This window comes from Streptomyces ziwulingensis, assembly GCF_039542605.1.
Lineage (GTDB): Bacteria > Actinomycetota > Actinomycetes > Streptomycetales > Streptomycetaceae > Streptomyces > Streptomyces ziwulingensis.
Genome location: NZ_BAABIG010000046.1, coordinates 57,672 through 99,450 on the forward strand (window position 1 = coordinate 57,672; position 41,779 = coordinate 99,450).

Consider the following 41,779-nt stretch of genomic DNA (forward strand, 5'->3'; position numbering starts at 1 on the left):
AGATCTGCTGGAGGTGGCGCTGCCACTCCGGGTCGTTGACCACCTGGGTGACGACCGGGAAGAGATAGAGCAGCCCGAGCACGATCCCGATGGCGGTCGCCGCCTCCCGCACCGCCGTCGCCACGCCGAGACCGATCAGGGCGATCAGGACGAGGTAGAGGACCGAACCCACGGCCGCGCGCAGGGTCGGGCCGTCGGCCAGGGACAGCGGGGCATAGCCGCGGGCCTCGGTGAATCCGTTGCCGGGCAGGATGTAGCGGCCGGCTAGGAGCGAGGCGAGGACGGCAGCCGTCCCGGAGATCAGGACGACCGCGGCGAGGACCGTCGCCTTGGCGGTGAGGACGGTGAGCCGGTTCGGCACCGCCGTGAGCGTGGTGCGGATCATCCCGGTGCCGTACTCGCCGCTGACGGCCAACACCGCGAAGACGGCGATGGCCGCCTGCCCGACGGTGATGCCGGTCAGGGCGAGCTTGACGGCGTCCTGGCCGCACCCCGCGTCCGGGCACTTCACCGCCTTGGCGGTGCCGCAGCCGCCGGCCACGGTCAGCGCGACGGCGAGCAGGAGCAACCTGCCCATGTCCCCTGCGGTGCGCAGCTTCGTCCACTCCGCGCGCAGGGCGCGGCCGAAGTCCCCTCGCCACGCGCCGTCCGCCGTGCTCGTGAGTCGTGCACTTCTCAGGAGACTCATACGTCCCTCCCGCGCAGCCGCACCACGGCCAGACCGAAGGCGAGCGCGGCGTATCCGCACAGCACGGCGAGGCCGGCCCATGGCGCCAGCGGGTAGTAGCCGGTCGACGGCTCGTACACGCTGAGCACCTGCGCGTACTGCGGCAGGGTCTGCTGGATGGCGAAGCCCGCGGCCGGGGTCACCCGCAGCAGCCACTCCGAGACTCCCGGGGGCAGTACGCCGGAGGCGGCAAGCAGGAAGGGCAGCACGATCGACGCAATGACCAGGGCGACCGCCGTGCCGCTGCGTCGCAGCAGGGCGCCGACGCCGAGAGCGAGCACGGCGGCGGCTGCGCAGAGCAGGCCGGTGCCGACCATGACGCGCGCTTCGGTCGCCGACGTGACGGGGAAGACATGGAAGCCCCTGCCGCGCGCGCTGCGTTCTCCGAGGGGAATGGTGATCGCGGCGGCCACCGCGCCGATGGCGAACGCGACGCCCCCGGCCACCAGCGCCTTGGCACCAAGCACCCGTTCCCGCGGCGGAGTTGCCGCCATGGTCGTACGCAGCAGACCGCGCCGGTACTCGCCGGTGATGAACACCGCGCCCACGGCGATCACCACGATCAGCCCGGCGAAGGTGCCGACGAGGAAGTTCTCGACGGAGAAGCCGACGCCCATGACGGGCCCGCCGACGACCGGTGCGATGTCACCGGCCCCGGTCACGGTGAACCCGCTGCCGTCGGTCTGGGTGAAGCCGCCTCTGGTGGTGTTCGGGTAGCTGCCGGAGGTGCCCGCGTCGCCGCCCACCTGGGTGCCGCTCCACGCGCTCTGGGACCAGCCGCCGGTGAGGGCGGGGCGGCCGAAGGTGCCCGTGGCCACGGCGGGGCTGAAGCCCGTGCCCGCCGCGGTCTCCTGCTTCGCCTGCGGTGACGTGGCGAAGAGCCCGGCCTGCACGGTGCGCGCGAGCCTCGGCAGCTTCGCATGGCCCACCTCGGTCCAGCGGGAGCCGTCGGTGGAGGAGGAACCGGTGAGGATGTCGCCGGAGCGGACCAGGCGCAGCCAGCGCGGGGACTCCCGGGTGACCTTGCCGGAAGGGCCCGCCGTGTCGTGTGTGTAGTCGTACTGCATGCGCACGCCGTGGCCACCGGTGGCCATGACCGCCGCGTACGGGGCTCCCTGGGTGAGGCTTTCCTTCACGATGATCCCGGCCTTCGCCCAGGGCTGGGCGCCCTGAGCCGCCTTGCCGGTCCCGGTGTCGGCCACACCGGTCAGCGACCGCAGGGGAACGGTGAGGGTGCCGTCGCCGGTGAGCGTCTTGTGGACGAAGTAGAAGCTGTCGTTGACGGCCTCGCCGCCGGGGCCCTTCGGGTACGAGGCGGAGTCGGCGCCGCGACCGCCGGGGGCGGGGGAGGCCGTGCCGAGCAGGCCGACCACGATCGTCGCCAGGAGCGCCCCCGCCATGGCGAGGACCCAGCCGCGTACTGTACGGAACTTCGTCCACTCGGCGTGCAGCGTCCTGAGGAACCCGCCCCGCTCAGCGCGCCTCGTGGCCGGAGGGCGAGGGGTGAGGATGGCGGTCATCGCGTGGCCTCCCCCGCCGGGACGCCCCGGTACTCCACCGCGTCCCGGGTGAGCTCCATGTACGCCTCTTCGAGTGTCGCCCGGTGCGCGGACACCTGGGAGAACGGCACCCCGTTCCGGGCGAGCAGTGCCACGATCTCCTCGTCGGGCAGGCCGGTGACGCCGAGGGTGTCGGGGCCGGTGGCGAGAACGGTGGCGCCCGCGCCGTGCAGGACCTGGGCGGCGCGCGGAGGCGCGGAGGTACGCAGGGTGACCCGGCCGCCGGCCGCCTCGGCGAGCAACTCGGACACGCTGGTGTCCGCGATGACCCGGCCGCGGCCGATCACCACGAGATGGTCCGCGGTGTCTTCGAGTTCGCTCATCAGGTGACTGGAGACCAGGACGGCGCGGCCCTGCCGGGCCAACTCCGCCAGGAAGCCGCGCATCCACACGATGCCGTCGGGGTCCAGGCCGTTGAACGGCTCGTCCAGCATGACCACCGGCGGGTCACCGAGCAGCGCCGCCGCGATCCCCAGGCGCTGGCGCATGCCCAGCGAGAAGCCGCCGGCCTTGCGCCGGGCCGCCGTGCCCAGGCCGGCCTGTTCGATGACCTCGTCCACGCGCCGGGCCGACAAGCCCTGTGAGTGGGCCAGCCACCGCAGGTGGTTGTGGGCGGTGCGGCTCGGCTGCAGCGCGGAGGCGTCGAGCAGTGCTCCCAGATGCCGAAGCGGGCGACGCAGGGTGCGGTACGGCACCCCGTCGACCAGGGCCTTTCCCTCCTCTGCCGCGTCAAGGCCCAGGATGACGCGCATGGTGGTGGACTTGCCCGCGCCGTTCGGGCCGACGAAGCCGGTCACCCGTCCGGGCCGCACGGTGAACGTCATACCGTCCAGAGCCAGCCGTGGCCCGAAGCGTTTACGCAGACCGATGACCTCGATCGTCGCCTTCGTACTCTCATCGCTCATGGCCCCACCCTGTGACGGAGCGGGTTGCAGGGGCCGAACGGTCACTGTCATCTCGTTGTTAGGCGCCTCGGCTTAGCCTGACCTGGTACGTGTCCTGGTGCGGTGGCGAGAGGGGAGCATGCGGATGAAATGGGGTCCGCCCCGACGGCTCGCGGGCCTGGCAGCCCGGCTCGGCCTGCGCCGTGGCACTGCCCGTACCCGCTTCACCGCCTTGTACGTGACTTTGTTCCTGCTGTCGGGAACGGCGCTGCTGGTCATCGCGGCCGTGGTGGCATCCGGCGGATCGCGCTCCAGCCGGACCGCCCCCGATGGCGGCACCGATCAGCCCGCCACGGAGGCACAGGCCCAGGGCCGCATCGACGCGCTGGAGCGGCAGTTGGTTCAGGCGCACGACACCCAGTCCCGGCAGATCGTGATCGGCTCCGCCATCGCCCTCGGCGTCATGGCGGTGATCTCGGTCGGCCTCGGCTGGTTCGTCGCCGGCCGGGTGCTGCGCCCGCTGCGCGTGATGACGGCGGCCACCCGCCGGATCACCGCCGACAGCCTGCACGAACGCCTGGCCATCGGCGGCCCCCGCGACGAGGTGAAGGACCTCGCCGACACCATCGACGACCTCCTCGGCCGCCTGGAGGGATCCTTCGATGCCCAGCGCCTCTTCGTCGCCAACGCCTCCCACGAGCTGCGCACCCCGCTCACCACGATGCGGGCTTCCCTCGACGTGGCCCTCGCCAAGCCGGGCCCGGTACCCGAGACCACGGCCACGCTGGCCACCCGGATACGCGCCGAACTCGACCAGGTGGACCGGCTGCTGGAGAGTTTCCTCGTCCTGACTCGCACCCGGCACGGCGAGTTCACCGACTCGGCGCGCCTCGCCCTCGGCCCACTCGCGCAGACCGCCCTGACCGGACGGGCAAAGGACATCGCGGCCAAGGGGCTGACCGTGCGTGAGGACCGGAGCGACGACTCCGCGTGGGTGTGGGGCAGCCGGACGCTGCTGCGCCGCGTGGCCGACAACGTGGTCGACAACGCGATCGCGTACAACGACCCTGGGGGCTGGATCAGTGTCGCGGTACAGACCGAAGGAGATGAGGCGGGCGCAGTGTCCCTCGTCGTCGAGTCCAGCGGGCCGGTCCTCGACCAGCGGCGAGTGGCGGACCTCGCGCAACCCTTCCGCCGTCTTGGCGCCGACCGGACCGGCACCGGCCAGGGCAGCGGCCTCGGCCTCTCCATCGTCGCGGCCATCACCCAGGCCCACCACGGCACCCTGGACCTGCGCGCCCGCCCCGACGGCGGCCTGCGCGTGACTATCACCCTCCCTCGTGCGGACGGCAGGGCGACGGCGAAAGCCCCCGGCACAGAGACGGGCGTGGCGCGTTGAGAGTCCTGGTGGTCGAGGACGCCCGCCCCCTCGCCGAAGTCATCGCCGAGGGACTGCGCGACCAGGGCATGGCCGTGGACGTGGCCCACGACGGGCTCGACGCCGCGGCCAAGCTGGACGTCAACGCGTACGACGTCGTCGTGCTCGACCGCGACCTGCCAGGCATCCACGGCGACACCCTCTGCCAGATGATCACCGAGCGGGACGGCCGCGTGATGGTCCTGATGCTGACCGCCGCCGACTCGCCCGGCGACCGCGTCAGCGGCCTGATCCTGGGTGCTGACGACTACCTCGCCAAGCCCTTCCACTTTCCCGAACTCGTCCTGCGCCTCCGCGCCCTGGCCCGCCGTCGCCCCGCCGCCCGGTCCCGCACGCTGAGCGCGGCGGGCATTGAACTCGACCCGATGCGCCGCACCGCCAGCCGCGACGGCCACCAGCTCGACCTCTCCGTCAAGCAGTTCGCGGTACTTGAAGCCCTCCTGAACGCGAGCCCCGCCTTCCTCAGCACGGAGGACCTCCTCGAACAGGTCTGGGACGAGCACGCCGACCCGTTCACCAACACGGTCACGGTGACCATCAGCCGCCTGCGCCGCAAACTCGGCGCCCCTCCGGTCATCGCCACCACACCCGGCGTGGGATATCGGATCATCGACCCAGCCGTCCCACCTGACTGAGCAGCCGACTTCTGAGACTGACACACGCGGTTACTCTCACAAACGGGGGGGCCTTTGCCCGAGCAAGATCGAAAACGGGTCGCCGGACCGCCGCCGGACCCGCTTCCGTTCCCAGCACCCGTTCTCACTCAAAAGTCGCGCGGACCCCCTTCTGAGACTTGCATGATGCGAAGATCCTTCACCGGCTGGCACCACCACGTCACCCTCGTCTCCGCCGCCCATGCCTTCTGCACCCTGCGACGACTGACGCGAGACCCAAAAGATCCGGCGCCGGCCTGAGCCTCTACCAAGTCGTCCGGGACCTGCAGACACTCCTCGCCACCTGGACCGGCGCCTGCCCCACCTGCCACCGCAACATACCCACACCCATACAAACCTGACCAAGCCCTACTAGGGCGTACGCCCTAGCAGTCGACCACCGTGCCGGCGCGGGACGACGTCACCGGAGGGAGTCGACCAGCAGGCTCGCGGCCACCGCCGCCCCGTCGGTGCGGATCTTGCCGCCCAGCGCCTCGGCCCGCGCCCGGGTCTCGGGTGCCAGGGCCGTCTTGACGGCGACGTCGAGGGACTCGGCGGTGGCGGTCGGGCCGTCGAGTGTCGCGCCGATGCCCAGGTCCGCCACCCGGCCGGCCCAGTACGGGTTGTCGGACAGTCGCAGGGGCACCACCACCTGCGGCACGCCCGCCCGGGCGGCCGTCGCCGTCGTGCCCGCGCCGCCGTGGTGCACCACCGCGGCCACCCTGCGGAACAGGCTCTGGTGGCTGACCTCGCCGAGGGCGAAGCAGTCGTCCCGGTCGTCGACGAGTTCCAGGTCCGCCCAGCCGCGGGAGACGAGTACGCGGTGGCCCTGGCCACGGATCGCCTCGACGGCGCCGCGGACGATGTCCGGCGACGGGCGCATGCTGCCGAAGCCCACGTAGACGGGCGGCGCGCCCGCCTCCAGGAACGTCAACAGGTCGGCCGGGAGCGGGCGTTCGTCCGGCAGGCTCCAGGTACCCGTCTGTGTCACGTCGAGGCCCGGGGTCCGGCGCCAGGGCCCCAGGACGGGGTCCGCCGCCAGCCACGGCCGGTCGGTGAAGACGTGGTCACGGACGTTGTCCACCGGTGCCAGACCGCTCGACGTCCGGTGGGCGTTGAGTGCCTCGCGGAACTGCGCGTTCACGTGCCGGGCGTCGAGTTCCCACCGCGTCGGGTGGTCGTTCACCTCCGGCTCCGGCCAGCCCGGCCGCGGTGGCGGCGCGTGGTGCGGCGACGGCAGGTGGACCGCCGCGTAGCTCGCGTACACGTAGCGGATGCCCGCGGCCTCGGCCACGGACCGGGCGGCGATCTGTGCCAGGCCGGCCGCCACCAGCGCGTCACACCCCTCGGCCGCCGCGGGGAGGATGTCGAACTGGGTGGCGACCATCTCGGTCCGGTAGCGGGCCAGATCGGCCGCCGACGGCAGCGTCGCTCCGCGCATCAACTCCCGTACCGGAGGCCCGACCGGCACCAGTCGCACCCCGAGGGCCGCCAGCCGCTCCGCGAACTCCTCGTCCGGCGGGGCGCACATCCGCACCTCCACGCCGAGTTCCCCCAGCCGCACCGCGAGTGCCACCAGCGGCTCGACATCGCCACGCGTCCCGTAGGTGGACAACAGCACCCGCATTGCGTGTCCTCTTCCGTTCTGTCTTCCGCCGCGTCACGGCCTGGGCCGCCCAGGTCTGTCTTCCGCCGCGTCGCGGCCTGGGCCGCCCAGGCCTTCGAGCGGTCCTCGTGGACGGCGATGCGCCGGCCGGAGCGCGTGCGCGGCAGCAGTGTATGTCGCGTGGCACCGGACGCGGCGGCAGGCCCCGCACCCGAGGCGGCAGCCCCCGCACCCGAGGCGGCCGGCCCGATCACGCCTCGTCGCCGCCTCGTCACCGCTCGGGGGGACGTCGGCGGAGCGGAGCCGGCGAGACCCCTCGCGGCGGGTTCTGCCGGTCACCCACGCCCTCTCGCCCGGAGCCGCCCCGGTGGCTACGGTGATCGTCGGCGTGCGTTCCGGGCCGACGCTGCGTTGTCGGCCCCGGGGGGGGTCCGTACCCGGCGAGGCGCCCAAGGTTTCTGATCGTCGACACCACCTGAGAGCCACTCCATGCGAAGTTCGTCCGTGCCCATCCCCGATGTCTCGGTCATCCTGCCCTGCGCCGGAGTCGGATCGCGCTTCGGGGCGCCCTACTCGAAGGAGCTGCACTGCCTGGCTCCCGGGGTCACCGTGCTGGACCGCAGCCTGGAGGCCGTCGTCGAGCTGGCCAAGAGCGGACTCCAGGTGCGCCTGGTCGTCGTGTTCGGCACCCACAAGCTGGACACGGTGACCTATCTCGCGCGTTACGCCGAGACCTTCCAGCTCGTCTTCGTCTACCAGGACCAGGCGCTCGCACCGGGGCTCGACGGGGCGATCCGGTCGGCGCTGCCGATGACGCGGGGGCCGGTGGCCCTCGTTCTGCCTGACATCGTTGTCTCCGGTCCGGGCGGGCCCGGCAGTCTGCTCGCCGCGTTGCGGCACACTGAGACGGCGGGGTGGAGCGTGGTGGCCGCCGAGGAGCGCGATCCCGACACGCTGCGGCAGATGGGCGCGCTGGCCCTGGTCGAGGGGGACGGTGTCGTGACGGTCGGGGCGGCCACCGACAAGCCCGCCGACCCTGACGGCTACAACGCGTTCTGGGGCATGGTGGCGGTCGCCGAGAAGGAGGCGCACCGGTTGCCCGAGGTGGTGAGCGAAGGGGTGGACAGCCCGCTGACCGGTGCGGTCGCTCTCCTGGTGGAGGCAATCGTCAACTACAACACCGTCGCGGGCTGACCCCTCGGGCACCTCTGGCACGGCGGCGGGGTTCCGGGCCGCTGATAGGCTTTGCCCGCGCTTTCTCGCACCGGGGTCCGTACCGTTCGGGTACGGACCCCGGTGCGTTCCGGGGCGCCAGATCAGGAAGGTGCCCCATGAACGCGAAGCCGCCGGCCTCCGGACCCTCCCGGGGTGAGACGTCACCGGAGACGGCCCCCCGGGCCGCGTCCTTCGACGCGTTCGGACTGCCGCCCGCGGTGGTGGAGACGTTGACCGGGCTCGGGGTGACGGAACCGTTCCCGATCCAGGCGGCGACGCTGCCCGACGCGCTGGCCGGTCGTGACGTCCTCGGCCGGGCGCGGACGGGGTCCGGCAAGACGCTGGCCTTCGGGCTCGCCCTGCTCGTGCGGACGGCGGGCCGGCGGGCGGAGGCGAAGCGGCCGCTCGCGCTGGTCCTGGTGCCGACCCGGGAACTCGCCCAGCAGGTGAGCGACGACCTGATGCCGTACGCCCGGGCACTGAACGTCCGGCTGGCGACGGTGGTCGGCGGGCTGTCGATCAACCGGCAGGTGGCGGAGTTGCGCGGCGGCGCCGACGTGGTCGTCGCGACGCCGGGGCGGCTGACCGACCTGGTGTCGCGCCGGGACTGCCATCTGAACCAGGTGCGGATCACGGTCCTCGACGAGGCGGACCAGATGTGCGACCTGGGATTTCTGCCGCAGGTCTCGGACATTCTGGAACAGGTCCCCGCCGACGGGCAGCGGCTTCTGTTCTCGGCCACGCTCGACCGCCAGGTCGAGGAACTGGTACGGACATATCTGAACGACCCGGTGCACGCCTCGGTCGACCCCGGGGCGGGCTCGGTGAGCACGATGGAGCACCACGTCCTGGTCGTCCACCCCGCCGACAAGTACGCCACGGCGACCGAGATCGCCGCCCGGGACGGCCGGGTGCTGATGTTCCTGGACACCAAGGCGGCCGTCGACCAGTTCACCCGCCATCTGCGGGCCAGCGGGGTGCGGGCGGGCGCCCTGCACAGCGGCAAGTCGCAGCCGCAGCGCACGCACACGCTCGCCCAGTTCGCGGAGGGTGCCCTCGCCGTGCTGGTGGCGACGAACGTCGCGGCCCGGGGCATTCACATCGACGCCCTGGACCTGGTCGTCAACGTCGATCCGCCGGCCGACGCCAAGGACTACCTGCATCGCGGTGGGCGCACGGCGCGGGCCGGGCAGTCCGGGACGGTGGTCACCCTGGTCACCTCGGCCCAGCGGCGCGACGTGAACCGGATGACGTCCGAGGCCGGTGTCCGCCCGACGGTCACCCCGGTGCGCTCCGGCGAGGCGAAGCTGACCGCGCTCACCGGTGCCAAGCGGCCGCCGAACGACACGAAGGCGGACAGCGGCAACGCGCCCTTCCGCGGCCTCGGCACCCGCCCGGGCCGTCCCGCCAAGGAGACCCGCAAGTCCGCCGACGCCCGCAAGGCGGCGGAGGCCCGCGCGGCGGCCCGGGTACGCAGGGGCCGCTGATCCCGGACGGGCCCCTGCCGCCGCGACATCACTCCCCCGCGGCCCCTCCCGTCTCTGCGGCCCTTCCCGTCCCCGCGGCCCCTCCCGTCTCTGTGGGCCCTTGCGTCCCTGCGGCCGCTCCCGCTTCCCTGGTGCCGCGTGGCAGCCACAGCAGCATCACGACCGCGCCGACGGCCAGTACGCCGGTGCCCGTCCGGAACGCCAGCGCGTAGCCCTCCGTCAGCGCCTGCGGCGTCCCGCGCTGTCCGGTGCGGGCCGCCGCGAGCGTCGACAGGACCGCGAGGCCAAGCGAACCGCCCATCGTGCGGGAGGTGTTGACCAGCCCCGACACCAGCCCGGCCTCGCCCGGCGCGGCCCCCGCCGTGGCCAGCGCGGCGAGCGGCGTCGCGGCCAGGCCCGCGCCCAGCATCATCAGGATGCCCGGGATCATGATCGTGGTGAGGTAGGGCCCGGTCGCGGTCATCGTGGACTGCCAGCCGAACCCGGCGGCCGCCACCAGGGTCCCGGCCACCGTCACGGTCCGCGCCCCCGCCCACCGCATGAGGCGTGGGGCGACCTTGGAGCCGACGACCACGGCCAGCGAACTGGGCACGAGCGCGAGACCGGCGTCCAGCGGCGAGTAGCCGAGCGCGTTCTGCGCGTACAGCGTCATGAAGAACCACATGGAGAACATCGCGGAGCCGCACAGGAACATCGACGCGTTCGCCGACGCCACCGCCCGTGCCCTGAGCAGACCGAGCGGCATCAGCGGAGCCGCCGTACGGGCCTGAACGGCGAAGAAGCAGCCGATCAGGGCGAGCCCGGCGAGCAGCGGTACCAGGGTGGCCGCCGCCGTCCAGCCCGCCGCCTCGGTCTGCGAGATGCCGTACGCGAGGGTGGCGAGCCCGCCCGTCACCAGCAGGGCGCCCGGCAGGTCGAGCCGCCGGCCGTCGCCCGCGCGGCTCTCGGCCAGCCACATCACCGAGCCGAGGAGAACCACCGCGCCCACCGGCACGTTGATCAGCAGCACCCAGCGCCACGACAGCGTCTCGACCAGCACGCCGCCGACGAGACCGCCGGCCGCGCCGCCGCCCGCGCCGACCGCCGTCCAGGTCGCTATGGCCCGGGCGCGGGCGGCGCCCTCCGGGACGGCGGAGGTGAGAATGGTCAGCGTCGAGGGTGCGAGCACCGCCGCGCCGAGGCCCTGCGCGGCCCGGGCCAGCAGCAACTGCCAGCCGTCCTGGGCGAGCCCGCCGACCAGCGACGCGGCCGTGAACAGGCCGAGGCCGACCAGGAACATCCGCTTACGGCCGTAGAGGTCACCGGCCCGGCCGCCGAGCAGCATGAAACCGGCGAACGCGATGGCATAGGCGTTGACCACCCACTGGAGCCCGTGCTCACTCAGGTGCAGGTCGGTCCGCATCGACGGCAGCGCCACGTTCACCACGGACACGTCGAGCACGACCAGGAACTGTCCGGCGCAGGCGAGCGCCACGACCAGCCAGGTGGGCGGGGAGGGGCGGCGGCGGGGCACACGGGTGACGTCAGTGGCTTCGAGCATGACTGTCATGCTCTCAACCGCCCGACGGTCCTTGCACCGGCATTTCGGCCTAGGTCCGGTCCTATGTCCGAAGTCGGGGTCCGAGGCCGGATAGGGGTACGGCTCCAGGTACGGATCGGCTCCGGGTCCGGACCATGCCGAAGCCCGGTCACCCGGCGCGCGCGTGGCGCCGGGTGACCGGGCTTCGGCGGGCGGGCTACCGGTCCGTCGGCCTGTCGCCCTGGTAGGAGCGGCGTGCCGCGTCGGCGGCCTTGTCGGTCTGGGCGTCGTACTTGTTGCCCGTCCGCTCGTCGACCATGCGCTCGGCGCGCGTCACGCCCTTGTCCGCCTGGTCGGGGTGGCCCTTCGCCATCTCCTTGGCCTTCTTCGCCATGTCGCCCAGCTTGCCCATGGGATACCTCCCGCAATGTCGCGTGCGTCGTGCCAGAGGTGCGGGTACCCAGCGCGTCCCACTCCTCACCTCGGAAACCGCACCGTCCCGGCCGATTGCCTGATCTATCGATTTTCGATAGCTTTATATCGCTGTTCGATAGATGGATCGATGGATCGATCTCGACGGAAGAGATGACGAGGAGACGACGGATGGGTAAGTCGGCGGTGCTGGCGCTGCGCGCCGTGATCGTGGCGTTGTTCGTGGCCTCGGTGTTCGTCCAGGCGGTGATGGTCCCGCTGCTCAACAGCGATCTGCGGGACCTCGACGCGGATCTGGCGTACCTCCGGGTGCCGGTCCTCGTCCTCACGCTGGCGGGGGTCGTGACGGTCGAGGTCGTGCTCGCCTGCGTGTGGCGGCTGGTGACGATGGTGCGGCGCGGCACGGTGTTCTCCGCCGGCGCCTTCCGTTACGTGCACCTCGTGATCGGGGCGTTCGTCGCCGCGTCCCTGGTGGTGTTCGGATTCGCGGTGCTCCTGGCGCCGGGAGAGGCGGTGGCCCCGGGTGTGGTCGGCCTGATCTGCCTGCTGGCCCTGGCCGTCTTCGGCGTGGCCCTGATCGTGCTGGTGCTGCGGACGCTGCTGGCCCAGGCGGTGGCGGTGGACGGGGAGGCCTCGCGGATGCGGGCCGAACTCGCCGAGGTCATCTGATGCCGATCGTGGTCGACATCGACGTGCTGCTCGCCAGGCGGAAGATGTCCGTCGGGGAACTCGCCGCCCGGGTCGGCATCACCCCGGCCAACGTCGCCGTACTGAAGAACGGCCGGGCGAAGGCGGTGCGGTTCGCGACGCTCGCCGCCCTGTGCGAGGTACTGGAGTGCCAGCCGGGGGACCTGCTGCGCTGGGAGGCCGAGGCCCCGCACCCGGCGGGCGACGCGCCCGCCGCCCGGACCCCCTGAACTCCGCCCGGCTCCCCGCGTTCTGCCAGGTCGCGCCGCGCTCGACCCGCGCCGTACTCCGCCCGCGCCGGACGCTGCCCTCGATACTGCCCGCCCGGCCCTTGCGGGCACGCGGCACCTTCCCGTAGTCGTGGGATGCCGTTGCCCTTCCGAACGAAGGGATGTCATGCGCATCCAGAGTCAGGATCGCTCCTCCGAGCGCGGTCCGGCCGCCGTGCCCGCCCGCCCCAAGCCCGCCGAGTCCGCGCTCCTGGCCCTGCAGCGATCGGCCGGCAACGCGGCCGTGTCCCGGGCGATCCAGCTCGCCCGGCACCAGCACGGCCCCGAGTGCCGTCCGGGGACGGCTCCCGGCCCCGAGCCGTCCGGCGAGGCCGCGGCGAGGCCGGGGCAGCCGGAGCGGTCCGAGGACACGCGGGCGTCCGTGCAGCGGTGCTCGTCCGCATCCGGCGGGCACCCGGTCATCCAGCGCTGCTGCGCGGAACACGACCTGGCCGAACCCGCCGTCCAGCGCCGCGTGTCGGCACCGGAACCGGACCGGCCGGGCGTCGCGCGCCAGTCATCGGTGTTCGACGCCAAGCGGTCGCCCGGCTCCCCGCTCGCGTCCCACATCCTGCAGCGGGCGCAGCAGGCGTACGGCGTGGACTTCAGCCATGTGCGGGTGCACTCCGACGCGGTCGCGCGGCAGTCCGCGCAGGAGTACGGGGCGCTCGCCTACACCTCGGGGTCGTCCATCGTCGTCAGCCGGGCCGCCGTCGACGACGAGACGATGTTCCACGAGGTCGACCACGTCCACCAGCAGATGCGCGGCCCGGTCGCGGGCACCGACGACGGCTCCGGTGCCAAGGTCTCCCACCGGGGCGACCCCTTCGAGGTCTCCGCCGCCGCCAACGGCCGCCGGCTCGCCCGCGGCGAGGCACCGCACCTGGGCCACCCGGCCGGCGGCGCGGCGGGCACCGCCGTGCAGCGGGCACCGGCCACCACACACGTGCAGCGGGCACCGGCCACCGCGCACGTGCAGCGGGCACCGGCCGGGACCAGCGCCCAGGGTGCGGGGACCACTTCCTGGGAGCGCAAGGCACAGAAGGTCGGCGACCTCGTCAAGGCGTGCACGTGCGAGCAGAACATGCGGCAGTGGGGCCGGGTCGCCCCGGAGGTGATGGTCCGCCACACCCGCAGCTACAAGAACCAGCGCGACGAGCAGAGCCTGCGGCATGCCGTGCGCCGGGTCTACCGTGCCGTCGCCTGGCTGGAGGAGCAGAACAAGCAGGAGGACAGCCGGCCGGCCATGGCGGCGGAGGGCGCCGCGGAGGCCGGGAAGGACAAGGTGCGCAAGACCGAGGACGAGATCCAGGGCATGCTCTTCAACGGGCGCCTGGCCTTCGCCTCGAACCTGAACCAGACCGTGCAGGCCCTGCACCGTCATCTCCTGGACGCGGCCGACGAGTCGTCCGACACGGAGGACGCGCCCGGCCAGGGGCTGGTGAACGTCCTCCTGAAGGACTTCGACGAGGAGGACGCGAGCGAGGCGGACGACGAGCGCGAGGAGCGGGCGGAAGGCTCGGTCGCGAGCGGCAAGCGCCCGGCGCCCGGCGGTGACCAGCAGGGCGGCAAGCGGCGCAAGACCGGCCGGGACCCGGCCGCGCCCCGGCTCGGTTCGAGCATCGGTCCCGACGAGAAGCGCAGGCGGGACCGCCGGGCCCGGCGGAAACTGGCCGAGGGCCTGATCCCCGCCCCGCGGGTGGAGAACCTCCCGGAGCTGCCGTCGCAGGACGAGATGTACAAGAGGGACAACGCCACCACGCGGGCGCTGCGGAACGTCAAGTGGGTCCGCAAGGTGGACATCTCCAACCAGGCGGCGACGGACCCGAAGTACCGCGCCTACCTGTCCGCGCTGCTCAGCAAATCCGAGGCGGACTACGACAAGTACGCGTTCCTGCTGCACAACGGCGGCAACGACGACGTGCTGCACGCCGAGCAGAAGCTGATGATGTTCATGCACAACGCCGGCGTGACGAAGGAGACCGAGCACGACCCGGTGCTCATCCGCGGCCTGAAGCGGCCGTGCAAGGCGTGCCTCGCCCTGCTGGACTACTTCCGTGACGAGCTGGGCATCAACGTGCGCTACAACCCCAACGGCGGGCACTTCTTCCAGAACGCCCTCGGCGCCATCGCCCAGAACTTCCCGGACGCCTTCGAGAAGAAGGGCGAGGGGGACAAGAACTGGTTCGCGCACAACATGACCGACCAGCGCCCCATGTACGCCTCCAGTGTCACCGGTGTCACTCCCGGCCCCGAGGCCCGGGAGGGCCACGCGGGCGGCATGCAGGAGCCGATGGAGCTGGAGGCGAACGGGGCGAAGCGGAACTATCCGACGAACGCCATGGTCGTCCCCACCCTGGACAGCGCGTCGTCGAGCGACGACGAGGGATACGACTCGGCCCTCTCGCTCTCCGGACTGGAGCAGGCCACCGGCGCGCTCTCGCTGCGGGGCCCCGCCGCCAAGGCCCGCCCCGCCCCGGCCGTCAACCGCGGCGCGCAGAAGGAACAGGCGGAGGCGCACTTCCTGGAGCAGGTGGCGCCGCTGCTGAGCGCGGCGATGACACCGCAGTTCCTCGCCGAGTGGCAGCGGCGGCCCGCGGCCGGCGGGGGCAAGTACGACGCCGTGTTCCCCGAGGCGTTGCGCACCGCGGTGGAGGGGGTGCTGGCCCAGAAGGCGAGCACCCAGAGCCGGGTCGCCGCCCATCTCAAGCTGTCCGCCGCCGCCCTGGGCAAGCAGCTCAAGAAGGAGGAGCCCAAGCAGGCGGGGCACATCAGGGGCCATCAGGACAAGGTGGACGCGCTCAAGGCGGCCATGGCGCCCGACTTCCGCGCCGAGTGGCAGCGGCACACGGAACAGGGGACGTACTGGACCCCCGCCTTCCCGGACGGCCTGCGGCGCCTGACGTACGAGACCATCGCGGACGGCATCTCCTGGACGTCGGTGGGCGAGTTCATGCGGATCAAACCGAACACGTTCGCGAACCGCTGGAAGGCCATGAAGAAGGAGTGGGGCGACCCCAAGGAGGACCGCGGCGAGGGCTCGGCCGGCGGCGGGTGAGCCGCCCGGCGGCACCGGGGGCGGGGGCGGCCCCGGGCCGCCCGGTTCACGGGCGGGGCGACGCGGCGCCCATCCCCCGGGCGACCCGGGCCGCCGTCTCGCGCAGCCAGATGTGGGCGGCGTCGTGGGTGTGCACCGGATGCCACCAGAGCGCCTCCCGCAGCGGTACCGCCTCGTACGGCGGCGCCAGCACGCGTACGTCGGCCAGGGGGGCGAGGAGCCGGGCGAGGCGGGCCTGCACCAGGGCGATGCGCCGGGTGCCCGCCACCAGCAGGGGCAGCAACTGGAAACTGTCCACGGAGACTTCGGCCCGCGGCTCGATGCCGAGCATGCCCAGTTGGCGTACGGCCGGGGCGTCGTAGGTGCGCTGGTAGGTGACCCACGGCAGGCGGGCGAGGTCGTCCCGGGTGAGGCGGTCGCCGACGTCGGGGTGGTCGTCGGCGACGAGGAAGACCCAGTGGTCGTCGTAGAGGTCGGTGGCCGGGAAGTCGCTGATGACGCCGTGCGGCATGAGCAGCCCGTCGGTGGTGCTCAGCAGGGTGGCGGTGTCGTCGACCACGCTGGTGGGGGTCTGGGTGAAGCGGAGCCGGATGCCGGGGGCCTCCTGGTGCAGGACCCGGGCGAGTGCGCTGCCGAAGACGGCGACGGCGTAGTCGGACGCGACCAGCTTGAACTCCCGGCTCTCCGCGGCCGGATCGAAGTCCGCCTGGCTGGCGAAGAGGCGTTCCAGCAGGTCGTACGCGGTGGAGGTGCGGTCCAGGAGGACCTGTCCGAGGGCGGTGAGTTCGTAGTGGCCGCCGACGCGGGCGAGCAGGTCGTCGTCGAAGTGCCGGCGCAGGCGGCCGAGGGCGGCGCTCATCGCGGGCTGGCTGAGACCGACGCGCTGCCCGGCGCGGGTGACGTTGCGTTCCTCCAGCAGGGCGCGCAGGGCGACGACGAGATTGAGGTCGAGACGGGCCAGATTCACAGCGGTTTTCCTCGCGGTACGGCGCTGAACAGCAGGAATAAACGGCGCGGATGCCGCTCATCCACAGAATCTATTTCCCTGATCGTGGGTGCCGGGTCCAGATTAGTCGGACCGCAATCAGGAGGACATGTTCGTGAAATCCGAAGCCGCGTCCGCACTCTTCGCCGGACCGTTCGCCCTCGCCACGCTCTCGGCGCAGGACGAGCCGGCCTTCCCCGCCCTGGTCACGGCCGACGGCCGGGTACTCGATCTCCGGGCCGCGTTCGGCGACGGGAACCTCACCGTGCGGGACGTGCTGGTGGACTGGGACAGCGCCGCGGCGCGTCTGAAGGCGCTGGCCGAGGGGATCGACGGCCGGGAGACGAGGCCGCTGGCCCGGTTCCGGGTGCACGCGCCGGTCGAGCCGCGCCAGGTGTTCCAGTCCGGCGCCAACTACCGGCAGCACGTCATCGATCTGCACGTCGCGCACCGTGCCCCCGACGACGACCGGCCGGAGGAGGAGCGGCGCGCCGAGGCCGCGGAGATCATGGACCGGCGGGCCGCCGAGGACCTGCCGTACGTGTTCATCGGTCTGCCGAGCGCGATCACCGGGCCGTACGACGACGTGGTGCTGCCCGCGTGGGCCGCGCAGCCCGACTGGGAACTGGAGCTGGCGGTCGTGATCGGCCGGCCCGCCTACCGGGTCACCGCCGAGGAGGCCCTGCGGCACGTCGCGGGGTACACCATCGCCAACGACCTGACCGACCGGGCGACGGTCTTCCGCCGGGACATGCCGCAGATCGGCACCGACTGGCTGCGCAGCAAGAACGCGCCCGGGTTCACTCCGCTCGGCCCGTGGATCGTGCCCGCCGGCTCCGTCGCCGACCCGGGTGACCTGCGGGTGACGCTGAAGCTCAACGGCGAGACCATGCAGGACGAGTCCACCGGGGACATGATCTTCGACGTGGCCCGGGTGGTCTCCTACGCCTCGCAGAGCGCCCGCCTGCTCCCCGGCGACCTCGTGCTCACCGGCTCCCCGGCCGGCAACGGCATGCACTGGGGCCGGCTGCTGCGCGACGGCGACGTGCTGGAGGGCTCGGTCACCGGGCTCGGCGTCCAGCGCACCCGCTGTGTGGCGGAGGACGCCTCGTGACCCGGGACCGTCACTCTCCCGGAGGCGCGCTGGACCCCGCCGACCCGGAGGGATCGATCGCCCGGACCGCCGAGGCGTACTCCAACTGGGGCCGCTGGGGCGAGGACGACGTGCTGGGCACCCTCAACTTCCTCGACGAGGCCAAGCGCCGCGAGGGCGCCGCGCTGATCCGGCGGGGCGTGAGCTTCTCCCTGTCGCAGCGTTTCGACATCGACGGCCCGCAGAAGGGCTGGCGGCGGCGGACCAACCCGGTGCACACCATGCTGGACACCGGTACCGACGCCGCCCTCGGCAACCAGGGCCTGCCGCACGGCATCGGCGGCGCCGACGACGTGATCGCCATGCCGTTGCAGTGCTCCACCCAGTGGGACGGGCTCGGGCACATCTTCGACCACGGCAAGGCGTGGAACGGACGGCCCGCCGAGCAGGTCGTCACCTCCGACGGCGACCTGGTCACCGGCATCGAGCACATGGCCGCGCACCTCGCCGGCCGCGGTGTCCTGCTGGACGTCGGCCGGGCGATCGGCACGGACGGGGAACTCCCCGACGGCTTCGCGGTCACCGAGGAGCACCTGACGGCCACCGCAGAGGCGCAGGGCGTCAGCGTGGGCCGCGGCGACCTCGTCCTGGTCCGCACCGGACAGCTCACCCGGGTCCGCCGGGAGGGCTGGGGCGACTACGCGGGCGGCGCCGCCCCGGGCCTGTCGTTCACCACGGCCGGCTGGCTGCACCGCAGCGAGATCGCCGCGATCGCCACCGACACCTGGGGCTTCGAGGTGCGGCCCAACGAGTTCGCGCACGCCTTCCAGCCGCTCCACCAGGTCGCCATCCCCCACCTCGGCCTGACCATCGGCGAGATGTGGGACCTCGACGCCCTCGCCGGGGACTGCGCGGCCGACGGCGCGTACGCGTTCTGGCTGACCGCCGCGCCGCTGCCGATCACCGGCGCGGTCGGCTCCCCCGTCAACCCGATCGCCGTGAAGTAACCCCTCGCCGTGAAGTAGCCCCTCGCCGTGAAGCGGTCCGAGGAACGAAGGAGTTCCCCATGAGCACAGCCCGTACGGTCCTGGTGATCGGCGGTGGCGCGGCCGGCAGCACCGTCACCGTCCTGTTGCGCCGGGCCGGCCTCGACGTGGAGCTGATCGAGGCCAAGGACGACTGGAACGCCACCGCCGGCTCCGGCATCACCCTCCAGGGCAACGCCCTGCGCGTCCTGCGCGAACTGGGCGTCTGGGAGCGGGTGGCGGCGTCCGGCTACGGTTTCGGCTCGGTCGGTATCACCGCCCCCGACGGTACCGTCCTGCACGTCCAGGACGACCTGCGCACCGGCGGCGACGACCTGCCCGCCACCGTGGGCATGCAGCGCCCCCAGCTCCAGCGGATCCTCATCGAGGCCGTCCGCGCCAGTGGCGCGACCGTGCGCCTGGGCACCACCGCCGAGATCGCCGGCCAGGACGACGACGGTGTCACCGTCCGCTTCTCCGACGGCTCCGCGGGCCGCTACGACCTGGTCGTCGCCGCCGACGGCCTCGGTTCCGCCACCCGCGCGGCGATCGGTGTCACCGCCCGGCCCGAACCGACCGGCATGGCCATCTGGCGCGTCGCCGCCCCGCGCCCGGCGGGCGTCACCCGCACCGACCTGGCCTACGGCGGCCCCGCCTACATCGCCGGCTACTGCCCCACCAGCGAGACCACGCTGTACGCGTACGTCGTCGAGGCCAACCGCGACCGCGCCGCCATCCCGCCCGCGTCGTACGCACAGGAGATGCGCCGCCTCACCCAGAGCTACGGGGGCTTCTGGCCGGAGATCACCGAGCACATCACCGATCGGGCGAGGGTCAACTACACCTGGTTCGACCGCATGCTGGTGGAGGGCTCCTGGCATCGCGGCCGGATCGTCCTCGTCGGTGACGCCGCCCACTGCTGTCCGCCCACCCTCGCGCAGGGCGCCGCCCTGTCGATGGAGGACGCCTGGGTGCTCGCCCAGATGCTGACCGGCGCCGGCACCTGGGACGACGCGCTCTTCCAGGCGTACCACGAGCGGCGGATCACCCGCGTCCGCCCGGTCGTGGAGGCGTCCGTGCGGATCGGGCAATGGCAGCTCGACGGGGTGCGCGACGCCGACGTGCCCGGCCTGATGGCCCGCACCATGACCATGCTCCGGGAGCTGCCGTGACCGTGCCCGCCCCCACCGTCGACGTGCACGCCCACGTCCTGCTGCCCGAGATCGAGGCGCTGGTGGCGGGGGAGCCGGGGCTCGCCGAGGCACGGGCGCTGGACGCCCGCCGCAACGGCCCCGCCGCCCTCGCCGTCAGCGGGCCCATGGTCCGGGCGCGCTTCGCGCGCCTGACCGACGTGGCCGCGCGCCTGGCCGCGATGGACGCCCAGGGGGTGGATGTCCAACTGGTCAGCCCCTCCCCCTCGCACTACCACTACTGGGCCGGCGAGGAGACCGCGGAGAAGGTGTACCGGCTGGCGGGCGAGGCGACGGCCGCGCACTGCGCGGCCGCCCCGGACCGGCTGCGCGGGCTGGGCCTGGTCCCGCTCCAGCACCCGGCGCTCGCGGTCGAGGCGCTCGACCACGCGCTCGCGCAGGGCCTGCTCGGCGTGGAGATCTCCAGCCACGCACCCGGCCGCGAACTCTCCGACCCGGCCTACGAACCCCTGTGGACCCGGGCCGAGCGGAGCGGCGCGCTCCTCTTCCTGCACCCCTTCGGCTGCACCCTCGACGAGCGCCTGGACCGCTGGTACCTGTCCAACAGCGTCGGACAGCCCACCGAGAACGCGGTCGCCCTGTCGCATCTGATCTTCTCCGGGGTGCTGGACCGGCACCCCGGCCTGAAGCTGATCGCCGCGCACGGCGGCGGTTACCTCCCCACCCACATCGGCCGCTCCGACCACGCCTGGTCCGCCCGCGCGGACGCCGGCGAAGGCTGCGCGCACCCGCCCAGCAGCTATCTGAAACGGCTGTACTTCGACTCGCTCGTACACGATCCGCACGTGCTGCGCGAGCTGGTCCGGGTCGCCGGGGCCGACCGGGTGCTGCTCGGTTCGGACTTCCCCTTCGACATGGGCACCGAGGACCCCCTCGCGGCCCTGCGCGCCGCGCACCTGCCCGACGCCGACTTCCACGCCGTACGGGGCGGCAACGCCGCCGCCCTCCTCCGGAAGGACTGACCTCATGCGCCTGCTCACCCATCTGCGCCACGTCGACCTGGCGGTGCCCGACTACGACAAGCAGCTCGACTTCTACTCCGGTGTCTGGGGCCTGACCAAGGTCGCCGAGGACTCCGGCATCTCCTTCCTGGCCGCCGAGGGCTCCCCGGAGAACTACGTCGTCCGGCTGCGCAGGGCCGAGGAGAAGCGGCTCGACCTCGTCTCCTACGGCGCGGCGGACCCGGCCGCCGTGGACACCCTCGCCGAACGGCTCCTGGCCGGCGGGGTGGAGCTGATCACCCGGCCGGGGAAGGTCGACACCCCCGGCGGCGGCTACGGCTTCCGGTTCTTCGACGTGGACGGCCGCACCGTCGAGGTCTCCGCGGAGGTCGAGGTACGCCTCCACCGCAAGATCGAGGAGAAGGAGGCCATCCCGGTCAAGCTCTCCCACGTCGTCCTCAACTCCCCCGACCTGAACCGGACCCGGCAGTGGTACGAGCGCCACCTCGGTTTCGCCCTGTCGGACACGCTGTCCTCGCCGCACATGGGCGAGGTCATGCACTTCATGCGGATCAGCAGCCAGCACCACTCGATGGCCATCGCCCAGGGCCCGCACACCGCGCTGCACCACGTCTCGTTCGAGATGCGCGGCATCGACGAGTACATGCGCGGCTCCGGCCGGGTGATGCGCGCGGGCGCCCGGAAGATCTGGGGGCCGGGCCGGCACCTGGCGGGTGACAACACCTTCACCTACTTCCTCGACCCGCACGGCAACACCGTGGAGTACACCACCGAGCTGGAGTGCCTGGACGAGGACACCTGGCACCCGCACGTGTACGACTTCTCCCGGCCCGAGGTCACCGACCAGTGGGGCACCGCCAACGCCATGAACGAACTGGTCGCCAAGGAGTCCTTCAACGACCCCGACCGCGGCGTCTTCGTCGCCCCGCCGGTCTGATCCGCCACCGATCCCGGGGGCGCGGCGGCCCGGCCGCCGCCCCAGGGCCTGTCGTCACCCGGCCCGCCGCGCCCCCGGACCCCTGAGCCAGGAGCCGCACATGCGCTTCGCCGCCTACGCACACCGTCACCGGACCGGCCTCGCGGTCGTCGACGACGCGGGAGTGCTCTTCCCGGTCCCCGGCGTCCGTTCCCTGACCGACGTCCTCGCCTCCGGCGGGGGGCTCCCGGCCCTGCTCGACGCCGGCGCCGCCGCCCTCGACGCACCCCCCGGTCCGCACGTCAGCGAGGTCCGCCTGCTGCCGCCGCTGCGGCCGGCCTCCGTACGGGACTTCGTCACCTTCGAGGAGCACGTCGAGGGGGTGCGCCGTTCGGTCGAGGGGACCGGCGGCGTCCCCGAGCAGTGGTACGCCGCCCCGACCTTCTACTTCACCAACCCGCACGCGATCCTCGGCCCCGGCGAGGACGTGCCCGTACCGCCCGGGTCGGCCGCGCTGGACTTCGAACTGGAGGTGGGCGCCGTGATCGGCCGGGAGGGCCGGGACCTCACGCCCGAGCAGGCCCGCGACCACATCGTCGGCTACACCGTCTTCAACGACTGGTCCGCCCGCGACCTGCAGTCCGCCGAGATGAAGGTGGGCCTCGGACCCTGCAAGGGCAAGGACACCGCCACCAGCCTCGGCCCCTGCCTGGTCACCGCCGACGAACTGGAACCGCACCGGGACGCGGACGGTTTCCTGCGCCTGGCGCTGACCGCCGAGATCAACGGCGAGAATGTCGGCGAGGACCTGCTGTCCCACATGAGCTGGACCTTCGAGGAGATGACCGCCTACGCCTCCCGCGGCACCCGCGTCGTCCCCGGCGACGTCCTCGGCTCCGGCACCTGCGGCAACGGCGGCTGCCTCGCCGAACTGTGGGGCCGGCGCGGCGAGCAGTCCCCGCCGCCGCTGAAGCCCGGCGACACCGTCGCCCTCACCGTCGCGGGCATCGGCACCCTCACCAACACCGTCGTCGCCGGCGTCGAACCCGTACCCCTGCCGGCCGGCCGGCGCCGCGGCCGGGAGCGGCCGTGAGCGGCCCGCGGACCGGGCGGCTTGCGGGCAAGGTCGTCGTGGTCACCGGCGCGGCCCGCGGCCAGGGCGCCGCCGAGGCCGCGGCGCTCACCCGCGAGGGCGCGCGCGTCATCGTTCATCACCGGCGCCGAGATCCCCGTGGACAGCGGGCTGACCGCGCACGGCGGCGTCAAGTCGGTCTCGGACGCGCTGGCCGGCCCGGTCGTTCCCGGCGCCACCCCCGGAAAGGAGACCCGCACGTGAACAAGGTCCGCGGCAGCGCCGCCGAGGCGGTCGCCGACATCCCCGACGGCGCCACGCTCGCCGTCGGCGGCTTCGGCCTCAGCGGCGTGCCCGAAGTCCTGGTCCGCGCCCTGTACGCGCAGGGCGCGAGCGGCCTGGAGGTCGTCTCCAACAACTGCGGCGTCGACGGCCGCGGCCTCGGTGTCCTCCTCGCCGCCGGCCGGATCGCCCGCGTCACCGGCTCCTACGTCGGTGAGAACAAGGAGTTCGCCCAGCAGTACCTCAGCGGTGAACTGGAGGTGGAGCTGACCCCGCAGGGCACGCTCGCCGAACGGCTGCGCGCGGGCGGCGCGGGCATCCCCGCCTTCTACACCCCGGCGGGCGTCGGCACCCAGGTCGCCACCGGCGGCCTGCCCTGGCGGTACGCCGCCGACGGCACGGTCGCCCTCGCCTCCCCGCCCAAGGAGACCCGTGACTTCGCGGGCCGCCCGCACGTCCTGGAGCACGGGATCACCACCGACTTCGCCCTGGTCCGGGCCTGGCGCGGCGACCGGCACGGCAACCTGGTCTTCCGGCACGCCGCCGCCAACTTCAACCCCCTCGCGGCGATGGCCGGCCGCGTCACCGTCGCCGAGGTGGAGGAACTCGTCGAACCGGGCGGCCTGCGCCCCAACGAGGTCCACCTGCCGGGCGTCTACGTCCAGCGGATCGTGGCGCTCAGCCCCCGGGAGGCCGCCGACAAGCACATCGAACGCCGTACGGCTTCTGCCTCTTCGACCCGAGGGACGGTACGTTCCTGATGCCCTGGACCCGCGACCGGATGGCCGCCCGCGCCGCCGCCGTCCTCGGCGCCATGCAGGTCTCCCGGGCCGGTGACCTCGCCAACTGGATGATCCCGGGCAAGATGGTCAAGGGCATGGGCGGTGCGATGGACCTCGTCCACGGCGCGCGCCGGGTCCTGGTGCTCATGGAGCACACCGCCAAGGACGGCAGCCCCAAGATCCTCGACGAGTGCGCGCTCCCCCTCACCGGCGAGACGTGCGTCCACCGGATCATCACCGACCTCGGCGTCCTCGACGTGACGGACGACGGCCTCGCCCTCGTGGAGACGGCCCCGGGCGTCACGGTGGAGGAGGTCGTGGCCCGCACCGGCACGCCCCTGCGCCTGGAGGGCGGCCTCAGGTTCTAGGCCACCGCGTCCTGCCCGGGTCGGGGCCGGAACCGTGTGCGGTGGAGCTGGGCGTAGCGGCCGTCGGCGGCGAGGAGTTCGTCGTGGGTGCCGCGCTCCACGATGTGCCCGGCCTCCACCACCAGGATCTCGTCGGCGGCGCGGACCGTGGAGAGCCGGTGGGCGATGATCACGGCGGTCCGGCCGGCCAGGGCCTCGGCCAGCGCCTCCTGGACGGCCGCCTCCGAGGTGTTGTCGAGGTGCGCGGTGGCCTCGTCGAGGATGACCACGCGCTGGCGGGCCAGGAGCAGCCTGGCGAGGGTCATCCGCTGGCGTTCGCCGCCGGAGAGGCGGTAGCCGCGCTCGCCGACCACCGTGTCCAGGCCGTCGGGCAGGGAGCGGACGAGAGCGTCGAGGCGGGTGCGGCGCAGCGCGTCCCACAGGTCGGTGTCGTCGGCCCCGGGCCGGGCCAGCAGGAGGTTGGCGCGGACCGTGTCGTGGAAGAGGTGCCCGTCCTGGGTGACCATGCCGACGGTGTCCCGCAGCGAGGCGGCGCTCAGGTCGCGGACGTCGACGCCGCCGACGCGCACGCTGCCCGAGTCGACGTCGTACAGGCGCGGCAGCAGCCCGGCGACGGTGGACTTGCCCGCGCCGGAGGAGCCGACGAGCGCGATCGTGCGGCCCGGCTCGGCGCGGAAGGAGAGGCCGTGCAGGACCTCGGCGCCGCCGCGGGTGTCCAGCGCGGCGACCTCCTCCAGGGAGGCGAGGGAGACCTTGTCGGCGGACGGGTAGCCGAAGCGGACGTTCTCGAACTCGACGGCGACCGGCCCGTCGGGGACCGGGCGGGCGTCGGGCTTCTCCTCGATCAGCGGCTTCAGGTCGAGCACCTCGAAGACCCGTTCGAAGCTGACGAGGGCGCTCATCACCTCCACGCGCGCCCCGGCGAGCGCGGTGAGCGGCGCGTACATGCGGGTCAGCAGCAGGGCCAGCGCGACGACGGCGCCCGCGTCCAGGGTGCCGCGCAGCGCGAAGTAGCCGCCGAGTCCGTAGACCAGGGCGAGGGCGAGCGCGGAGACCAGGGTGAGCGCGGTGATGAACGCGGCCTGGGCGGTGGCGGTACGCACCCCGATGTCGGCGACCCGGCGGGCGCGTTCGGCGAACTGGGCCGACTCCTCCTCGGGGCGGCCGAAGAGTTTGACCAGGGTGGCGCCGGGCGCGGAGAAGCGTTCGGTCATCCGGGTGCCCATGGCCGCGTTCAGGCCGGCCGCCTCGCGCTGCATACGGGCCATGCGACGGCCCATGCGGCGGGCGGGGACGACGAAGACCGGCAGCAGCGCCAGCGCGAGCAGGGTGATCTGCCAGGAGAGGGTGAACATGACGGCGAGGGTGAGGACCAGGGTGACCAGGTTGCTGACCACTCCGGAGAGGGTGTTGCTGAAGGCGCGCTGGGCACCGATGACGTCGTTGTTGAGCCGCGAGACGAGCGCTCCGGTACGGGTGCGGGTGAAGAACGCGACCGGCATCCGCTGCACATGGTCGAAGACGGCCGTCCGCAGATCGAGGATGAGTCCCTCCCCGAGGAGCGACGACAGCCGCCGGGAGACGATCCCGAGCGCCGCCTCCGCGACGGCGATCGCCGCGATCAGCAGGGCGAGGCGGACGACGGTGCGCTCGTCGCCGTCCGACACGATCGCCTCGACGACCCCGCCGGCGAGCAGCGGGGTGGCGACCGCGAGCAGCGCGGTCGCCACCCCGAGCAGGACGAAGCAGGCGATGCGCCGGCGGTGCGGGCGCGCGAAGGCGCCGATGCGTCTGAGGGTGGCGCGGGCGAAGGGACGGCGGTCCTGCTCGGCGTTGAGGACGCTGTGCAGTTGGGTCCAGGCGGTGGTCTCCATACTCATGACCAGGACGGTAGGACCTCGACCAATCTTGAGGTCAAGAGTCGGTCGCCGCGCGACCGTTAAGGTGCCGTCCCCGTTTCCGCCATCCGCGGTTGGCGGGGGCCGGGAAGGCTTCCCGGACGTGACAGCGGTACGACTCCCCGATGCCCAGGCCGCCCCCGCACGACGGCTTCCCCGTCGCGTCCCGGTCCGCCAGATCCTCTGCCTGGTCCCGCTCGCCCTCGTCGCCGCGGTGGCGGTACGGCAGTGGCCGGTGCTGGCCGAGGGGTTCGGCCACCTCACCGGCGCCCGCTGGCCGTGGCTGCTCGCGGCGGCCGGTGCCACCTGTCTGACCTGGGTGGCCGCCGCCTGCACCCGGCAGGGCACGGTGGTCGAACGCCTGCCCGGCCGGCGGCTGCTCGCCACTCAGTTCGCGGCGGGCGCGGCCAACCACCTGCTGCCCGGCGGGCTGGGCGCGGGCGCGGTCAACCTGCGGTTCCTGACGGTGTGCGGGCTGCCGCTCGCCCGCTCCTCGGCCGCGCTCGCGCTCTACCTGCTGGCGGAGAGCGTCGGCCGGCTGGTCCTGCTGGGGGCGCTGCTGATCGCGTTCCCCGGCGCGCTGCGGCTGGGCGCGCTGCTGCCCGCGGGTCTCCTCGGGCCGCTGCTGCTGACCGCCGCCGCGGCGGTGGCCGTGGCGGCGGCTCTGCTGACGCTGGTCCGTCCGGTGCGCCGGGCCGTGGTCTCCTTCCTGCGCACCGCGCTGGGCGAGGCCCGTTCGGTGCACGCCCGGCCGGCGCGGGCGCTGGCGCTGTGGGGCGGCTCGCTGGCCTTCCCCGCGCTCCAGGCCGCCGGGCTGGTGCTGGTCGGGCGGGCCCTGGGCCTGCCGGTGCCGGCCGCGCACGTGGCGCTGGCGTATCTGGCGGCGACGGCCGCCGTCGCGCTGGTGCCGACGCCGGGCGGCCTGGGCTCGGTGGAGGCCGCGCTGATCGTCGCGCTGGTCGCGGCGGGCGGCCCGGCGGCCCTGGCCACGGCGGTGGTACTGGCCTACCGGATCATCACCGTCTGGCTGCCGATGCTCCCGGGGGCGCTGACCCTGGGGGCGCTGGTGCGGCTGAAGGTCATCTGAGGCGGCGACGGTGGCGCGGGGGGCCGAAGCGCCACCACCGCCTCCCGTCCGGTACGGGCCGCGGGCCGCGATGCGGCAGGATGAGCGGTCGCGCCGTTCGAACGGCCCTGCCCCGCGGCGCGATCGCACATCCCGGAGACCGAACAGGTGACGACGTGACGAGACTTCGCAGCCGGCCCCCGGCGGGCATCCCCGCCGCCGCTGTCCGCCCCGGAGGTGACCGGTGACCGGCGACCTCACCGTGGACGACCTGGTGCCGGCCGGTATCGCCCTGGCCGCCGGCCTGCTGGGCGCCTTCCTGCTGCGCGCGCTGCTGCGCTGGCTGGCGGGCCACGCGGACCGCACCCGCTGGGGCGGGGACGACGTGATCGTGGCCGCGCTGCGCACGGTGGCTCCCTGGGGGGTGTTCTCGGCCGGCACGGCGGCCGCCGCGGCGGCGCTGCCGCTGACCCGCACGGTCCAGCACAATGTGAACCAGGTGCTGACCGTTCTCATGATCTTCGTGGTCACGGTGTCGGCGGCCCGGGTCGTCGCCGGGCTGGTCCGGACGGTGACGGCGTCCCGCTCGGGGGTCGCCGGATCAGCCACGATCTTCGTCAACATCACCCGCGTGCTGGTGCTGGCCCTCGGCTTCCTGGTGGTGCTGCAGACGCTGGGCATCTCGATAGCCCCGATGCTCACCGCCCTCGGCGTGGGCGGTCTGGCGGTCGCCCTGGCCCTCCAGGACACCCTCGCCAACCTCTTCGCCGGCGTCCACATCCTCGCCTCCAAGACCGTGCAGCCCGGTGACTACATCCGGCTCAGCAGCGGCGAGGAGGGTTACGTGGAGGACATCAACTGGCGGCAGACCACCGTGCGCGAGCTGTCCAACAACCTGGTGGTGATCCCCAACGGGCAGCTCGCCAAGTCGAACATGACCAACTTCATGCGGCCCGAGCAGGAGCTGACCATCCTGGTCCAGGCGGGCGTCGCCTACGACAGTGACCTGGACGAGGTGGAGCGGGTGACGGCCGAGGTCGTCACCGAGATCATGACCGAGATCACCGGTGCCGTCCCGGAGCACGAGCCGGCCGTCCGCTTCCACACCTTCGGCGACTCACGGATCGGCTTCACGGTGATCCTCGGCGTCGGCGAGTTCAGCGACCAGTACCGGATCAAGCACGAGTTCATCAAGCGCCTGCACCGGCGCTACCGCGAGGAGGGCATCCGCATCCCGGCGCCCGCCCGCACGGTCGCCCTCCAGCAGGGCGCGGTGGTGTTCCCGCGGCAGCGCGCGGCCGACGGCGTCCCGCACACGCTGCACGACTGAGGACGCGGGGGTCCGCCGCGCGGGGTCCGCCGCGCCGGCGTCCGCCGTTTCGCCGAACTCCGCGGCGTACCGCTGTCGAGCCGGGGCCGGTCACGAGATATCTTGATGTCGAGCAATGTTGCAGACGTGGAGCGGAGCACCGGTGACTGACTCGACCATCATCTATACGCACACTGACGAGGCCCCGGCCCTGGCAACGTATTCCTTCCTGCCGGTGGTCCGGGCGTATGCCGCGCAGGCGGGTGTCCCGGTGGAGACCCGGGACATCTCGCTGGCCGGACGCCTCATCGCCGTGTTCCCGGAGTACCTCACCGAGGACCAGCGCATCCCGGACGCCCTCGCCGAGCTGGGCGAGCTGGCCAAGACCCCCGCGGCCAACATCATCAAGCTGCCGAACATCTCGGCGTCGATCCCGCAGCTCAAGGCCGCCGTCACCGAGCTGCGGGAGCAGGGCTACGCGCTGCCCGCCTACCCGGACGACCCGAAGACCGACGAGGAGCGCGACATCCGCGCCCGCTACGACAAGGTCAAGGGCTCCGCGGTCAACCCGGTCCTGCGCGAGGGCAACTCCGACCGCCGCGCCCCGGCCTCGGTGAAGAACTACGCCAAGAACCACCCGCACCGCATGGGCGCCTGGACCGGCGAGTCCAAGACCAATGTGGCGACGATGGGCGAGAACGACTTCCGCTCCACCGAGAAGTCCGCGGTGATCGCCGAGGACGGCACCCTGCGCATCGAGCTGGTCGGTGACGACGGCACGACCACCGTGCTGCGCGAGTCCGTCCCCGTGCAGAAGGACGAGGTCGTCGACGCCTCCGTGCTGCGCGTCGCCGCGCTGCGCGAGTTCCTCACCGCGCAGGTCGCCCGCGCCAAGGCCGAGGGCATCCTGTACTCGGTGCACCTGAAGGCGACCATGATGAAGGTCTCCGACCCGATCATCTTCGGCCACGTGGTCCGCGCCTTCTTCCCGAAGACCTTCGCGCGCCACGGCGACACGCTCGCCCAGGCCGGCCTCACTCCGAACGACGGTCTGGGCGGCATCCACAAGGGCCTGGAGTCCCTGCCCGAGGGGGCCGAGATCAAGGCGTCCTTCGACGCCGAGCTGGCCGAGGGCCCGGAGCTGGCCATGGTCGACTCCGACAAGGGCATCACCAACCTGCACGTCCCCTCGGACGTCATCATCGACGCCTCGATGCCGGCCATGATCCGCACCTCCGGCCACATGTGGGGCGCGGACGGCCAGGAGCACGACGCCCTCGCCGTCATCCCGGACTCCTCCTACGCCGGCGTGTACCAGGCCGTCCTCGACGACTGCCGCGCCCACGGCGCCTACGACCCCTCCACCATGGGCTCGGTCCCGAACGTCGGCCTCATGGCGCAGAAGGCCGAGGAGTACGGCAGCCACGACAAGACCTTCGAGATCCCCGCCACGGGCACCGTCCGCCTCGTCGACCAGGCCGGCACCACCGTCCTGGAGCAGGCCGTCTCCGCCGGTGACATCTTCCGCGCCTGCCAGACCAAGGACGCCCCGGTCCGCGACTGGGTCAAGCTGGCCGTCACCCGCGCCCGCGCCACCGGCGACCCGGCGGTCTTCTGGCTGGACGAGGGCCGCGCCCACGACGCCCACCTGATCGCCAAGGTGAAGGCGTACCTGCCGGAGCACGACACCGAGGGCCTGGACATTCGAATCCTCTCCCCCGTCGAGGCGACGAAGCTGTCGGTGGAGCGCATCCGCCGCGGTGAGAACACCATCTCCGTCACCGGCAACGTGCTGCGCGACTACCTGACCGACCTCTTCCCCATCCTGGAGCTGGGCACCAGCGCCAAGATGCTGTCGGTGGTCCCGCTGATGGCGGGCGGCGGCCTGTTCGAGACCGGCGCCGGCGGCTCCGCGCCCAAGCACGTGCAGCAGCTCGTCAAGGAGAACTACCTGCGCTGGGACTCGCTCGGCGAGTTCTTCGCCCTGGTGCCCGCCCTGGAGCAGTTCGCCGAGACCACCGGCAACACCCGCGCCAAGGTCCTCGCCGACACCCTCGACCGCGCGACGGCGACCTTCCTCAACGAGGACAAGTCCCCGACCCGCCGCGTCGGCGGCATCGACAACCGCGGCAGCCACTTCTACCTGTCCCAGTACTGGGCCCAGGAGCTGGCGCGGCAGACCGACGACGCGGAGCTGGCCAAGGTCTTCGCCCCGTTCGCCGAGAAGCTCACCGCCGACGAGGCGAAGATCGTCGAGGAGCTGAACGCCGTCCAGGGCAAGCCCGCCGAGATCGGCGGCTACTACCAGCCCGACCCGGCCAAGGCGGCCGAGGTCATGCGTCCGTCCACGACCTGGAACGAGGCGCTGGCCTCGCTCGTCTGATCCGTACGACCCGCCGGGCACCCCGTCTCCGTTCCGCCGGAGGCGGGGTGTCCCGCTGTGGACCCCGCGACGAACCGTCCAGGAGAGGCCCGTGCCCGACGACGCCCCGCGCTCCTTCTCGCTGCTGCCCGGCGCCGCGCACTCCCCCGTGATCCTGCACGTCCCGCACGCCGCGCGGGAGATACCGGCCGGCGTCCGGGCCGGCCTCGCGCTGGACGACCCGGGCCTGGAGCGGGAGCTGGACCACCTCACCGACGCGCACACGGACGCTCTCGCCGAGGCGGCGGCCGGGCTGGCCGGGGTGACGCCCTGGCGGTTCGTGAACCGGCTCTCCCGGCTGGTGGTCGACCCCGAGCGGTTCCCGGACGACCGGGAGGAGATGGCGGCGGTCGGGATGGGCGCGGTGTACACCCGGACCTCGCACGGGGAGGTGCTGCGGCCCGCGGGCACCGACCCCGAGCCGCTGCTCGCACGGTACTTCCGGCCGTACGCGCGGGCGATGACCGAGGCGGTCGCGGACCGGCTCGCCGCCACCGGGCAGGCGGTGATCGTGGACGTCCACTCCTACCCCGCCCTCCCGCTGCCCTACGAACTGCACGGCACCGGCCCGCGCCCCGCGGTCTGCCTGGGCACGGACGCCTTCCACACCCCGCCGGAGCTGCTCGCCGCGGCCCGGGAGGCGTTCGCCGGGTGCGGGGGGACCGGCCTCGACAGCCCGTTCTCCGGCGCGTACGTGCCGCTGGACTTCCACGGCCGGCGGGCGGAGGTCGGCGCGCTGATGGTGGAGATCCGCAGGGACACGTACCTGACCTGGCCGGGCGGCCCGGCCGGGCCCGGTCCCGGGCGACTGGCCCGGGCGCTCGCGGCGCTCGTGGACGCCGTGCACGGCGGGGCCGCCGGCCCGGCGGCCTGACCACCGGCCGGCGCACTTCCGCGCGACAGCGGGGCGCGGCCCGCGCAGAGTGGGGGCATGACGCAGGAGACCCGGACACGCGCCGGCCAGACCCCGCCCCCGGTGCGGGACTGGCCCGCCCTCGACCTCGACGGCACGGACTTCGACCCGGTCCTCGCCGAGCTGATGCGCGAGGGACCGCTGACCCGCATCCGGCTGCCGCACGGCGAGGGCTGGGCGTGGCTGGCCACCCGCCACGAGGACGTGAAGCTGATCACCAACGACCCGCGGTTCGGCCGGGCCGAGGTGCCGGGGCGCCAGGTGACCCGGATGGCACCGCACTTCAAGCCGCGCCCCGGCTCGCTCGCCTTCGCCGACCAGCCCGACCACAACCGGCTGCGGCGGACGGTCGCCGGGGCGTTCACCGCGGGCGCCGTGCGGCGGCTGCGGCCCCGGGCGCGGGAGATCCTCGACGGCCTGGTGGACGGGATGGTGCGCGACGGCCCGCCGGCCGAGCTGGTCGAGCGGGTCCTCGAACCCTTTCCGCTGACGGTCGTCAGCGAGGTCATGGGCGTGCCGGCCGCCGACCGGGAGCGGGTGCACTCCTGGACCCGGGAGATCATCTCCACCTCCGGCGGGGTGGCGGGCGCCGAACGGGCGAAGAACAGCCTGTACGGGTGGATCACCGAGACCGTGCGGGCCCGCGCCGGCGATCCCCGCCAGGACGTGTACTCGCTGCTCGGTGCGGCCGTCGCGCGCGGCGAGGTCGCCGAGGAGGAGGCGATCGGGCTGGCCGGGCCGCTGCAGATCGGCGGCGAGGCCGTCACCCACAACAGCGGCCAGCTCCTGTACCTGCTGCTCACCCGCCCCGAGCTGATGGCCCGGATGCGGGAGCGGCCCGCGGACCGGGGCCCGGCCCTGGACGAGCTGCTGCGCTGGATTCCGCACCGCTCGTCGGTGGGCCTGGCCCGGATCGCCCGGGAGGACGTCGACCTGCACGGCGTCCGGATCAGCGCGGGCGACCCGGTGTACGTCTCCTACCTGGCCGCCAACCGCGACCCGGCGGTCTTCCCCGACCCGGACCGCATCGACCTGGACCGGGACCCCAACCCGCATCTGTCCTTCGGCAACGGACCGCACTACTGCACGGGCACGCTGCTCGCCCGGATGCAGACCGAGCTGCTGGTGGACACGCTGCTGGACCGACTGCCCGGACTGCGGCTCGCGGTCGGTCCCGAACAGGTGGCCTGGCGGCGCAGGACCATGATCCGCGGGCCGCGGACCCTGCCCTGCGCCTGGTGAGCCGGCCCGTGCCGCCCCGATGGGCGTGGGTCAGGCGCGCAGCCACTCGGTGACGAGGACCTCGCCGCCGGCCCGCAGCCGCAGCGCGAAGGGCCCGGCGGGCGGGGCGTCGCCGGTGAACCGGCCCATGGCGTCGGCCGCGAGCAAGCGGGCCGCCTGCGGGCCGCTGAGCACCTCGATCCGGGCCGCCTGCGGCGGCATCACCTGACCGAACAGCCCCTCGGGGCCCACCTCGACGTCGACGCTGACCTCGCCGGCGCTGAAGGTCAGCATCCGCGCCGCCTCTCCCCTGATCGGCAGGGCGTCCACCAGCGAGTCGAAGGTCAGTTCGGCGAGCCCGGTGTCCAGGTCGTGCAGTGCGAACGCCTCGACGGCCAGGCGGCTCAGCTCCGCCGGCACCGGGTCGAGGATCGCGGCCGCCTGCCGCAGTTCCTCCTCCAGCAGCGAGTCGTCGAACGAGCCGTCCATACCGTCGCCGTCCATGCCGTCGCCGTCCATGCCGTCGCCGTCTGCTCCGTCGATGTCGTTGACCTCGCTCATGCCGCCCCCCTTCCCTCAAGTCGGTCCCGCAGCCGGCGCAGGCAGCGCTGGCGCATCGGCCCGATGCTGCCCACGGCGATGCCGAGAGCCGCCGAGACCTCCTGATAGCTGGGCGGCGGCGACGCCATCAGCACGCGCAGCAACTGCCTGCACCGCTCGCCCAGTCCTTCGAACTCCTGCCACAGCCGCCGCACCCGCTCGCTCTGCGCGGCGGCCTCCTCGGAGTCGAGCACCGACTCCTCGGGCGTGCGTTCCTCGCTGGCCCGGTCGAGCAGTTGCGGGTCGTCGGTCGGTGTCCAGCGCCGCGCGGCGCGCAGCAGCTTCAGACACTCGTGCCGGGCGGTGCTCGCCAGCCAGGAGCCCGCCTTCTCCGGTTCCCGCAGCCGCCCCAGGTGCTGGGCGAAGCGGAACCAGGCGGTCTGGTAGACCTCGTGGGCGTCGGCGTCGGACAGCCCGTGCCCGCGCACCACCGACCAGACCAGCGGGCCGAGCCCCTCCACCAGCGCCTTCCACGCCGCCGCGTCACCGTCGGCGGCGGACTGGACGAGCGCCCCGACATCTGAACGGTCCACGGCCCCACCCCTCGTGTACGACTGGTCATCGTACGCCGTGGAGGGGGCGATTCCGCCCCTCATGCCCCGTCGGCCGGTGGTTCGACCGATACCGGGCGCCAGGTGGGCGGCAGCAGCGCCGGCACGTGCGCGCCGCGCACCTCGGCGAACTCGGTGTTCGACGTCATGAGCTGGACGCGGGCCGTGCGCGGGTCGCTCTCCTTGTGCGCCGTCATGTGGGCGGCGACCAGTCCGGCCGCCACGGGGGCGGCGAAGGAGGTCCCGCTCCACTGCGCGTGCCCGTCGAACTCCACCCGGTCCGGCTCGGCGGGCGCCTCGCCCGGTTCGCTGAGCAGCCCGGTGTGGCGCGGGTACTGGCAGGTGCAGGCGTAGCCGAAGCCGTAGCGGCAGGTGTCGTAGGTGGAGTGCTGGTACACGTACGGCACCGCCGTGCCGAAGCCGGTGAAGGCGCTGGTGAGGCGCTCGCCGGGGGCGTACGCCTTCACCCAGGCGCCGTGGTTGCTGAAGCAGGCGCCGTACTCGCCGTCGCCGCGCAGCGCGCCGACGGACAGCACGGCGTTCTCCCAGCCGCGCAGGTCGGCGTAGGCGGCGGGCCAGAACGGCGTGGCGCTGGCGTTGTTGCCGGCGGCGGCGACCAGCAGGGTGCCCTGGTCGCGGAGTTCCTCCATGAAGGCGTGGATGCCGAGCAGGCCGTCGGCGCGGCCGTTGGAGGTGCCGGCGGAGAGGCTGAGGACGTCGGGCCAGCCGCCCTGGTCGACGGCCTCGAAGAGCTTCTCGCCGAACTCGGACTCCAGGATGGCGCCGGCGTCGTTGAGGGTGTTGCGCACGGTGATGTCGGTGTTGGGTGCGACGGCCGCGAGGAGTCCGGCGATGAAGGTGCCGTGGCCGACGTACTGCTGGAGGACCCCGATGTCGTCGCACTCCCGGATCTGCGCGTCGCCCTCGGTGTGGGCGAGCAGCGGGTAGTGGCGGTAGTCGTTCATCAGGCCGGTGTCGATGACGAGGACGCCGACGGCCGTGTCGGCGAGGTAGGGCGTGCTGTCGGCGGCCGGGTTGGGCGGTTCGGTGCGGGACACCGGCACGGGTTCGTCGCCGGGGCAGGCGTTGACCGCGATGGAGACCACGTGGTTGCGGCTGACCAGCCGGCGGCCCGCGCGTGCCTCGCCGGCCCGCAGCGACCGCAGGGCGCCCGCGACCGCCGGGTCACCGGCGGCGGTGCCCTGGCCGGGGTCGGCGACGCGGATGCGGGTGATGCCGCTGCGGTTGGTCTCGGGGCCGGTGCGGCGCACGTGGTCGGCGCTCAGCCCGGCGAAGGTGGTGAAGTGCTCGCGCACGGTGTCCTCGACGAGGCGGGCCTCGTCCCCGTCCCTGGCGAGGACGACGCCCTTCTCGTAGAGGAACTCGGCGGAGTCGTCGGGACCCATCGCCAGTGGGATGTCGGGCATGGAGCGCTGGATCTGGTCGAACTGCTCGCGAAATCGCTGTGGTGCCATGGCGTTTCCTCCCCCTGAGGCGGCGTTCGTCAATCAGAGTCCGCGGACGCCTGATTGATACAGACCCGAACCTGTGTGCCGCGGTTCCGTGGCACTAGCATCCGTGGGGTGACAGCGGGAAGCGAATCGGTTCTCGGACTGCTGCCGATGGTGTTCGCCGCCCCGAACGAGGCTCTGGCGAGGGCGGAAGGGGTGCTCGGCGCCGCTCCGCCGCCGCTGCACGCCTCGGTCGCCCACCAGGTGATCGGCATCTGGCAGCGGGACTTCGGCGACACCCGGCTGGCCCTGTCCCATCTGCGGCGGGCCCGCGACCTCGCCGCCCGCGCGGACTCCGCCGAGCGGGAGGCGGACGTGCTGGCCACCCTCGGGGTGGCGCTGGTGCACTCGGGCCGCACCCGGCAGGGGCTGGCCGCGTTCGAACGCGGGGTGGCGCGCGGCAGCGGGCACACCCGGGCGCGGGTGCTCTTCCGGCGGGCCTACGTGTGGTGGGTGCTGGGCCGGCACGGCGAGGCGCTGGAGGACGTGCGCCGGGCGATACCGGTGCTGCGGCAGGCGCAGGACGTGATCTGGACGGCGCGGGCGCTGACCCTGCGGGCCACGGTGCATCTGGCGGTGGGCGCGGTGGAGCGGGCCGAGGCCGACTTCGCGGCGGCGGAGGAGCTGTGGGGCACCACGGACCAGGAGCACGACAAGGCGGACGCGGTGGAGAGCCGGGGGCTGGCCGCGTTCCGCTCCGGTGACGTCCCGGCGGCGCTGCGGCTCCTCGACGAGGCCGCCGCGCGTTACGCCGGCCTCGGCACGCCGACGTTCGTGCTGAACATCCGGCGCTGCGAGGTGCTGATGGCGGCGGGGCTCGCCCCGGAGGCGCTGGCCGAGGCGGACGCCGCGATCGCCGTCCTCGACGGCATGGGCGGGCAGTCGACGCGCAAGGCGGAGCTGCTGCTCGTGGCGGCGCGGGCGGCCGGGCTCGCGGGCGAGGCGCAGACCGCGATCGCGCGCGCGGCCGTCGCGGTACGGCTCTTCGCGGCGCAGCGGCGGACCTGGTACGAGACGCATGCCCGGCTGGTGCTGATCGAGGCGCGGGTGGCGGACGGGCGGTGTTCGGGACGGCTGGTGCAGGACGCGGCGGAGGTGGCACGCAAGCTCGCCGCCTTCGGTGCGCCGGCCGCGCCGGAGGCGTCGCTGCTGGCCGGGCGGATCGCCCTGGGCCTGGGATGGACGGCGGACGCGGAGCGGCATCTGGGGGTGGCCGCGCGCAGCCGGCGGGGCGGGCCGCCGCTGGCGCGGATGACGGGCTGGGCGGCGCAGGCGCTGCGGGCCCGGGCGGCGGGGTCGACGCGCGGGGTGCTGGAGGCGTGCCGGCGCGGGCTGGATGTGCTGGACGACCACCGGATGACGCTGGGCGCCTCCGAGTTGCGGGCGCGGGCCACGGCGCAGGGCGCGGAACTGGCGGCGCTGGCCCAGCGGGCGTCCCTCGCCTCGGGCGGGCCGCGGCGGCTGCTGGTGTGGAGCGAGCGCTGGCGGGCGACGGTGCTGGCCACGCCGCCCGCCCGGCCGCCGGCCGACCCGGTGCTGCTCAGCGACCTGACGGCGTTCCGGGAGATCGCGGCGCGGGCCGACCAGGCCCGGATGGAGGGCCGTCCGGTCGCGGCCCTCGACCGGGAACAGCGGCGCCTGGAGCGGGAGATCCGCTCCCGGACACTGCACATGCGCGGCGAGGCCCCGGGCGGCGGCGAGGGGTTCGACGTGGGCCGGCTGCTGGCGGCGCTGGGCGAGGACGTCCATCTGGTGGAGCTGGCCGTGCTCGACGGCCGGGTGCAGGTGCTGCTGTGCGGGCAGGGGCGGGTGCGGCGGTTCGAGGCCGGGCTGCTGGCGGAGGCGGAGCGGGAGGCGGAGCACGTGCAGGCCGGGCTGCGGCGCCTCGCGCACCCGGGGGCTCAGGCGCGGCTGCCGGTGGTGGAGGCCGCGGGGCGCCGCCTGGAGGAGCTGCTGCTCGGTCCGGCGGCGGCTCATCTGGGTTCCGGCCCGGTCGTGGTGGTACCTCCGGGCCGGCTGCACCGGGTGCCGTGGGCGCTGCTGCCGGCGCTGCGGGACCGGGTGCTGAGCGTCTCGCCGTCCGCGACGAGCTGGCTGCGGGCCCGCGGCACCGCGCCGCCGCCGGGCGGGGGGCACGTCCTGGTCCGCGGTCCCGGCCTCGCCAGCGGCGGCGCGGAGGTGCCCCTGCTCGCCGAGGGGTACGGCCGTGACCTGCCGGACGCGTACCCCCGTACGGGCGTGCCCGACGCGCAGCGCTTCCGGCCGCCGACCGTGCTGGAGGGCGACGGGGCGCGGGTGCCCGAGGTGCTGCGAAAGCTGGACGGGGCCGCGTCGGCGCACATCGCGGCGCACGGCACCTTCCGGGCGGACAGTCCGCTGTTCTCGTCGCTGCGGATGGCGGACGGGCCGCTCATCGTGCACGACTTCGAACGGCTGGCGCGCAGCCCGTACCGGATCATCCTGTCCTGCTGCGACACCGCCCGGTTCGCGTCGGTGGGCGCGGACGAACTGCTCGGCCTGGTGACCGCGCTGCTGCCGCTGGGCACCGCCGGGGTGGTGGCGTGCAGCGCGCCGGTCAACGACGCGGCGGTGGTGCCGCTGATGCTCGCGCTGCACAAGGGGCTGGACGCCGGGCTGTCCCTGGCGGAGGCGCTGCGCGACGCGCGGGCGGCCCTGCCGGGCGACGCGGTCCACCAGGCCACCGGCTGGGCGTTCTCGGCGTTCGGGGCGGCCTGAGCCTCCCGGCCCTGAAGCGGTGTCCGCTTCGCCGCCCGCTCAGGCGGGCTGGGGTTCGGGCTGGTCGGTCAGCCAGGGCAGGGCGGCGCGGTCGCCGCTGCCGAGGCGGGTGTAGGCGCCGTAGAGGTGGTTGCCGACGGTCCGGACGGAGAGTGTGAGCCGTTCGGCGATCTGCCGGTTGCTCATTCCGGCGGCGGCCAGGGTCACGATCTGGCGTTGCCGGGCGGTGAGTTCGCCGAGGACGAGGCCGGTGAGGGCCGGGGTGCGGGCGCCCGGGCAGCGCCGGGCGAGGGCGACGGCGCGGGTGCGGGCGGTGCGGGCGCGGCCCGGGTCGCGGTGGATCCGTACGGCCTGGGCGTGTGCCTCGGCGGCGTAGAGCAGGAACCCGCGTCGTTCCAGTGCCGCGGCGGCCCGGTCCAGCGCCGGTCCGTCGCCGCGGCCGAGGGCGTCCGCGTGGGCGGCGAACACCCCCGTCAGGCGTCCGGCGGCGCGTTCGGGTGCGCCGAGGCGGACGGCGTCGTAGGGGTCGTCGGCGACGGCGGCCAGGGCCGCGGTGAGGTCGCCGCGTGCGGCGGCGGACCAGACGGCGGCGGAGGCGGCGTCGGCGCGGTCGGGGACAGGATCGCCGCACTGGGCCGCGGCGAGGGCGAGTTCGGTGCGGCAGGACGGGTCGCCGGGGGTGGAGCGCAGTCCTTCGCGGGCCCAGGCGGCGGCCTCCCGCAGGTGGCCGCGGAGCCGGGCGAGGCGGGCGCGCACGGCGGCGTCCGGGGCCGGCGGCGGTGTTCCCCGGGCGACGAGCCACTCCCCGACCGGGGCCGGGGCCGGCCGGACGTCGGCGGACGCGGCGCGGTGGGCGAGGGCGGCGGTCTCCGCCGCCAGGGCGGGGCCGTACTCCGCCGGGTCCCGGGCGAGCCGGCGGGCCCGCAGCCGGCCCGTCGCGGCCCGCAGGACGGGCCCGTGCAGCGGATGGGCGAGGCGGATGCCGCCCCGGTCGTCGACGTCGATCAGGCCGTCGGCCTCCAGCCGTTCCAGTACGTCCGTGTCGAGGTCGTCCAGGTCCAGCGGCAGCGGTTCGGCGAAGGCGAGCCGCTCCAGCGCCTCCCGTTCCCCGGGGCGGGCGCGGTCGAGGGCGGGGGCGGCGCGCTCGCGCAGGGCCGCGGTCACCGGCACCGGCCCGCACCAGGACCACTCCCCCGTCTCCGGGTCCGCGGTGAGCGGCCGGTGGTCGCGCACCGCGCCCAGCAGCTCGCGCAGGAGCCGCAGGTCACCGCGGCACAGGCGGTGCAGCCGGTCGGCGGTCAGCGGCTCGGGGGCGGTGCCGACGGCCGCCGTGAGCAGGTCGGCGCTCTCCTCGCGGGGCAGCGCCCCGAGAGCGAGGCGGGGCAGCAGCTCACCGGTCCACAGCCGGGACACCGCCTCCGGTACGGGCGCGCCGTCCGCGGTGACGACCAGCAGCCGGACGCGGCCGTGCGCGGCGAGCTGGTGGACGAGGGCGGCGGAGGCGTCGTCGAGCAGATGCGCGTCGTCCACCAGCAGCAGCCGTACGCCGGAGAGCAGGTGGACGGCGCGGTGCAGGGTGACCGGTTCGGGCAGCAGGCCGGCGAAGGCGGCGAACGGCAGGTGCCGGGTCTCGGGCGTACCGACCGCGCGGGCGTGGTCGGTGGCGCGCAGCGCCTCGGTGACCAGCCTGGTCTTGCCGACGCCGGACGGGCCGGTGACCACCAGGCCGGGCCGGCCGGCCGCCAGGGACCGGCGGACCCGCTCCAGTTCGTCCTCGCGGCCGGTGAACGGCCAGGGCCGGTCCGGCGCCGCCGGGTCGCGGTCGAGGAGCGTCGGGTGGGAAGTCGTCGCGGTAACTGTCGTCACGGTAAGGGGAGTCCGGCTACTCATTCTTGATACAGGGGTACTTGAGTAGACTCCGACTCAGGCGCCGGGACGGGCCGGACGGCACCCTGATCACATGACCACCCGCTACTGCTCGCTGGCGCAGGCGCCCGCTCCCGCGTTTCCGCCGGGGCTGGCCGCCGAGCGGCTCGGCGCGCTCGTCGGCGGGCGCCGGATGTGGGTCAACGGCACCGTGCTGCACTACTACTTCTTCGACGGCGAACGCGACCGTTCGCTGGTCACCGTCCCCGGTTCGGGCCGCACCCGCCGGACCTCGTGGGTGGGCGGCGCGGAACAGCGGGACGTGGTCCGCGACTGCTTCCGGGAGTGGCGCGACCTCGGGGTCGGCCTCACCTTCCGGGAGGTCGGCGAACGCTCGGAGGCCGAACTGCGGATCGGCTTCCAGGCCGGTGACGGCTCCTGGTCGGCCGTCGGCAAGGACGCGCTGGACTTCGGGCTGAACGAGCGCACCATGAACTTCGGCTGGGACCTCACCGCGCCCGGGGAGCGCGGCACGGCCCTGCACGAGATCGGGCACGCCCTCGGGATGCTGCACGAGCACCAGAGCCCGTTCGCCCGGATCCACTGGGACGACGAGGCGGTCTACGACGAGCTGGCCGGTCCGCCGCACCACTGGAGCCGGGACCGGACGTACTTCAACATACTGCGCAAGCTCGACGCGGACGAGGTCAACGGGATCGTCTGGGACCCGCAGTCGATCATGGAGTATCCGTTTGCGTCGGGGCTGATACTGGAGCCGGAGCAGTACCGCGCGGGGCTCCACCCGCCCGGCACGCTCTCGGCCGCCGACAAGGAGTTCGTCCTGCGCTGGTACCCGCCGGCCGGTACGTCGCTGCCGCCCGCGCTGGTCCCGTTCCGCTCGGTGCCGCTCGGTCTCGGCCCCGGCGAGCAGGCGGATCTCCTCGTCGAACCGCCGGAGACCCGCGACTACACCGTGGGGGTCTTCGGGGACGCCGACACCGTCGTCGTGGTCTTCGAGGAGCGGGACGGGGAGCCCCGCTACCTCGCCGGGCGGGACGACGGCGGCACCCAGGACAACGCCACGCTCCGGGCCCGGCTCGTCAAGGGCCGCCGCTACGTCGTCCGGGTGCGCCTGTACTCCTCGTGGGGTCCGGGCGAGACCGCGGTCATGTGCTGGTGACCGCACGAACCACCGCTCCTGGACGGGGAGCGGCCACAGACCGGCGCCGGGGGAGCGCCCGGGTCACGTAGCCTTCGGGGGAGGGAATACGTGGCCCGGGCGCCTGCGCCGGAACGAGCGCCGGGTCCGCCGTACGGGGGTCGGCGGACCCGGCGCTCGTTCACCACAACGCCGACTCGCCGGGAAGGGCGTCCGCCCCGATCTGGTGTGGAGTCACGGGGCGGCGGCCAGGCACGGGGGGGTGCCTCTATGTCTTTCGTCAAGGCGCCTGGGTTC

Annotated in this window: 33 protein-coding genes and 1 pseudogene (1 of these 34 running past the window's edge); 22 read left to right on the plus strand and 12 right to left on the minus strand. The window is 73.7% G+C overall.

Going from position 1 to position 41,779, the window contains the following annotated elements; all coding sequences use genetic code 11:
• The 3 genes in view from ABEB00_RS22230 to ABEB00_RS22240 are tightly spaced (each overlapping or abutting the next) and all read right to left on the minus strand, a layout consistent with a single transcriptional unit that may run on beyond the window.
• Positions 1-688, minus strand: the 5' portion of a protein-coding gene (locus ABEB00_RS22230) for an ABC transporter permease subunit (RefSeq protein WP_345621777.1). 149 nt of this gene lie to the left of the window's left edge; 688 of the gene's 837 nt are visible here — the first part of the coding sequence; it begins with the start codon at positions 686-688; the stop codon falls past the left edge of the window.
• A complete protein-coding gene (locus ABEB00_RS22235; protein ID WP_345621778.1) occupies positions 685-2,247 on the minus strand; it encodes a DUF1349 domain-containing protein in 1,563 nt (520 codons plus the stop codon). Before ABEB00_RS22235 ends, ABEB00_RS22230 begins: the two co-directional genes overlap by 4 nt.
• Positions 2,244-3,191 carry an ABC transporter ATP-binding protein gene (locus tag ABEB00_RS22240; protein WP_345621780.1) on the minus strand — a complete coding sequence of 316 codons (948 nt, stop codon included), beginning with the start codon at positions 3,189-3,191 and terminating at the stop codon, positions 2,244-2,246. Before ABEB00_RS22240 ends, ABEB00_RS22235 begins: the two co-directional genes overlap by 4 nt.
• Positions 3,192-3,408: 217 nt before the next feature.
• On the opposite strand from ABEB00_RS22240, the gene ABEB00_RS22245 reads away from it, so the two are divergent.
• Both ABEB00_RS22245 and ABEB00_RS22250 read left to right on the plus strand, forming a co-directional pair.
• Positions 3,409-4,569, plus strand: coding sequence for a HAMP domain-containing sensor histidine kinase (locus ABEB00_RS22245; protein ID WP_345621781.1), 1,161 nt, complete (start codon positions 3,409-3,411; stop codon positions 4,567-4,569).
• A complete protein-coding gene (locus tag ABEB00_RS22250) occupies positions 4,566-5,243 on the plus strand; it encodes a response regulator transcription factor (RefSeq protein ID WP_345621782.1) in 678 nt (225 codons plus the stop codon). The genes ABEB00_RS22245 and ABEB00_RS22250 overlap by 4 nt, the downstream gene beginning before the upstream one ends.
• Positions 5,244-5,682: 439 nt before the next feature.
• Here the strand turns inward: ABEB00_RS22250 and ABEB00_RS22255 are convergent, their stop codons facing one another.
• Entirely contained in the window at positions 5,683-6,888 is a 1,206-nt protein-coding gene (locus ABEB00_RS22255; protein ID WP_345621783.1) for a glycosyltransferase, read from the minus strand.
• A 483-nt stretch (positions 6,889-7,371) separates the two neighbouring features.
• Between ABEB00_RS22255 and ABEB00_RS22260 the strand changes: the two genes are divergently transcribed.
• Together ABEB00_RS22260 and ABEB00_RS22265 are read left to right on the plus strand one after the other, a co-directional pair.
• A complete protein-coding gene (locus tag ABEB00_RS22260) occupies positions 7,372-8,061 on the plus strand; it encodes a hypothetical protein (protein ID WP_345621784.1) in 690 nt (229 codons plus the stop codon).
• Positions 8,062-8,198: 137 nt separating this feature from the next.
• A complete protein-coding gene (locus tag ABEB00_RS22265) occupies positions 8,199-9,569 on the plus strand; it encodes a DEAD/DEAH box helicase (protein WP_345621786.1) in 1,371 nt (456 codons plus the stop codon).
• A gap of 28 nt (positions 9,570-9,597) precedes the next feature.
• Here the strand turns inward: ABEB00_RS22265 and ABEB00_RS22270 are convergent, their stop codons facing one another.
• The gene (locus tag ABEB00_RS22270) at positions 9,598-11,118 is read right to left on the minus strand and encodes an MFS transporter (RefSeq protein WP_345621788.1); all 1,521 of its coding nucleotides are present in this window, start codon (positions 11,116-11,118) and stop codon (positions 9,598-9,600) included.
• A gap of 187 nt (positions 11,119-11,305) precedes the next feature.
• Positions 11,306-11,500: an antitoxin gene (locus tag ABEB00_RS22275; RefSeq protein WP_345621790.1), complete on the minus strand. Its 195-nt coding sequence runs from the start codon at positions 11,498-11,500 to the stop codon at positions 11,306-11,308.
• A gap of 191 nt (positions 11,501-11,691) precedes the next feature.
• On the opposite strand from ABEB00_RS22275, the gene ABEB00_RS22280 reads away from it, so the two are divergent.
• The 3 genes from ABEB00_RS22280 (at position 11,692) to ABEB00_RS22290 (ending at position 15,534) form a co-directional block, all read left to right on the plus strand.
• Positions 11,692-12,189 (plus strand): DUF2975 domain-containing protein, encoded by a 498-nt coding sequence (locus tag ABEB00_RS22280; RefSeq protein ID WP_345621791.1) that lies wholly within the window; start codon positions 11,692-11,694, stop codon positions 12,187-12,189.
• Positions 12,189-12,437 carry a helix-turn-helix domain-containing protein gene (locus tag ABEB00_RS22285; RefSeq protein ID WP_345621792.1) on the plus strand — a complete coding sequence of 83 codons (249 nt, stop codon included), beginning with the start codon at positions 12,189-12,191 and terminating at the stop codon, positions 12,435-12,437. Before ABEB00_RS22280 ends, ABEB00_RS22285 begins: the two co-directional genes overlap by 1 nt.
• Before the next feature lie 166 nt (positions 12,438-12,603).
• Entirely contained in the window at positions 12,604-15,534 is a 2,931-nt protein-coding gene (locus tag ABEB00_RS22290) for an eCIS core domain-containing protein (RefSeq protein ID WP_345621793.1), read from the plus strand.
• Positions 15,535-15,580: 46 nt separating this feature from the next.
• Here the strand turns inward: ABEB00_RS22290 and ABEB00_RS22295 are convergent, their stop codons facing one another.
• Positions 15,581-16,501, minus strand: a complete 921-nt coding sequence (locus ABEB00_RS22295; protein ID WP_345621794.1) for a LysR family transcriptional regulator — start codon at positions 16,499-16,501, stop codon at positions 15,581-15,583.
• Positions 16,502-16,628: 127 nt separating this feature from the next.
• Between ABEB00_RS22295 and ABEB00_RS22300 the strand changes: the two genes are divergently transcribed.
• The 8 genes and pseudogenes from ABEB00_RS22300 to ABEB00_RS22335 all read left to right on the plus strand — a co-directional run.
• Entirely contained in the window at positions 16,629-17,633 is a 1,005-nt protein-coding gene (locus ABEB00_RS22300) for a fumarylacetoacetate hydrolase family protein (protein WP_345621796.1), read from the plus strand.
• A 29-nt stretch (positions 17,634-17,662) separates the two neighbouring features.
• Positions 17,663-18,619 (plus strand): cyclase family protein, encoded by a 957-nt coding sequence (locus ABEB00_RS22305; RefSeq protein ID WP_345621812.1) that lies wholly within the window; start codon positions 17,663-17,665, stop codon positions 18,617-18,619.
• 59 nt (positions 18,620-18,678) lie between these two features.
• A complete protein-coding gene (locus tag ABEB00_RS22310) occupies positions 18,679-19,809 on the plus strand; it encodes an FAD-dependent oxidoreductase (RefSeq protein ID WP_345621797.1) in 1,131 nt (376 codons plus the stop codon).
• Between the two features lie 2 nt (positions 19,810-19,811).
• Positions 19,812-20,810 carry an amidohydrolase family protein gene (locus tag ABEB00_RS22315; protein ID WP_345621814.1) on the plus strand — a complete coding sequence of 333 codons (999 nt, stop codon included), beginning with the start codon at positions 19,812-19,814 and terminating at the stop codon, positions 20,808-20,810.
• A gap of 4 nt (positions 20,811-20,814) precedes the next feature.
• Complete coding sequence (locus tag ABEB00_RS22320) at positions 20,815-21,747, plus strand: VOC family protein (RefSeq protein WP_345621798.1); 933 nt, start codon at positions 20,815-20,817, stop codon at positions 21,745-21,747.
• A gap of 100 nt (positions 21,748-21,847) precedes the next feature.
• Positions 21,848-22,819: a fumarylacetoacetate hydrolase family protein gene (locus ABEB00_RS22325; RefSeq protein WP_345621799.1), complete on the plus strand. Its 972-nt coding sequence runs from the start codon at positions 21,848-21,850 to the stop codon at positions 22,817-22,819.
• Positions 22,820-23,058: 239 nt separating this feature from the next.
• Complete coding sequence (locus tag ABEB00_RS22330; protein WP_345621800.1) at positions 23,059-23,841, plus strand: CoA transferase subunit A; 783 nt, start codon at positions 23,059-23,061, stop codon at positions 23,839-23,841.
• A gap of 38 nt (positions 23,842-23,879) precedes the next feature.
• Positions 23,880-24,230: pseudogene (locus ABEB00_RS22335) on the plus strand (CoA-transferase); the annotation flags it as partial.
• Here the strand turns inward: ABEB00_RS22335 and ABEB00_RS22340 are convergent.
• Complete coding sequence (locus tag ABEB00_RS22340; protein ID WP_345621815.1) at positions 24,227-26,104, minus strand: ABC transporter ATP-binding protein; 1,878 nt, start codon at positions 26,102-26,104, stop codon at positions 24,227-24,229. The pseudogene ABEB00_RS22335 and the gene ABEB00_RS22340 sit on opposite strands and share 4 nt — an antisense overlap.
• Before the next feature lie 127 nt (positions 26,105-26,231).
• Between ABEB00_RS22340 and ABEB00_RS22345 the strand changes: the two genes are divergently transcribed.
• From ABEB00_RS22345 to ABEB00_RS22365, 5 genes are all read left to right on the plus strand, one after another.
• A complete protein-coding gene (locus tag ABEB00_RS22345) occupies positions 26,232-27,215 on the plus strand; it encodes a lysylphosphatidylglycerol synthase transmembrane domain-containing protein (protein WP_345621801.1) in 984 nt (327 codons plus the stop codon).
• Positions 27,216-27,438: 223 nt separating this feature from the next.
• Entirely contained in the window at positions 27,439-28,524 is a 1,086-nt protein-coding gene (locus tag ABEB00_RS22350; RefSeq protein WP_345621802.1) for a mechanosensitive ion channel family protein, read from the plus strand.
• Between the two features lie 142 nt (positions 28,525-28,666).
• Positions 28,667-30,886 carry an NADP-dependent isocitrate dehydrogenase gene (locus ABEB00_RS22355; RefSeq protein WP_345621803.1) on the plus strand — a complete coding sequence of 740 codons (2,220 nt, stop codon included), beginning with the start codon at positions 28,667-28,669 and terminating at the stop codon, positions 30,884-30,886.
• 91 nt (positions 30,887-30,977) lie between these two features.
• Positions 30,978-31,799, plus strand: coding sequence for an N-formylglutamate amidohydrolase (locus ABEB00_RS22360; protein ID WP_345621805.1), 822 nt, complete (start codon positions 30,978-30,980; stop codon positions 31,797-31,799).
• Between the two features lie 57 nt (positions 31,800-31,856).
• Entirely contained in the window at positions 31,857-33,080 is a 1,224-nt protein-coding gene (locus ABEB00_RS22365) for a cytochrome P450 (RefSeq protein ID WP_345621806.1), read from the plus strand.
• A gap of 30 nt (positions 33,081-33,110) precedes the next feature.
• On the opposite strand, the gene ABEB00_RS22370 is transcribed toward ABEB00_RS22365, so the two are convergent.
• Genes ABEB00_RS22370 through ABEB00_RS22380 form a run of 3 tightly spaced genes read right to left on the minus strand, consistent with a single transcriptional unit; the run spans position 33,111 to position 35,685 of the window.
• Positions 33,111-33,620, minus strand: a complete 510-nt coding sequence (locus tag ABEB00_RS22370) for a hypothetical protein (RefSeq protein WP_425586548.1) — start codon at positions 33,618-33,620, stop codon at positions 33,111-33,113.
• Complete coding sequence (locus tag ABEB00_RS22375; protein WP_345621807.1) at positions 33,617-34,255, minus strand: RNA polymerase sigma factor; 639 nt, start codon at positions 34,253-34,255, stop codon at positions 33,617-33,619. Before ABEB00_RS22375 ends, ABEB00_RS22370 begins: the two co-directional genes overlap by 4 nt.
• Positions 34,252-35,685 (minus strand): S8/S53 family peptidase, encoded by a 1,434-nt coding sequence (locus tag ABEB00_RS22380; protein ID WP_345621808.1) that lies wholly within the window; start codon positions 35,683-35,685, stop codon positions 34,252-34,254. The genes ABEB00_RS22375 and ABEB00_RS22380 overlap by 4 nt, the downstream gene beginning before the upstream one ends.
• Positions 35,686-35,793: 108 nt before the next feature.
• On the opposite strand from ABEB00_RS22380, the gene ABEB00_RS22385 reads away from it, so the two are divergent.
• Positions 35,794-38,457 carry a CHAT domain-containing protein gene (locus ABEB00_RS22385; RefSeq protein ID WP_345621809.1) on the plus strand — a complete coding sequence of 888 codons (2,664 nt, stop codon included), beginning with the start codon at positions 35,794-35,796 and terminating at the stop codon, positions 38,455-38,457.
• Positions 38,458-38,496: 39 nt separating this feature from the next.
• Here the strand turns inward: ABEB00_RS22385 and ABEB00_RS22390 are convergent, their stop codons facing one another.
• Positions 38,497-40,323 (minus strand): LuxR family transcriptional regulator AbsR2, encoded by a 1,827-nt coding sequence (locus ABEB00_RS22390; protein ID WP_425586549.1) that lies wholly within the window; start codon positions 40,321-40,323, stop codon positions 38,497-38,499.
• Positions 40,324-40,417: 94 nt separating this feature from the next.
• On the opposite strand from ABEB00_RS22390, the gene absR1 reads away from it, so the two are divergent.
• Positions 40,418-41,503: a beta-glucuronidase AbsR1 gene (gene absR1, locus ABEB00_RS22395; RefSeq protein ID WP_345621811.1), complete on the plus strand. Its 1,086-nt coding sequence runs from the start codon at positions 40,418-40,420 to the stop codon at positions 41,501-41,503.
• Positions 41,504-41,779: the final 276 nt, after the last annotated feature.

Coding starts and splice junctions, on each gene's coding strand:
- ABEB00_RS22235 (WP_345621778.1), bottom strand. CDS start 2,247: ATGACCGCCATCCTCACCCCTCGCCCTCCGGCCACGAGGCGCGCTGAG.
- ABEB00_RS22240 (WP_345621780.1), bottom strand. CDS start 3,191: ATGAGCGATGAGAGTACGAAGGCGACGATCGAGGTCATCGGTCTGCGT.
- ABEB00_RS22255 (WP_345621783.1), bottom strand. CDS start 6,888: ATGCGGGTGCTGTTGTCCACCTACGGGACGCGTGGCGATGTCGAGCCG.
- ABEB00_RS22265 (WP_345621786.1), top strand. CDS start 8,199: ATGAACGCGAAGCCGCCGGCCTCCGGACCCTCCCGGGGTGAGACGTCA.
- ABEB00_RS22270 (WP_345621788.1), bottom strand. CDS start 11,118: ATGACAGTCATGCTCGAAGCCACTGACGTCACCCGTGTGCCCCGCCGC.
- ABEB00_RS22275 (WP_345621790.1), bottom strand. CDS start 11,500: ATGGGCAAGCTGGGCGACATGGCGAAGAAGGCCAAGGAGATGGCGAAG.
- ABEB00_RS22280 (WP_345621791.1), top strand. CDS start 11,692: ATGGGTAAGTCGGCGGTGCTGGCGCTGCGCGCCGTGATCGTGGCGTTG.
- ABEB00_RS22285 (WP_345621792.1), top strand. CDS start 12,189: ATGCCGATCGTGGTCGACATCGACGTGCTGCTCGCCAGGCGGAAGATG.
- ABEB00_RS22290 (WP_345621793.1), top strand. CDS start 12,604: ATGCGCATCCAGAGTCAGGATCGCTCCTCCGAGCGCGGTCCGGCCGCC.
- ABEB00_RS22300 (WP_345621796.1), top strand. CDS start 16,629: ATGTTCGTGAAATCCGAAGCCGCGTCCGCACTCTTCGCCGGACCGTTC.
- ABEB00_RS22310 (WP_345621797.1), top strand. CDS start 18,679: ATGAGCACAGCCCGTACGGTCCTGGTGATCGGCGGTGGCGCGGCCGGC.
- ABEB00_RS22320 (WP_345621798.1), top strand. CDS start 20,815: ATGCGCCTGCTCACCCATCTGCGCCACGTCGACCTGGCGGTGCCCGAC.
- ABEB00_RS22325 (WP_345621799.1), top strand. CDS start 21,848: ATGCGCTTCGCCGCCTACGCACACCGTCACCGGACCGGCCTCGCGGTC.
- ABEB00_RS22340 (WP_345621815.1), bottom strand. CDS start 26,104: ATGGAGACCACCGCCTGGACCCAACTGCACAGCGTCCTCAACGCCGAG.
- ABEB00_RS22365 (WP_345621806.1), top strand. CDS start 31,857: ATGACGCAGGAGACCCGGACACGCGCCGGCCAGACCCCGCCCCCGGTG.
- ABEB00_RS22370 (WP_425586548.1), bottom strand. CDS start 33,620: ATGAGCGAGGTCAACGACATCGACGGAGCAGACGGCGACGGCATGGAC.
- ABEB00_RS22375 (WP_345621807.1), bottom strand. CDS start 34,255: ATGAGGGGCGGAATCGCCCCCTCCACGGCGTACGATGACCAGTCGTAC.
- ABEB00_RS22380 (WP_345621808.1), bottom strand. CDS start 35,685: ATGGCACCACAGCGATTTCGCGAGCAGTTCGACCAGATCCAGCGCTCC.
- absR1 (WP_345621811.1), top strand. CDS start 40,418: ATGACCACCCGCTACTGCTCGCTGGCGCAGGCGCCCGCTCCCGCGTTT.